Genomic DNA, 57,671 nt, shown 5'->3' with positions numbered 1-57,671 from the left:
TTTCACGTGACGAATTGGATCAATTGCTTGCACTGGGTAGTGAAGGTATTGAGAAAATGATCGCTATGCAAAAAGAAATTCTAGGACCGATCGCTTTGAAAATCAATTCGGGTCAAGCAGGTACACAAGTATGAATATGATGAGTAGCTCTATTGTCGTTGTTGCTACTCAGAATAAAGGGAAAGTTAGAGAGTTTACACATGCTCTAGCTTCTTTGGGTAAAGAAGTACGCAGTATGTTTGATTATCCTGATCTGCCTGAAGTGGTCGAAGATGGAGCAACATTTGCAGAGAATGCACTGAAAAAAGCCAAAACAGTTGGTGATGCTCTAGGTATTCCTGTACTTGCTGATGATTCAGGGCTATGTGTGGATCGCTTGGATGGGGCACCGGGTGTCTATTCGGCTCGTTATGCAGGCGAATCAGCTACAGATGCAGATAATAATGCCAAGTTGCTAGATGCACTAGAGCGATTGCAGATGGGTGAAGATACCGATCAGACCTTACTGAGTACAGCACGTTTTGTATGTTGTCTGGTATTGTACGATCCAGCGACAGGGTTAGCTATAACCACAGAAGGTTCGGTGGATGGTTGGATTACTTCTCAACCTTCTGGAAATGCAGGCTTTGGTTATGATCCATTATTTTATTTGCCAACACATAACAAAACAATGGCAGATATAACGATCGAAGAAAAGCAAGCGATTAGCCATCGTGGTGAAGCTTTGCGTAAATTAGTCGATCAATTGAATCTGAATACTTAAATCAAAAATAGCTTAACCTGTATGAGACGGGTTAAGCTATTTTTATATTAAATGTATATATATCCTACTTTGATTGTAGTATTATCTGTGTTATAAAATAAAAGAAATCTAGTTCGAGGAGGGTTTATGTATGGAAGTGAAATTCTCAGTTGATTATGATCAGAATGAAAAAGGGGTACGCTTAAAAGATTTGATCACAGGACTGGTGAGTGATCCAGAGCCTTGTCGGGGAATTACCAGTCTGATTATTGGGGATTGGGGTGCAGCTTATGAAGATACAATGGATGATGCTATTCCAGCTCTGATTGAAGCGAGTCCCCTATTACCGAACTTAAAAAGTCTATATATTGGCGATATGTCATCAGAAGAATGTGAAGTGTCTTGGATCAATCAGACCAATCTTGGTCCTTTACTTGCTGCTTATCCACAGATTGAATCGTTTACGATTCAAGGAAGTACAGGCTTATCGTTAGAACCTTTACATCATGATAAATTACATACATTAACTATTATTTGCGGAGGCTTGCCCAAATCGGTTTTGAATGAGATTTATAATGCGCATTTGCCTGAATTAACAACACTTACTTTATATTTAGGAGTAGAAGATTATGGATTTGATGGTTCGATCGAAGATATTTTGCCATTTTTGAATCAGAATCCTTTTCCTAAATTAAAATATTTAGGTCTAACCGATAGTGAAATTCAAGATGAGATCGCTATCGCAGCCGCAAATGCGCCTGTACTTGAGCAACTCGATACGCTCGACTTATCGAATGGAACACTATCTGATAAAGGGGCAGAAGCCCTTATTAATAGTGATGCGGTCAAAAAGCTTAAACATTTGAATTTAAATTATCATTATATGTCGGATACGATGATTAAACGTTGGAAAGATACAGGCTTATCTGTGGATACAGGAGACCAACAAGAAGTAGACGAAGATGGCGAGTACGAATGGCGTTATCCTGCACTGACGGAGTAATGAATGATATATGAATAGATCTCCATCATCTTCCTATCAACAATGGTTAGCTTCTGCGTCTGCTTGTATTTTATTTGGTAATCCAAATAATAAGCGGACAGCTGGCTGGCAACAAGCAAGAGCGCATCATCATCTCTCTTCTGCATTGGTTGTTCCTTATATTCGTATACTGCATACGATTCGTGTTGGAGAATCTCTGGATGATCTATTGCAAGCGGTATTTCAGAGACAGTCCCATCAGTCTCATCCTATTGAGGTAGCATCATCTATTTCACATCAAGTGCCGTTATTATTGCGTCTGGATGCACCGGGTGATCATTTTGCTGTGGAACGTGAATTGATTGCTTTAGGTGCATCAGATGCAGAAGGGGATATAGATGATCGTTTAGTCCCTTTAGATGCATATACGGTAGGGCATTTGATTTCAGCAACAGAAGCTCGCCGTTTACAGCCTCAACATGGACGTATCTGGTATCCTGCTCAGTGGTTTCGCGGGTATTGTCGGTTATTATCTTGGCTTCAGCGTGAAGTTTCTATACTATTACCGCAAGCTCAGTGGATGAATGATCCTGCTGATATTGCGGTAATGTTCGATAAAAGGCGTTGTCATCAATGGCTACATGCAGCAGGTGTAGCGGTTCCGCCACTTGTGCCTGATCTGTTAGGGCAACAGAGTAATTATGAACAGTTGCGTCTATCGATGGAGCAACATCGAATTTATCGCGTGTTTATCAAGTTATTCTGTGGCTCTGCGGCTTCAGGTGTTATTGCTTATCAATATAATCCTCGTACAGGTGCAGAGATTGCAACGACCACTATAGGGATTGATCATAGTGGCCATGAACCTTTTTATTATAATTCAGGTAGATTACGTCGTTATACAGATTCAGCTACAATTGTGCAGATCATCGATTGGTTAGGGCGAGAAGGTATGCATGTGGAACGATGGATTAGCAAAGACAGCTGGCAAAACAAAGCTTATGATATTCGTCAGTTGGTCTGCCGCTATGAATCAGGTCATGCTGTGATGCGGTTAAGTCACACGCCAATCACGAATTTACATTTGCGTAATGAGCGCTTATTGGTCGATCAATCTCATCTATCTGCTGAGCAAGTATTGCAGATTCAACATATTGCTTCGGCAGGTTTGCATTGTTTTCCAAATTCATTTTGCGCAGGTATAGATGTGTTGGTTCCAAGTAGTGGCGGACATCCGTATATCATTGATATGAATCCATTTGGAGATTTACTTTATTATGTAGAGCATCAAGGGTTAGGCACTTATGCGTGGGAATTACAGCAATGGTTGGAGCATGAGTGTATATGAAAGGATTAGCGTTATGATGAATATGAATGAAATTGTAGGTACACACGATATTTTAATGATCACACTGGATACACTGCGCTATGATGTGGCAAAGCTAGAAGAAGACAATTGCCCTCATCTATGTGCAAGTGGTGGATGGGAAAAGCGTCATAGTCCAGGCAGTTTTACGTATGCGGCTCATCATGCTTTTTTCGGCGGATTTTTACCTACACCTGCGAATACGGATAAAGATTCGCATATTCGACTTTTTCACGGGAAGCATAGTGGATTTCGTACTCATCCGTATACGTGGTTGTTTGATGCTCCTGATATCGTATCGGGATTAGCGCAAGAAGGATATCGAACGATCTGTATCGGTGGCGTAATCTTTTTTACCAAAAAGAATAAGTTAGCCAAAGTGTTGCCTGCTTATTTTCAAGAAAGTTATTGGCGAATGACATTCGGAGTGACGAATCCACGATCTACAGAACATCAAGTGAATCATGCGTTACAATTGTTAGACGGAGCTGATCTAGAGCAACGTTTATTTTTATTTCTCAATGTATCTGCTATTCACGGACCGAATCATTATTTTATTCCTAATCATATTCGCAAAGATTCAATCGAGACTCAGCGAGCGGCACTCCGTTATGTTGATGGAGAATTAGGACGTTTGTTTGCTGCTTTTCGCAAACGGAAGCGACCGACCTTATGTCTGGTCTTTTCCGATCATGGAACAGCGTATGGAGAAGATGGGTACGAAGGGCATCGTTTAGCTCACGAAGTGGTCTGGAACGTGCCTTATCGTGAATTTATATTATAAAAAGGTGAATTTAGTACAATTCATCTGTTATTGATCAAAAAGGAGTGTAGCCTTATGAATTCGGAATCATTGCAGTTACCGCTCCATGCTCTTCCACCAGCAGAATGGACACCAGCGTTGCAGGAATGGGAACAACAGATGAAGAGTGCTCCTTATCGTTCATATCTTTACTCTTATCCACATAAGACTGCCTATCGTGAACTTGATCCACCGTATGATTTGCAATCATTATGGGAGCAAGAACAATTGGAAAGTTATTTTCTATATATGCATATTCCATTTTGTGGTGCTCGTTGTGGATTTTGCAATTTATTTACGTTGCCTGATAAGCGGGTAGATGTACATGAACAATATGTGGATGCGCTAGAACGTCAAGCCAAGCAATGGGCACCTTTAGTAGCGAGACGACCTTTTTCACGATTTGCGATCGGTGGAGGAACGCCTACATTACTACAGCCTGATCAATTGAATCGATTATTTGATATTGCTGAAAATATTATGGGGCTTGATCCTAGACATGCTTCCATTTCTGTAGAGACTTCGCCAGATACCGTAACACCTGAACGCTTAGAGATTCTAAAGCGTCGTGGAACGGATCGGGTGAGTATGGGAATTCAGAGCTTTGTCGAATCTGAAAGTAAAGCGATTTACCGTCCACAAAAGCCGGAGTTAGTACGTGAAGCATTACGTATGTTAGTCGATTATGATTTTCCGTTACTCAATGTGGATCTGATCTATGGATTACCGGAGCAGACGATAGAGACATGGTTATATTCGGTAGAACAAGCATTATCATATGATCCCGGTGAGATCTTTATTTATCCATTATATATTCGTGAAAATACGATATTAAAGCCGGGACATACAGGGCTGGAAAAAGATATCCGCTTGGAGTTATATCATGCTGCTCGTACTCGCTTAGAAGCCGCTGGATACACCCAGTACTCGATGCGACGTTTTGCTAAGCCATTATCTTCCTCTAAGTCATTATTGCCGTATAGCTGTCAGGAAGAAGGGATGGCAGGGCTTGGATGCGGAGCACGTTCGTATACGCAAAATGTACACTATGCTTCTCATTATGGAGTGAGTGCCGCTACAACACGCAGTATTATCGAAGATTATGTCACCGCAGATCGTCATGATCAGGCGAATTATGGATTTGTGCTTAATCTAGAAGAACGTCAGCGTCGCTTTATTCTCAAAGCTATTTTACACCGTGAAGGATTGACGATCGCCGATTATGTAGCACGTTTTGGTGCTTCGCCACTTGAGCATTTTCCAGAATTGCAGAACTTGATCTGGACAGGGATGGCAGAACTGATCGACAATGAGGATCAACCACAGGTATTACAATTGACGACCGAAGGGCTAGCTTACTCCGATGGGATAGGAGATTGGTTTATTTCTGAAGATGTGTATGCTTTGATGGAAGGATATGTAGGCTCATGAGTATGCAGGCGACTATTTATTATCGTGGTAAATTATCTTCCTGTAACTATAGTTGTCCTTATTGTCCATTTAGCAAAACTGTCGATAGCAAAGAAACACTGATGCAAGATCGCCAGCAATTAGCACAATTTATGGAGTGGGTACGTCAACAAGAGTATGCAGGTCATCAACTGTCTATCTTTTTCAATCCGTATGGAGAAGCGCTGGTACATGCTTGGTATCGTGAAGCGATGATTGAGTTATCTCATATGTCTCATATTACTAAAGTGGCTATCCAGACGAATCTATCGGTCAAATTAGATTGGACTGCTCAATTGAATCCAGCCAAAGCTTCGTTCTGGGCAACATACCATCCGGGGCAAGTACGTGAAGACCGATTTATTGCACAAGGGATGACTTTGTATAAGCAAGGGATTGTGTTTAGTGCAGGTACAGTCGGTCTACGTGAAGCTTTTCCAGCGATTCATCAATTACGAGCCAAGTTACCTGAAGATGTATATGTGTGGGTGAATGCATTCAAAGATCGTCCACGGTATTATAGCGAAGCAGAGATTGAAGAATTAAGCGGAATCGATCCTTATTTTAGAGATAATTTGCAAGATTATGATAGTCTTGGACAAGCTTGTCGTGCAGGCGAGCATGTTTTTTATGTGCAGGGTTCAGGAATTGTGAAGCGTTGTTATCAGGATAAGCGAGTGATTGGACATTTGTATCGACATTCATTAGAGCAGTTGTCTCAAGAACGTCCGTGTCAGATGAAAACATGCGGTTGTTATATTGGATATATTCATATGAAAGATCAACCGTTTGCCTCGCTTTATGGAGAACGTCTTTTAGAACGTGTGCCTCAATCATATCGTAATCTAGCCAAGCCTGTACACATCTAAAAAAACCGGAATGGAGATGATCCATTACCGGTTTTTGTTTTGAAATTTTATTGTATCGGTAGATTGTATTTAAGGTGAAGTCAACGTAGATTGTTGAGGAATCTTTTGTTGAGCTAACATATATTCCATTGTGAATAACTGTTTTTCGACTTTTTCCCAAATATTCAACTTATAGCTATCGATCATAATACAGCCGTTATGCATCTGGTTCACATAGATATGAGTGCGTGCTTTGAGAATGCAATGTGCATTGCTACCGCTACCTACATTTTGAGCTACTATCCGATCCATCGCTTCTAGCTGAGAACCACGACATACTGAATGTTCATCTAGAAAAGCAATACTTCCAGCAGAATACAGCTCACTTTGAATCACGCCTGCTTTGGTAACAACAATATCACCATTGGATTTGATAATAGCTCCCTGACACTGAGCCATTTCAATACTCACTTGTGTTTCTTGCATACTGGCGACATTCGAATGTAATTGTTCTAGTAGTAATCGCATACGTGCTAATGTCTGTTCACAAAAGACATCGGCTACTTGAGCAGATTGAATAATTTGCTGAAGCAAGAGCAATAACTGTTCGTTTTGTTCAGTCTGTACTTGCTGAATACTAGCAAATACTTGTAACAGTTCACGAGCCAGTTCAGGAATGATTTTGAATTTACTTTCGAGCAATAACATAATGACTTGCCCGTAACGCACCGTTTGCTTGCGAGCCCGAATTTCGTTATTCAGTAATTGAGCTGCAATTTCTAAGCGTTCCATTTCTTGCTTGAGCTGCTTGGAGACCATATACATTCGATTGAACATTACACCGAAGTAGCCTGAGTACAATTGACCGCTGATCACATTACCTTTCACCAGAATACTACCTGTCGCTGTAATTGTAGAGTTGTATACATTTCCATGAACATAGACATTACCTAGTGATTCAATAATCATATGATCTGTCACATGACCATGAATAATCACATCTCCTGAAAACACGATATTACCTGTGCTTAGATCGACATTGCCTTCTACGATAAAAGCATTAGAAATATCGAATTGATGCACTTTTTTACCTGTTAAACGGGGTCTACCGGGAGCAAGCGCAATAATCTCACCTTTATCGTTCATTTCGGTGGAGTCTTTGGCAACAACAATAATATCTTGAGCAGGTGTAGGCGGAAGCATATCTCCATACACATCATAGCCGGGAATTCCATCAACCAGCGCATGTTTTACCGCAATCACGTCTCCTTCATGTACAGAAGGGATGCGGCGATGGCTACGATAATCGATCACACCACCAATTTCATGGAAGATCGTCTCCACTTGTTCAGGGAAAAATAACTCTAGTCTTGCATCTATGCCCGGTGTGGATGCTTTGCCACGCGCAACGACTACCGGTTGATGAGTAGGGTGTTCCAATTCTGCCATGATCGCTGCGGTATCCAAATGTTTGCGAATTCCTAGCTTTTCGAGCGTATTAATAATATGGTTGAATTTCACCACATCAATCACAAGTTCTTTATTGGGAGCGGCTTTAATAAAAGCACGATCAGATGCAGGTACATCTTGTAGTTCCCATGTATATTTTTCACGCGAATACAGAATCAATACAGCTTCCATCCGGTCGCGGGAGACTTTGATTTCAAATAATGGCGGGTACTTTATATCCCAAGTAATAATATCGTCTTCAGTGACTTCAGTCGCACCATTTAAAGGAATACCATTAATCAATAAGGTTAACGGAGAGACTGCACAGATCGTAGCCGGTTTTTTACCTTCATCTGGTGAAGTCACCATAATCTGATGATTCTCTACCTGAATCCATCCATTACCGTTCGATGAATAAGATGATTGACCAGACTTACGATCGTCAGCATCAGAAGATGAGTCTAAGTTCATCCGATGAATAAGTAAGCCCAGTTCCTTTTCGGAGATGGGTGTAGCCATATGAATACCTCCATTTCAGTTCAATTGTAGGCAAATGCTATAGGAAAAGGAAACCGACAAGGGTATTATTGAAAAAGATGTGGGAGCGTTTGCAAGTAACAAAGGTATGTATGCGTGGGAGATTCGATATAGGTATATTAATCCACTTTTTTCCAATTGAAACTTATAATTGAATATAAAGTACCACATATAGCACACAAAAAACAGGTAATTATAAGTATATAATAATTTTTTTTGAAATTAAATACATAATAGAGTATAATCAGTAATGTTGTGTTGCATACATATCTGATTTGTCTCAGTAGCTCAGCTGGATAGAGCAACGCCCTTCTAAGGCGTCGGTCGGGGGTTCGAATCCCTCCTGGGACGTAAAAAAAGAAGTCTTCTCATTGTTCAAATGGGGAGACTTCTTTCTATGTTTAATAACAAAAATAAAAAAGATAAGTGAGCATACACTTCAAAAATCTTTTTATTTACGTGTTACTAATTAGATAAGTCACATTACATACATTTCCACTACCACCAATCACCTGTATATTGTAAGCAGGTGAACTACTTTGTGCCGAAAATCCATCCGAACCTACATACGGATCATCAAAATATAGAGTGATCTCTCCTTGAGGTAGCTTGTAATACAGCGTACCTTCTACACCCGTAGCGAATCCATCTGAATCTGCTTCAAAAGTAGCTGGTTTTGCATTGTTAGGGACATTAGTTGGGGAGACAACCCATTCACCATGAGCCAAATTTGTTTTACTTTCCAAAACCAATTCACTATCCGTTACATTAATCACAGAAATGTGTACTTCGCGTTGAGCCATAAACAAATCACTCCTCTTAGTATAAGATGGGCTTGCAGAATCTATAATAAGTTAATTGTATGAATTAATCAATAAATAAATTTTTAGTAATAAATGGTATAAAAAGTAAAATGTAAATATGAATGTAAACCGTTGTATCGTTTCATTGCGGCATCTCAATTCCGCCTGTATAATCTAGAGATACAGCATGAATATTCAACATCTTTGTCTATATTTATAATCCAATCGTCAACAAGTAATAAGCTGAAATGAGCAAGCTATAAGGAGGATGACCTTGAAACCGTGGATGAATTATGTTTATAAAGTGCCTGCTATTTTACAAGGGATATTAAATGTAACCCTTGTATTGGTAGGTTTCACATTGACCTTTTTTCTATTGAAAGAAACATGGTATATTTTTAGCTTTATGTTTATTGATTCAGATGTAGGTAAAACCGATTATGAATTTACAGAACAGCTTTTGGTCTTCTTTTTGTATTTTGAATTTATTGCATTAATTATTCAGTATTTCAAAAGTGGATTCCATTTCCCATTACGTTATTTTATCTATATTGGTATTACAGCGATTATTCGGTTAATTATTATTGATTACACCAATGCATCGAATACATTATTATGGTCGATTTCGATTGCTGTATTGCTAGGTGCACTGGTACTCGCCAATATGAAAGTTATGCGAAGAGACGAACATTAACGAACCATCAATCTGACCACTAATCTTGGAGGAATCATCATGAGTGTACAAGTTAAAGTGTCACAACGTACTGCATTGATTCTAGAACGCTTACGTCGTGATGGAATAACGCAAGACCAACTGATCGATGCTTTGGAGCGTCAAGACGTAGCTCCATTGGAACAGATCACTTCTTCACAGACTGATTTTCAAGAATGGTTCACCTATGCGGCAGAGCATGGAGAACCTTTAGTGCAAGCGGTCAAAGAGGGATACCGAATTACATTTAATACGGTTCAGGGGCTTAAAATGTGGTTGGATTACCGATTTTTGCTTGAGGAAGATGATGATTATACTGAAGGCGAAGGTCGCTTAGATGATATCAAGCTTAGTCCTGATCAGATCGAACAATTAAAAAATGCGCTGGCTGTAAACTGGGTTGTGCTGGAGCAAGGTGGAGGCACTATTTCACTAGCTTTACGAGGTTTGTTACCTGCTTAATAACTGTATGAAATCAAAAAGGCTTCTATCCTCACACTTCGATGGTATCCATCGGTGGAGATAGAAGTCTTTTTTTAGGCATTCTATTTCAAGTAGTGTATAGATTCAATAACTGGGGTATAGCTAAACAATCCGAATCATTGAGCTCCACAAAATAGTCTAATTGCCATTTCTGTGTGTCGATCGCTTGTTTGCTAGTAGGCTTTTCCCATTTAGGATACACTCTAATAGCCATTTTTCCTTTTGTTGTAGCTGTTTTGAGGATGTTTTGTTTGAGAAGTACTTCTTTGGGAAATACAAATTGCCCCCAATGATTATCGCTAGTAAACGTATTGATCACCAATAAATCTGTAGCCTTTGCATATGAAAAAGGTTGGTTTTTATCATGCTCATCTTTTTCCCAAAAAGCAACAAATTGTCCGATCTTAGTAGGTGTTATTTTTGCGACTCGAAATCGAATAGATTTAGAATTTAACTGAAAAATTCCTGCACCATAATCTGCATTTTGTGCTTCTGCTTGGACAGCTTTGATTATGAATTGATTAGGTATATAGATCATTTGATTGACATAGGCTAGCGCATGATAAAAGTCATTCACTGCTTTAGGCTCCTTTAATTGAATGTAGCATAGCATTACGATATGCTATACATAGGTTCTAATCAAAAAAATAATAGGAGAACAATCATGCACAATATTGAAACAGAGCGATTACGATTGAGAAATTTTATTGAAGCAGATGCCGAAGGTCTATTAGAATATCTAGGACATCCGAGAGTGAATTGTTTTCTGGATGATAAGATCAGTACATTACAAGAAGCACATTTGAAAATTGAAAAAAGAAGTAAAGATGATTCTTATATAGCAGTCTGCTTGAAAGAAAGCAATGAACTGATAGGAGAGTTATTTGCGTTAAAAGAAGAACCGGATACCTATTGTATAGGTTGGAATTTTAATGCTCGATGTGAAGGCAAAGGCTATGCTAGTGAAAGTGTAAAAGCGCTTCTAGCATATCTATTTACACAAATGGATGCAAGAAGACTATATGCATACGTTGAAGATGATAATCACAGATCACAAAAACTATGTGAACGATTCCATATGCGCCAAGAAGGTTGTTTTGTTGAATTTGTATCGATGACCACTTATGAAGATGGCACTCCTAAATACGAAAATACATTTCAATATGCATTGCTCAAAAAAGAATGGCTACAACATCAAGCGATACACTAATCTATTTGGATATCTGTATACCCAGATGCTTGGCTGAGTCCCGATACTCACGAGGGCTTACCTGAGATAGATGCTTAAACATTTTACCGAAATGCGAAAAGTTACCGAAGCCTACGATATTTGCGATATCAATAATTTTAAACTCAGATTCTCGTAATAATCGCTGTGCTTCTTGAATACGTATAGTATTCAAATATTCGGTGATACTGAATCCTGTTGTTTTTTTGAAAATACGACTGAGGTATGACGGGCTTAAATGAAATTGTTCTGCGAGCAAAGGCAACGAAATCTCCTGTTGATAATGAGACTTAATGTAGCGAGCCACTTCAGACATATGCTGATGAGCTTCAGTTCCGATTGTGACAGGGAGCTGAGCTTGCTCACGATGGAGACGAGCACAGGTAATTAATAATTCAGTCACAATACACTGCATACATAATTCATAGCCCGGCGCTTGTACGGTTAACTCACGCAATAGTTTTTGTATAAGAGGATTCAGATGAGATTGCTCTCGTGCAGATAAATGAAAAACAGGTTGCTTGGACTGAAATAAAGACAATATCCAGGCACTATGTCCGGCAAAATGATTTTCAGCAAAATGATCATTAAAGTACATCACAATACGTTCATGCTCAGGCAGTTCAGCAGGAAGCGTACGATGTAATTCATTTTTGGCGATAAAAACAATATCTCCTTGTTGTACACGATAGATCTGATCTCGTATAAAATAATGCCGTTCCCCTGATAGCAAAATATACACTTCATAATGAGGATGAAAATGCTCATGGGTCATCGCAAAATAATCGCTCCGTCCTGCATATTCTACCGTGAGTGAATGGGGAGTCTGAGTATCGGTCAAGCTTGATCGTGTCTTATCTGCATGATTCATATTCCACGTCCTCCTGATGGATAAGCTTATATGTACAATATGTATATTTATATCTGTAAGCGTTCTCTTAAAATAAGTATATCACAACAAAATAAGCGGTATATATGAAATAAAACAAGATTTGCGGAGAAATATCATGCTTTATTTGCTACTCTTTGGATAACCAATTATACAGTGATGAGAGGGGAAAACAGCATGACTTTAAAAAAATATGTATTGGTAGGTACAGGTGGACGGGCTGAATTTTTCTATGGAGCTATAGCAAATACATACCGAGAGACTTCAGAATTAGTAGGACTATGTGATATCAATAGCACTCGCGCACGTCATGCTAATCAATTATTACAAAATAAATACAATTACCATGCTGTAGATTTATATACCGCAGATCAATTCGAGCAAATGATTCATGACAAACAGCCAGATGTTGTGATTGTCACCAGTGTCGATCGTACCCATCATCGTTATATTATCAAAGCACTGGAATTAGGATGCGATGTGATCACAGAAAAACCGATGACAGTAGACGAACATAAATGTCAGGAAATTATCGATGCAGTAGAGCGTACCGGTCAGAAAGTACGTGTGACATTTAATTATCGTTATGCTCCTCATCATACCAAAGCACGAGAATTGATTGCAGATGGCACGATTGGCGATGTGACTTCTGTTCATTTTGAATGGTTGCTGAATACCGAACATGGAGCAGACTATTTCCGTCGCTGGCATCGAGACAAGCGCAATAGCGGTGGATTATTAGTACACAAATCAACTCATCATTTCGATCTGGTGAACTTCTGGATCGGTTCACAACCGGATACGGTATTTGCTATGGGAGACTTATTATTTTATGGACGTGAAAATGCAGAAGAACGAGGAGAAACTCATTTTTATGCACGTTCTACAGGCAGCGAAGTCACTAAAAATGATCCGTTTGCGTTACCACTAGATACCAATCCGAATCTAAAAGCGATGTATCTGGATGCTGAACATGAAGACGGCTATATTCGAGATCAGAGTGTGTTTGGAGATGGAATTAATATAGAGGACACGATGAGCGTTGTGGTTCGGTACAAAAATAAAGCGATGCTCACGTACTCTCTAAATGCGTATATGCCGTGGGAAGGATACCGTATCGCTTTTAACGGAACCAAAGGACGTATCGAAATGGAAGTTGTCGAGAAATCTTATGTAAATGCAGGCGGAGAAAAAGCAGACGAAGGTGCTCTCAAGCGCAAAACGATCAAAGTATTCCCTATGTTCGCGGAAGCCTACGAAGTAGAAGTGGAAGAAAAAGAAGGCGGTCATGGTGGCGGTGATCCTGTTCTTCTGAACGATTTATTCGGCGAGCCTGTTGAAGATCCATTTCACCGCGCAGCCGATCATGTCGATGGAGCACGCTCTATTTTAACAGGCATAGCGGCTAATCAATCGATCCGTACCGGCTTACCTGTCAAAATCGATGGCTTGGTTCATTTTAATCAATAGAAGCTATTCATGATATGCACCTGCCTTTCTTGATGATAAAAGAAAGGCTTTTTCTTATTTCAGTCAATCGTATCGATAGTGATTGCAATCACTACGTTGGTATTAAGCGCATGTTACGATCTGTTTGAGAATAATTCTCAGTTAATAATAGAATTATCAAGCAGGGTCGATACGGAAGGAATGGATATCATGAGTGAATTAATTAACAACCGGGAACACCGTAGTTCGTTAGACAACAACCGCCAACAACTACTTAAAGAAATTATCAAAGAACTTCATCAAGGCAAAAGTACGGAAGAAGTCAAAGCCAGATTTACAGAAGCCGTAGGTGATATTACGGTAGAGGAAATTTCGATTTTGGAACAATCCTTGATGGAAGACGAAGGGATTCCTGTTGAAGAGGTACAACGATTATGTAGTGTCCATGCAGCGATTTTCAAAGGCTCTATACAAGATATTCATCGTTCTCATCAACCAGAAGAACAACCAGGACACCCTGTGTATACATTAAAAAAAGAAAATGCAGAATTGGATCGTTTATTGCATTTCTCAATCAGTCTGCATCTAGATCAATTTCGTAAATCAGATGACGAGCATAACCGTCTTAAATTACTGGAAGATTTAAGTTTATTATATGATGTGGACAAGCATTACAGTCGTAAAGAAAATTTGATTTTTCCGTTTTTAGAAAAGTACGGCATTTTCGGACCAACCAAAGTGATGTGGGGTGTCGATGATGCGATTCGTGGAGCGATCAAAGAAGCCAAACAATACCTGATCGATTACAAGGGCAATGCAGAACAAGTGATTGCTTGTATCGAACAAGTCAGTCGTGAAGTCAGTGAGATGATTTTCAAAGAAGAACATATTTTACTACCTATGGCGCTGGATAAATTAACAGAAGATGAATGGGTATCGATTGCTCGGGAGAGTGACCAGATCGGATTTTGCTTAATTGATCCTGAACATGAATGGAAGCCTGACCGCCAGCCATTACCTGTACAGTCTACTGAAGAACGTTCAGGTTATATTCATCTCGAAACAGGCATACTTTCTATACAGCAGTTAGAGCTGATGATGAATCATTTACCTGTTGATCTTACATTTATTGATGAAAATGATGTGGTTCGTTATTTCTCCCATGGCAAAGAACGAATCTTTGCTCGCACCAAAGCTGTGATCGGTCGAACTGTACAAAATTGTCATCCTCCACAAAGTGTTCATGTCGTTGAAGAATTGCTTCGAGATTTCAAAGCAGGCGTGAAAGATATAGAAGATTTCTGGATTCCGTTAAAAGATCAATTTATCTATATTCGTTATTTTGCGATTCGAGATCAAGAAGGTAAATACATGGGAACATTAGAATTCACACAAAATATCAAACCGATCCAAGCACTAGAAGGACAAAAACGTATTTTATCCTAAACCAGTAGCATGAATTATATAATAAAAAAGAACTGTTTTTATCGGCAAAGACACATCAATAAACAAAAAAAAGAAGTATTCTATAAAATATAGAATACTTCTTTTCTTTACGTCCCAGGAGGGATTCGAACCCCCGACCGACGCCTTAGAAGGGCGTTGCTCTATCCAGCTGAGCTACTGAGACAAATAGAATGTGCGTTTGAAGCGCAACAAAAATAGTATAGCACAGCATTAATAAGTAAGACAACACTTTTTTTAGATTGTAAAATATGGTGATGTAGTCATTCAAGAACTGTTACATACTTTTTGAAGCAGAGACAAGCTATGTTATAATCATAAAATCTTAATATTCATGAATATTTTTATCCTATTCATTATACAGTTAGCATTGAAATGTAGGAGGTGCTATTATAACGGACTCAACGAATTCACATACAGAATCATCAGGGAATGTTATTTTGTTTCCCAAAACGCTAGACTTTTATCAGATTGAATTAACCAATATGTTAGAGACCGAACGATACGGTGAAGCCATGGCTTTGCTGGATTTTTTACTGCATTGTCAGGGACAAAGCGAGCAACAGATGGAAGAGTGGGAATCGCTTTTGGGCTGGCTACGTATGAGTTTTCCAGAAGCCGCTATCGAAAGTAGTGCTTTGGATCAACAAGCAGATGAAGAAAATTATACAAATAGTGATACAATCATGCGAGATCGTATTAAAGGGAAGCAATCAGCAGACCATTCTTATGAATCTAAATTATTAGAAACAGCGATGGAACAGCCGGTAACCGAACGTACGTTGTTGGCACTTGAACAATTATCTTATCTCGATCAACCGAAGATCGATGATGAATTGATTGATTGGTTAAAAACAGGTAAGCAACATCCGTTAATTCAGTTCCGTATTTTGCAAACGTTGCGCAGGCGTGGACATTTGGGTAATGTAAGCTTTGAACGTGATCATGAATGGATAGAAGTTGAGATTGAAAATGTTCCTTTAGAGCCAGCCGAGTTTCCTTTACCGGTTATTCAGATTTTGGAGCGAGTGGCTGATAAAACAGAAAGCGATGCGCCTAATCTGTTTTATTTTGCTCAGGAACTATGGTCACAATTTATGATGGCTGCTTACGGTACTTCGAATTATCAGTACATTGTCAGAGGTGATGATGCCGAATTGGATATTTGGGCAGCTGCTCTTCACCAGACCGTTTCTGAGACGCTAGAAGGCACCAAGGAGGAAGAAAGCATCCGTCTCCTCTACGGCGTAACCGATAATATTCGCTTCCGCTATGAGCAAGCTTATCGCGCTATGCATCAATTTGTGTCAGGACAATTGCCACGTTCTTGATCCAAGAACAGAGAGTCCAGACCATCAAAGGAATCACGCTTGAAAAACCATCGATAGTTGTATATACTATAATGGTTATTCTGTACGTGAAATTAACATTTATACAATGTGAAATATTTTTTGGAGGGGAATACTTGAAATGACAGCAAAATGGGAAAAAACAGAAAAGAACCTTGGGGTTCTTGAGGTAGAAGTAGGTGCAGAGCGTGTAAGCGCGGCACTTGATAAAGCATTCAATACAGTAGTTAAAAAAACCAGCATCCCTGGTTTCCGCAAAGGTAAAGTGCCACGGTCTATTTTCGAAGCACGCTTTGGGGTAGAAAGTCTTTACAACGATGCAATCGATATCTTGCTTCCAGAAGCTTACTCTGAAGCTGTTGACGAAGCAGATATTTTCCCGGTTGATCGTCCTGAAATCGAAATCGAGCAATTCGCAAAAGGCGAAACTTTCAAATTCAAAGCTAAAGTTACTGTAAAACCTGAAGTTAAATTGGGCGAATACAAAGGACTAGAAGTACCTGTTGCTAAAGCTGAAGTTAGCGAAGAAGACGTGAACGAAGAATTAACACGTTTGCAACAACGTCATGCTGAATTGTCTGTACTTGAAGAAGGCGCTGCTGAAAACGGAGACGTAGTTGTTATTGACTTCGACGGTTCTGTAGATGGCGTTCAATTCGAAGGTGGACAAGCAGAGCGTTATTCTCTTGAATTGGGTTCTAACTCCTTTATCCCTGGATTTGAAGAGCAAGTAGTAGGTATGTCTACTGGTGACTTCAAAGACGTAAGTGTAACTTTCCCAGACAGCTACCATGCGGTAGAACTTGCTGGTAAAGATGCAGTATTCAAAGTAAAACTTCACGAAATCAAACGCAAAAATCTTCCTGAATTGGATGATGAGTTTGCTAAAGATGTAAGTGAATTCGATACTCTTGATGAGTTCAAAGCAGATTTGAAATCTCAAATCGCTACTCGTAAAGAAAACGAAGTAAAAGCAGCAAAAGAAACAGCAGCAGTTGAAAAAGCAGCTGAAAACGCTGAAGTAGAAATTCCTGAAGCAATGATCAGCTCTGAAACAGAAAACATGGTTCGTGACTTTGACAACCGTCTTCGTCAACAAGGTATGAACCTTGAAATGTACACAGGATTCTCTGGTCAAACAACAGATGATCTTAAAGAGCAAATGAAAGAAGAAGCTTCCAAACGCGTTCGTAACAACCTAGTGTTGGAACAAATCGCTAAAGAAGAAAACATCGAAGTTTCTGAAGAAGAAGTAACTGCGGAATTGGAAAAAATGGCTGGACAATTCCAACGTGATGCTGAAGAAGTTCGTAACATTCTTGCTGCTAATGGTTCTCTTGCAAGTCTTTCTGACGAAATCAAATTGCGTAAAACAATCGAAGTCTTGGTAGATAACAGCAAAGAAGTTGAGCCTGTAGCTGCTGAGCAAGCTGAGTAATTTTTAACTTTATATGGACGTTGCAAATATTTGCAACCTTTTTAGATAAGGCACGTATACATTTGCGTGCCTTATTTTTACCTATTTATATATAAAATGATTAGCACTGAAAAAATGACATGAGACACAGTACATGTTAAAATAGTTCTGTGTCATTATTTCTATGCTTTTTTATACGTCCTAATTTTCATGGCACAAGTCATGACAAAGAAAAGAGGTTGGTCTTATGAGTCTAGTACCTATGGTTGTCGAACAAACCAGTAGAGGTGAACGATCTTACGATATTTATTCAAGATTGCTCAAAGACCGTATCGTGTTTCTGAGCACGGCGATTGATGATGATGTAGCCAATCTCATTATTGCACAACTATTGTTTTTAGCTGCGGAAGATCCAGAGAAAGACATTCACCTATACATCAACTCTCCTGGTGGTTCTGTCACAGCAGGGATGGGTATATACGATACAATGCAATTCATTAAGCCGGATGTATCGACGATCTGTATCGGTATGGCTGCAAGCATGGGTTCACTGTTGTTAACAGCAGGTGCTCCAGGCAAGCGTTATGCACTTCCGAACAGCGAAGTTATGATTCATCAACCGCTTGGTGGTATTAGCGGACAAGCTTCAGATATGAAGATCCATGCTGAATGGATTATCAAAACACGTCAAAAATTGAACCAAATTTATGTAGAACGTACGGGTCAATCTTTAGACAAGATTGAAAAAGATACTGATCGCGATTATTTCTTAGAAGCTGAGGAAGCGAAAGCTTACGGAATTATAGATCAAATTCTCACTCGTCCGATCACAAGCTAAAGAGGGGTGTTTGCATGTTTAAATTTAATGATGAAAAAGGACAACTTAAATGTTCTTTTTGCGGAAAATCTCAAGATCAGGTCCGTAAGCTTGTAGCAGGTCCTGGTGTCTATATATGTGATGAATGTATCGAACTTTGCACAGAGATCGTTGAAGAGGAATTGGGACATGAAGAAGAGTTAGATCTTAAAGATATCCCAAAACCACAAGAAATCCGTGCGATTTTGGATCAATACGTTATCGGACAAGATCAAGCCAAAAAATCATTGTCTGTAGCTGTATATAATCACTACAAACGTGTAAATTCACAAAGTAAAATCGAAGACGTTGAATTGCAAAAAAGTAACATTATGCTTGTAGGACCAACAGGTTCTGGTAAAACGTTGCTTGCGCAAACAATGGCTCGTATCTTGAATGTGCCTTTCGCTATTGCTGATGCTACTTCACTAACAGAAGCAGGTTATGTAGGGGAAGATGTTGAAAACATCTTGCTTAAATTAATCCAAGCTGCTGATTATGATGTAGAAAAAGCAGAACGCGGCATTATCTATATCGATGAAATCGATAAAGTAGCTCGTAAATCTGAAAATCCTTCAATCACTCGTGACGTATCCGGTGAAGGTGTTCAGCAAGCATTGTTGAAAATCCTAGAAGGTACTGTTGCTTCTGTTCCACCACAAGGCGGACGTAAGCATCCTCATCAAGAATTTATTCAAATCGATACCACTAACATCTTGTTTATCGTAGGTGGTGCTTTTGACGGTCTGGAACAATATATCAAACGCCGGATCGGTAAAAAAGTAATCGGTTTTAACTCTAACAATGAAGGTCAAAAAGAATTGAAAGCAGGCGAATACTTGAGTATGGTATTGCCAGAAGATTTGCTTAAATTCGGATTGATTCCTGAATTTGTAGGACGTTTGCCAGTTATCTCTGCTCTAGAACCACTAGATGAAGAGACCTTGGTACGTATTTTGTCCGAACCTAAAAATGCATTGGTAAAACAATATTCCAAAATGTTGGAAATGGACAATGTAGAATTAGTATTCGAACAAGGTGCACTTGAAGCGATTTCCCGTGAAGCGATCAAACGCAACACAGGTGCTCGTGGACTTCGTGCGATCATCGAAAGCATTATGCTTGATGTGATGTATGAAGTACCGTCTCGTGACGATGTAACCAAATGTGTTATTACTCAACAAGTCGTTGAGGACAAAGTGGTTCCAGAATTGCAGACAGGCAAAGATAAAAAGCAAGAAGAAAGTGCATAATAACTTGACGTAAAGGTTGAGTATGCGTTTCTTCTATGATGTTCATAGATAACGCGCCGGCCTTTTTCCTTTGTGGAATAAAGGCTGGTTTGCGATTAAGCCCACATGTAAGGGAGCAAAATAAATGTTTTTGAGAGAAAACACAAGACCGGTGAAAGTCGGAGATTTGACAATTGGTGGCAGTAATGAAGTCTTGATTCAAAGTATGTGTACAACCAAAACAGCAGATGTAGAAGCAACTGTAGCTGAAATCCTTCGTTTAGAAGAAGCAGGTTGTCAGCTTGTTCGTGTAACTGTTAATAACGAAGAAGCAGCAGAAGCAATTAAAGAAATCAAAAAACGTATTCATATCCCTCTAGTAGCGGATATACATTTTAACCATAAGTTAGCTTTACTTGCGATCGAAAATGGAATCGACAAAGTACGTATCAACCCGGGTAATATCGGTAGACGTGATAAAGTCGAAGCTGTTGTACGTGCTTGTAAAGAAAAAAATATTCCGATTCGTATCGGTGTAAATGCAGGATCACTTGAAAATCATTTGCTTGAGAAATACGGTTACCCAACACCAGAAGCAATGGTAGAAAGTGCATTATTCCATATCGGTATTTTGGAAGAACTGGATTTCCACGATATTATCGTTTCGCTTAAAGCATCTGATGTGCCAATGGCGATCGAAGCTTATAGCCAAGCGGCTAAAGTGATTCCTTATCCACTTCATTTAGGAATTACAGAGGCAGGAACGTTGAATGCAGGAACAATCAAGAGTTCAGCAGGTATCGGTGCCCTATTAGCCTTAGGAATCGGCTCGACTGTACGTATTTCCTTGAGTGCTGATCCTGTAGAAGAAGTGAAAGTAGCTCGTGAACTTCTCAAAACATTCGGATTGATTACGAATGCAGCAACATTGGTATCTTGCCCAACTTGTGGACGTTTGGATATCGACCTATTCTCTATTGCGAATGAGGTTGAAGAGTATATTTCCAAATTGAAAGTGCCGATTAAAGTATCTGTATTGGGTTGCGCAGTAAATGGACCGGGTGAAGCGAAAGAAGCTGATATCGGTATCGCTGGTGCTCGTGGAGAAGGACTACTTTTCCGCTACGGTAAAATGATTCGTAAAGTGCCAGAAGCAGACATGGTTGTCGAATTGAAAAAAGAAATCGATGCGATTGTTGTCGCTTTTGAAGCAACAGGTAAAATTCCAGGTCGCGAAGAACGTCATGCACCTGCAGCTAAGTAAATATTTTGATTAATGATATAACGTAAACTTAAAGATACTGGTAGAGGAAGTTGCCTCAATCAGTATCTTTTTTTACATGAATTTAAGCTAAATTTGATCGGTTGGAGGATCATTGGTTTTTCAATGTGATATTTGGTAAACTAGGAATGATATAGGCAGTATGATACGCACAAGCATAGGAGGTTGAAAGCGATGGGACCAAATAAAAATAAGGGGCGTCGTTTTCCTTTACTGCCTTTGAGAGGACTACTTGTCTATCCAAGTATGGTATTGCATCTGGATGTAGGACGAGATAAATCTGTAAAGGCATTAGAAAAAGCGATGGTTGACGATAATTTAATTCTTCTTTGTTCGCAATCGGAAGTCAGCATCGAAGAGCCGAGCGAGGACGAGATTTTTAGAATCGGTACGGTAGCTAAAGTCAGACAAATGTTGAAGCTGCCTAATGGAACGATTCGTGTACTTGTTGAAGGTCTGGAACGTGCAGAAATTATTCAATATATTGATAATGAAGAATATTATGAAGTTCAAGCGAGAGAGCTACCGGAAGAAGAAACCAATGATCCGGAAGTTAGCGCATTGATGCGGACGGTATTGACTCAATTTGAACATTATATTAATTTGTCCAAAAAGGTAACACCAGAGACATTAGCAGCGGTATCTGATATTGAAGAACCGGGTCGATTAGCAGATGTAATTACCAGTCATCTATTGATCAAAATCAAAGACAAACAAGATATTTTGGAGACTGTAGATATTCGTGCTCGTTTGGAACGTTTGTTAGATATTTTAAATAATGAACGTGAAGTACTAGAATTAGAGCGCAAAATCAACCAACGTGTTAAAAAACAAATGGAAAAAACACAACGTGAATATTATTTGCGTGAACAAATGAAAGCGATCCAAAAAGAGCTAGGTGAAAAAGAAGGTAGAGCGGGTGAAGTGGAAGAATTGCGCCAGCAACTATCTGAACTTACGGTACCTGAGAAAGTGCAAGAGAAGATTGAAAAAGAAATCGATCGCTTAGAGAAAATGCCTGCTAGTTCTGCGGAAGGTAGTGTTATTCGCAACTATGTAGACTGGTTAATCAGCTTGCCGTGGTCGAAATCGACAGACGATGATCTGGATCTACATCATGCAGAAGCGATTTTGAATGAAGATCATTATGGACTCGACAAGCCCAAAGAACGTGTACTTGAGTATCTAGCGGTACAGAAATTAGTGAAAAAGCTAAAAGGTCCTATTCTTTGCCTAGTTGGACCTCCGGGTGTGGGTAAAACGTCACTCGCTCGTTCGATTGCCAAGTCATTAGGACGTGAATTTGTACGTATTTCATTAGGTGGTGTACGTGATGAAGCTGAGATTCGCGGGCATCGTCGTACGTATGTAGGTGCTATGCCTGGACGTATTATTCAAGGAATGAAAACAGCCGGTTCAACCAATCCAGTATTCCTAATGGATGAAATTGATAAAATGGCTTCTGATTTCCGTGGCGATCCTTCTGCGGCATTGTTGGAAGTGCTTGATCCCGAGCAAAACAATACGTTTAGTGACCATTTCATCGAAGTGCCGTTTGACCTGTCGAACGTTATGTTTGTAACGACAGCCAATAGTGTACAAAGTATTCCTCGTCCATTATTGGATCGGATGGAGATGCTTTCTATTCCGGGATATACCGAACTTGAGAAAATGCAGATTGCTAAGCAGTATTTATTGCCTAAACAGACCGAAGAACATGGTCTAACGCCTGAGCAATTAGAAATTGGCGAAGATGCTTTGTTACGCATGATTCGTGAGTATACACGTGAATCCGGTGTACGTAACTTAGAACAGCAAGTCGCTGCATTGTGTCGTAAAGCAGCGAAAGCGATTGTCTCAGATAATTTAGAAAAAGTATCGATTGAACCTGATCAAATCAAAGATTATTTAGGCGTACCTAAATTCCGTTATGGTTTGATTGAAAAAGAAGATCAAATCGGTAGTGTAACCGGACTAGCATGGACAGAAGTTGGCGGAGAAACGCTAACGATCGAAGTGACAGTTGTACCGGGTAGTGGTAAATTAATGCTAACAGGTAAACTAGGCGATGTCATGAAAGAATCAGCACAAGCTGCATTCAGTTACACACGCTCCAAAGCCAAAGCCCTGCATATCGCAGACGATTTCCATGAAAAAAATGATATTCATATTCATATTCCAGAAGGCGCTATTCCCAAAGACGGCCCTTCCGCAGGGATCACGATCGCAACAGCTCTTATTTCCGCATTGACCGGTCGCCCTGTATCCAAAGAAGTCGCTATGACAGGTGAGATCACACTACGTGGACGTGTATTGCCGATTGGTGGGTTAAAAGAAAAAACGCTAGCTGCTCACCGTGCAGGATACAAAAAAATCTTACTTCCTATGGATAACGAACGCGACTTACGTGACATCCCAGAAAGCGTAAGAAATGATCTTACCTTTGTTCCAGTATCTCATATGGATCAGGTACTAGAAGAAGCACTTATCGCTCCAAAAGAAACACCTGAAACGATCCAACCTTTAATCTAAAATAGCTCAACTTCATAACAACCAACCAACGGAATCGTTCTATAAGCAGTAAAATAGAGCGATTCCGTTTATTTGATGTGCTATACTATTACTAATCCGTTGTAAGGGACAGAGTATCTTTTGTAGCACGGAACGAAGCAAACGGTATTATTCGATAGAAGCGAAGCGTTCGCCTTTAAGATCGAATATCTACTGCAACCAGCAGTATTCCAAGATATTCGACCTTAACAGCGATCGACAGAATAATCCGTTTGTGGAGTGGTCAAGCTACTTGAGGCAATGTTTACCTTCAACTTCTAACTAAAGGGGAACTTGTAATTATGAAAGTAAATAGCGCGGAATTTATTATTAGCGCGGTGCGTCCGAACCAATACCCGGAAGATGGGTTGCCAGAGATTGCTCTAGCAGGACGATCTAATGTAGGTAAATCTTCAATGACTAACCGCTTGATTAGCCGTAAAAACCTGGCACGTACCAGTGCAACACCAGGTAAAACTCAACATCTTAACTACTATATGATCAACGAATCGATGTATTTCGTCGATTTTCCTGGATATGGTTATGCCAAAGTCTCCAAAAGCCAGCGTGAAGCTTGGGGTAAAATGATTGAAAAGTATCTACTTGAGCGTGAAACATTACGTATGGTAGTACTGGTAATCGACCTTCGTCATCCGCCTTCCAAAGATGATGTGATTATGTATGAATGGCTTAAATACTACGAACGTGATGTGTGTATTGTAGCGACCAAAGCCGATAAGATTCCACGTAGTAAATGGGACAAGCATGTCAAAATCGTTAAGCACGGTTTGAGCTTTGTACCTGAAGATGATTTTGTGCTGTTTTCATCTGAAACAGGATTGGGTAAAGATGAATTATGGTCCGTCATCGAACGTTACGCTTTTGCACTTCCAGAGTCAGAAGAGGAAGAAGAGTATGCACAAGTAGAGAATGATAACGAAGAGCACCAACCAAAAACAGAAGAGTCCGAACCCCCTCATAGCAATCAATAAAGTCACGAACAGGTCAGCAAAACGAAGAAGTTTGTATAGAAAAGTGAGTATTCAGGCCGTTCTTTAGAACTTTACGGGGATTGTTCCGTTTTTTTCTGGAATATGGTGAAAATCATTCATCTTGATCACAAGCATAGCGTTTCGCAGATGATGTATAATGAATATATTGGAATGTTAAAAGAATTGAGGAGATTTTTATGGCTCAGCGGTTAGCCACAGAATATATTAAAGCCAGTTTACAGTTGTCGAAAGCTCAAATGTCCCAGTTTGTCCATTATGCCGAAGACCCTCAGATCCATCATCGAGTGAAAATACTTGATAACGGAAATCAGGAAATTGTTCTCGGAGTGAAAAACGGAGAAGAAGTGCATTTACCTTTTGACCTCAGAGAAGGAAGCTATGTCTGTGAGTTGTCTTTCCGCTTGGTAAATCCGCAGTTAACAAATATAGTACGCAAATTATTTGTTGCTTTTAAAGGTAATGGTTTTGTAAATCGCATTTATCATGGATTTACGATGAGATATCATTACGAACAGGGTTCTGTTCGCCAGATTGTAGAATGTACAGGCGAACATGAAAAAATGATTTACCAACACAAAAACACAGCAATAGATATGAAGAGCGAATGGCAATCCGTATCTGTTGAGACTGATATTGAATTAGTACGGAGTATAGTCGATCGATTATTAGATCAACGATTAGCTTCAGAAGGACCGTACGATCAGATTGATCAAGAATTAAAGGTTCAGTCAAGTCGATTGTTCCGTATGGAAGCTTAACATCAGATCTAACGCCTGTTTTCCTTTGAAGGAGAACAGGTTTTTTTATTTCAACCGTATTATATTTATACATAAAAATGAATGAGCAATCTGCTGTAATAATGAATCTTTAAATATTTAATGAATATTGCAAAAAGGCTTGCATTTCATGGAGATAGATGTTATTTTTAATCTCGTTGAAAATAATATTAGGAACCAGGATTCACTCAGGACATAGTAATGTTGCGAGAGCTAAAACCCTCGGGAAGTGAATGACGTAGGTCCTAGCGGATGAAATTTTTCAAACATTTTATTCCTAGGAAGGGGGAACCGGAAGATGGAATACTCAACTTTCGGAAGACACGTTGCTGTTGATACTTGGGGTGTAGATTTTGATATGCTGAATAATGCTGAGGTTTTGCAAGCTCATATGGTTGATGCAGCTGAAGCATGCGGAGCAACAGTAATGTCTGTTCAAGCCAAACAATTCGAACCACAAGGTGCTACAGTACTTGTTTTGTTGTCGGAGAGTCACCTCTCGATTCACACATATCCTGAGAGAGGATTCGCGGCTATTGACTGCTATACCTGCGGAGAAACCGTAGATCCACAGTTAGCTATTGACTACCTGGTATCCGTTCTGAAACCTGAGAAAACGTATGCCAAAAAATTAGTTCGTGGTTTGGGAGAACTTCAAGTGGAAACACCTGAGATCAAATCCATTGAACTTATCAATCAATAATATAAACTTTGCTTGTACAAGCAAAAGATTAAAATGAAATAGGTTTTACACAATAGCCATAGGGGTTTACCTATGGCTATTTCTTTTGAAAGATGGGATTGGATGATATGAAATATTTTGATTATTGTCAATCATAAAGAAATTGTGTCTATTTTCCGATGATGATTTCATAAACATTTCATAAAAACAGCGAAATTCGTAATTTAGCTGTGATATAATTAACGTATTGTTAATGAACGTATAGAGAAATGACTTTTAGATTAGGCAGGTGAACTTGCAATGCACATCGTTGTTGTCGGATTGAATTACCGCACAGCACCCGTTGAAGTGAGAGAACGGTTTGCTATTGCGGACGAAGATTTACCGCAGGCGCTCCGGCAGCTCAGAGAAACTAAGAGTGTGTTGGAAGGGACTATTGTAGCGACTTGCAACCGTACGGAGATTTACGTGGTACTGGATCGTCTGCATATGTGTGGACATTTTATTCGTACCTTTATGGAGCAGTGGTTCGGTATTCCCCGTCAGGAATTTACACAGCATTTATATATATATGAAGATGAACAAGCAATTAGTCATCTTTTTCGTGTAGCTTGTGGATTGGATTCGATGGTGCTCGGTGAGACTCAGATTTTGGGTCAAGTAAAGCGTTCATTCCAATGGGCGCAAGAAAATAAAGCTACAGGTACGTGGTTTAATATGTTGTTTAAGCAAGCTGTCACACTGGGCAAACGTGCACATTCAGAAACAATGATCGGTGAAAGTGCAGTTTCGATCAGTTACGCAGCAGTAGAATTAGGCAAGCGCATTTTCGGTGCTTTTCATAATAAAGTGATTATGATTCTAGGCGCTGGTAAAATGAGTGAGCTCACGGTGAAGCATCTCTATGCAAATGGAGCAGCTGAAGTGATTGTAGCGAACCGTACACTTGGACGTGCGCAAGAGCTTGCGCATAAGTTCAACGGTACCCCGTGTACAATCGAACAAGCGATGGATCGCTTGCATCAAGTGGATATTCTGATCAGTTCTACAGGTGCACAAGGTTATGTACTGAGTGCAGATACGCTTGCTCAAAGTATGAAATTGCGTAAGTCTCGTCCTTTGTTTATGATTGATATAGCGGTTCCGCGCGATATTGATCCAGCAATTGGCGATATTAGCAATGTGTTTTTGTATGATATTGATGATTTAGAAGGCATTGTAGAAAGCAATATGGAAATGCGCCGCGCAGAATCGATTAAGATTGAGCGTATGATCCGTGAAGAAGTAGAATCTTTTAATCAATGGCTCAAAACATTGGGCGTACGTCCAGCGATTCGTGCTTTACAAGAACGTGGAGCCGATATTCATGCAGAGACACTAGAAAGTTTATTTAATAAATTACCAGAGTTAGATGAAAGACAACGTAAAGTGATCAGTCGTTTAACTAAGAGTATCGTGAATCAGATGAATCACGAACCTATTCATCGTATTAAAGAAATGGCTGCCGAGAAAGATGGGGCTGAAGCACTTGATTTGTTCACTCGAATATTTGCTTTAGAAGATCAGCTTGAAGATGCAGCAGATCAAGTCAATCAAAGCGAAGTTTCTAAAGCACAGTCGCCTGTGCAAGCTAATAAATTGGGATTAGAAGGTAGTTTTGGGTCTTTCGCTCCCGCAACCCTATAGGCAGGTGATTCGCTTTGACGCTTTTTAACCTGTTATACGATATTATTATTTATTTATACGCCCTGAGCCTTCTGTTTTATTTCTCGGATTGCATTCGTCGCAATCCGAGGGCGAAGCGGTTAGGCACAGGGTTTCTTATTTTGGTATTTGTGATCCAAATTGTCAGTATTACGATTCGAACGATAGAGGAGAGAACGTTACCTTTATTTTCAACGTATGATTTTTTCTTTGTACTGACTTTTATTTTAATATTGATTTCCTTTTTTATCGAAAAGGTATTGAAGACTGATTATGCCGTATTGCTGTTAAATGTAATCGGCTTTTGTGCTATGGTGCAAAATCGTCTTCATTCACCGGGTGAAGGTGTACTCCCTACAGGTTGGGATACGGTTCATGGACTATTAATTTTACATGTGATATTCGCTAATATTAGTTTTGCCGCTTATACAGTAGCTGCTGTTTTTGGTTCAATGTATCTGTTTTTACATCGTAAATTAAAACAGAAAAAATGGGATAATACGGTTCGCCGTCTACCTAGCTTGGAAAGTATGGAAAAGTATACGTATACAGCGATGTTAATCGGTACACCGGTACTGATTGTATCTTTGATTGTGGCATTGATGTCGATTGTAGCAGAAGGTCGATATATTCTTTTGCTCGATTCCAAAGTGGTGTTCACTTTGTTAGCGTTATGCGTATATGTAGCTTTCTTTGCAACAAAGAAAATGCGCAATTACTCAGCCAATACGATGGCGATCTGGGCAATCTTAGGATATATCTTGTTTATTTTAAATTTCGTTTCTAATTCTTGGTCTGCTTTTCATCAATGGGTGGGTGTATGAGTGATTCTATTCATTATCTACCTATTATGTTGGATTGTAGAGATCAAGCTTGTCTGATTGTAGGCGGTGGTCAAGTGGCTGAACGTAAAAGTATATCTCTACTTCAAGCAGGAGCGATACTTACGATTATCAGCCCTACACTGACTCCTAAGTTACAACAGTTAGTCAATCAGCAACAGCTGATCTGGCATGCTCGTGAGTATCAGACAGGAGATATAGCTTATCACTGTACTTCAGATGAGAAACTTAGTGAATTTGGTTACAGACCTTATTTTCTAGTACATGCAGTGACTTCGGTGCCAGAGATCAACAATCAGGTTGCTACCGAAGCCAAAACTTATTGTATTCCTGTAAACGTAGCTCATCAGCGTGAACAAAGTACATTTATCAATCCGAATGTGATTCGTCGTGGACGATTGACGATAGCTGTAACCACCTCAGGTGCAGGACCTTTAGCAGGTCGATATATTGCAAAAGAGATCAATCAACATTTTGGTAATGAATATGAGATTTATATTGATTTTCTGTATCATTTACGAGAAACCATTGTTCAAAAAGTAAGCGATGAATCTTTACGTAAATCATTGCTACATCAAGTGATGTCACTTTCTATTTTGGAAGAGATTCGTCAGGGGATCTTTGAACCCTGGAATGAACAACAAATAGAACACTGGATCAACCAATCAATAGAGTAACAGACTATTGAATACAATGAGCTCAGGAGATGAATATATGCGTACGATTGTAGTAGGGAGTAGACAAAGTGCTCTAGCTTTGACGCAGACTGGTCATGTGATTGATGCGTTAACAGCGATTAGTGAAGAGCAGGGATTAGATGTTCATTTTGAAATTAAAAAGATTATTACCAAAGGAGACCGTATTCTGGATGTGACTTTATCTAAAGTCGGCGGAAAAGGTCTATTTGTCAAAGAGATCGAGCAAGCGTTACTTGATGGTGAGATCGATATGGCTGTGCATAGTATGAAAGATATGCCTTCTGAATTACAAGAAGGGCTTATCAATGGAGCAATTCCTCCAAGAGTCGATCCTAGAGATTGCTTAATTACACGTACAGGTTGTTCCTTAGAAGAACTTCCTCAAGGAGCTAGACTGGGTACAAGTAGCTTGAGACGTGCAAGTCAGCTCAAATTATATCGTCCTGATCTACAAATCGAATCGATTCGGGGAAATATTGATTCACGTTTGCGTAAGCTTGAAACTGAAGGTTTTGACGCTATTATGTTAGCTGCGGCAGGCTTGGAACGTATGGGCTGGTCTGATCGAATCACTTCCTTTTTACCGACAGAAATCTGTCTTCCAGCTGTAGGACAAGGGGCACTCGGAATCGAATGTCGTGCAGATGATATTGAAATGTTGCAATTGCTGTCTTTGTATAATGATGATCTCACTGCGGTAACTGTAACAGCTGAACGTACTTTTTTGTCTGAATTAAATGGGGGCTGTCAGGTTCCTATTGGTGCTTATGCTGTACGTCTACAAAGTTCGGATGGGACTGAAGAGCAAAATATTATACAATTAACAGGAATGGTTGCTACACCGGATGGTAGTATTATGTTGAAAGAAACGATGCAGGGTACTGACCCTGTAGCACTGGGTATTGCTGTAGCAGCACAACTGAAAAGTCAGGGAGCAGATCGGATACTGGCAGAAGTAAGGGGATGAGTGTATGACCGGTAAAGTGTATTTGGTAGGGGCAGGTCCTGGAGCATTGAAGTTAATAACGCTTCGGGGCTGGGAATGCATAGGTCTTGCAGATGCCATTGTATATGATCGTCTAGCAAGTCCACGGTTGCTCAAGCAAGCCAAGCCAGGAGCCGAGAAAATCTATGTCGGCAAATTGCCTGATCGTCATACAATGAAGCAAGAAGAGATTAATCAGTTATTGGTTGATTTAGCTCTACAGGGCAAAGTGGTCGTGCGCCTTAAAGGTGGAGATCCGACGATCTTTGGTAGAGTAGCAGAAGAAGCTGAATTACTGCGTCAACATAAGATTCCCTACGAAATTGTACCGGGTATCAGTTCTTCGATTGCTGTGCCTGCTTATGCTGGTATTCCTGTAACTCATCGTGACTTTGCTTCTTCTTTATCAATTATTACAGGGCATGAGAGTCCAGATAAATTAGATCAAAGTATTCACTGGGATAAGGTGACTAACGCTACAGGTACACTTGTCTTTATGATGGGCGTTGCCAAGATCGGCTATATTAGCGAGCAATTGATGAAGCACGGACGACCGAATTCTACACCTGTCGCTTTGATCCGCTGGGGAACACGAGCGGAGCAGGAGACATTGGTAGGTACACTTGAAGATATAGCAGCTAAAGTTGAAGCTGCACGATTCAAGCCCCCTGCTGTAATTGTGGTAGGTGAAGTGGTGAATCAGCGTGAACATTTAAAATGGGTCGAAGAGTTGCCTCTGTTTGGGAAGCGAATTCTAGTGACTCGTGCACGTAGTCAAGCGAGTGAACTGGTGAACCGAATCGATGAACTGGGTGGAGAACCTTACGAGTATCCAGTGATCGAGACAAGGTTACCTATTGCTGAAGAAAGTATTCGAAATATCGGTACAGCCTTATCGAATTTGCAAAAATATGATTGGGTATTCTTCACAAGTGTTAATGGAGTAGAGTACTTCTTTGAACATTTGAGACAACATGCTCAAGATATTCGTGCATTATATCGTGCGAAGATTGTAGCTGTCGGTCCTGCTACATTAGAGGCTTTACGATTGCATGGGATTACAGCTATGCCTTTACCAGAGAAGTTCCAAGCAGAAGGCTTGCTGGACAGCTTAGAAGGTCAATTACAAGCTGGACAGCATATTCTATTACCACGTGGCGACCTAGCACGCTCATGGTTACCCGATACACTGCGTACAATGAATATGGAAGTAACAGAGATTGATACGTATGAGACCGTTATGGTTGGAGAAGACGATATCGAATTGCGTAAGTTGCTGGAAGAAGAAGCCATTCATGCAGTGACATTTACCAGTTCTTCAACAGTCACTAATTTACTGGCTGCTTTGAAAAGTATGGGCATTGAAGATCCTGTACAAGCACTAGAGCACTCGATGATTGCTTGTATTGGTCCACAGACCGCTTTGACTGCTGAACAAGCAGGTCTCAAAGTAGGATTATTAGCTGAAGAAGCAACGATTGAAGGATTGTTAGATGTTCTTTGTCGTTGGAATGCTGATGTATTAATAGATGTGTAATATGTAAATTGATGATCGACATCAGATATGCCGACCTTGCAAGTGCTGGTCGGTTTTATTTATCTAGTCTAGCAAGAATGATAAGTACAAATAAGATATATACATTCAAGGAGGAATATCGTTATTATGAGCCAACCTTTTTCACGTCACCGTCGTCTTCGCAAAACGCCTGCTATTCGTAGCATGGTAAGAGAAACCATATTGCATAAAAGTGATTTTATTCAACCTGTTTTTGTTACGTATGGTACGAATGTAAAAGAAGAAATTTCGTCCATGCCTGGCGTATATAATTTTTCATTAGATACGATGCAAGCTGAAATTCAAGAAATAGTAGATTTGGGTATTCCAGCAGTATTAATATTTGCAGTTCCTGAAGTAAAAGATAGTGTAGGTACAGGTGCTTATGCTCAAGATGGTCTGGTACAACAAGCGACTCGTTGGATCAAAGCAAATTACCCGAACCTATTAGTGATTGCAGACACGTGTTTATGTGAATTTACAGATCATGGACATTGCGGTGTTGTACATGCACATGAATGTGATGGTCATATTGAAGCAGAAGTGGATAACGATGAATCATTAGCATTGTTAGTAAAAACAGCAGTATCACAAGCGGAAGCAGGCGCAGATATTATTGCTCCTTCCAATATGATGGATGGATTTGTGTATGCGATTCGTGAAGGCTTAGATGCAGCAGGATATAAAGATATTCCGATTATGTCGTATGCAGTTAAATATGCGTCAGCATTCTACGGTCCATTCCGTGAAGCTGCTCAATCGGCGCCACAATTTGGTGATCGCAAATCATATCAAATGGACCCTGCTAATGTGCGTGAAGCATTGCGTGAAGCAGAAAGTGATGTTGCTGAAGGCGCAGATATGTTGATGGTCAAACCATCGCTTGCTTATATGGACGTATTGCGTGCAGTGCGTGAGAACTTTGATCTTCCTTTGGTTGCTTATAACGTAAGTGGTGAATATGCAATGGTCAAAGCCGCTGCACAAAACGGATGGATTAATGAACGCGGGATCGTAACTGAAATGATGCTTGGCTTCAAACGTGCAGGTGCAGATATGATTATCACTTATTTCTCCAAAGACGTTGTACGCTGGTTACGTGAAGAACAATAATTCAGCTAAAATAAATAAATTGATGGAGGTATTTGCTCATGGAATCTACTCATTCTGTTCGTCGTGATGAACGTTCACGAGAAGCTTTTGAAGAAGCAAAACAATATATTCCGGGAGGCGTAAATAGTCCTGTTCGTGCATTCAAAACAGTAGGATTGACTCCAATTTATGCAGAACGTGGTGAAGGTTCACGTCTATACGATATTGATGGTAATGTATTTATTGATTATATCGGTTCTTGGGGACCCCTCATTATGGGGCATGCGCATCCTGATGTGGTACGTGCTCTACAAGAAACAGCGATCAAAGGAACAAGCTTTGGTGCACCAACTGAATTAGAAACGAAAATGGCGAAACTTGTCGTAGAACGTGTTCCTTCTATGGATATTGTTCGTATGGTTAACTCGGGAACAGAAGCGACGATGAGTGTGATTCGTCTCGCTCGTGGCTATACCAAGCGTAACAAGATTTTGAAATTTGAAGGTTCATATCATGGTCATTCTGATAGTCTATTGATCAAAGCAGGTTCTGGTGTAGCAACGTTAGGTTTGCCAGATAGTCCGGGTGTCCCTGAATCAGTAGCTACCAATACAATTACCGTTCCTTATAATGATCTTGAATCGTTGCGTTTGGCTTTTGAACGCTTTGGTGAAGAGATTGCTTGTATTATTGTAGAACCTGTTGCTGGTAATATGGGTGTTGTTCCACCACAACCTGGATTTTTACAAGGATTACGTGATATTACAACTCAATATGGCAGTCTGCTTATTTTCGATGAAGTGATGACTGGTTTCCGTGTCGATCTGAATTGTGCACAAGGACGTTATGGTGTAACCCCAGACTTAACATGTCTAGGTAAAGTCATTGGTGGTGGCTTACCTGTAGGTGCGTACGGTGGTAAACGTGAGATTATGGAGCAAGTTGCCCCAACAGGACCTATTTATCAAGCAGGAACATTAAGCGGTAATCCATTAGCGATGGCAGCAGGGTATACAACATTGAGTCTGTTAACACCAGCAGTCTATGAGCGTTTAGAAAATATCTCTGCTCGTTTGCAATCAGGTTTTGAAAAGAATGCGGCTGAGTTTGGTATTCCGTTGACTGTTAATCGTGTAGGTTCGATGGTTTGTCCATTCTTTACAGCAGGACCGGTTACTGATTATGAGTCTGCCAAAGCAAGTGATATGGATATGTTCAAGCGTTACTTTGGAGCCATGTTAGATCGTGGAATCAGTGTAGCTCCATCTCCATTTGAAGGTATGTTTGTATCGGGTGTTCATAGTGACGAAGATATTGAACAGACGATAGCAGCTCATTATGAAGTGATGAAGTCTTTGCAATCATGATCAATGCATCTAATGCTGTATCTGATCACAAGTCACCTTCTATTCTTGCTGAATGTTCGGTAAGAGATGGAGAATGGTTAGAAATCACACCGCATAATGATCTTCTACAAGCAGAAGGCAATGCCAGACATAAAGCAGTTATGCAGTGGTTAGAAGAAGTATCGGTTCCAGTTAAATTAATCGGCAGACTTCATTCCAAAGGTGAAGTGAAAATAGACGGAGCCCATATCCGGCTTCGCCTATTTCCACCGATGGATTATGGATTTGATCCTCGACCGCATGATCGTGTCAAAGTACTGTATGAAGATGATTATGTTCTGGTGATGCATAAGCCAGCTGGCATGAATGTTCATCCGTCAGAAGCTTCTGACCCAACGATTACTTTAGCACATGCCGTCGCTGATCATTATCAACAAACGGATCAGAAGTGTGCTGTTCGTCATGTCCATCGTTTAGATGAAGATACAACAGGGCCTGTATTATATGCTAAAAATGAATTTGCTTTATCGAAGTTAGATGAGCAGATGCGTTCTAAAACGATTGATCGTAAATATATCGCGATTGTGCAAGGCAAAGTAAGTGATGGATTAACGGTGATTGATCAACCAATTGGTAAAGATCGCCATCACAAACAGCGCCGCCGTGTTTCTCCTACAGGGCAAGAAGCGATCACTCATGTTGAGAAAATATATGGTTCAGCTCGAGCTAGTCTTGTTCGTTTAACCTTAGAAACAGGACGAACCCATCAGATTCGTGTGCATATGAGTGATGCTGGACATACGTTGATAGGTGATGTCCTTTATGGAGGCAGTCAGGAATTTTACCGACAGGCGCTTCATGGAGAACAGTTGACCTTTGAACACCCATTTACAGAGCAAACGATGACCGTAAATGATCAATTACCTGAAGATATGATCGAATTAGTCGATCAATTAGGTATACCTCGTCCTTAAGTCAGCTCTATGACAGGTTTTTTATTGACTTTGATAGTAGCAACAGGTATGATTTGGAGTAAATATTGATTTATTCATGATCTCAATAACCTTGAACGGGAATAGTAGACAATATCGTCCTCAAGAGAGTAGAACTGCTGCGCTGAAAGGTTCTATAGGATACGGTATATCGAAGTCGCCTGGGAGTTGTTTATTTGAATATAAAGTGGAGGATTATTCTAACACTATATATAGAATAGACCGGTAGCAGCCGTTATCTGCCTCGGAGTGTCGTTTATGGGCTTTTTTATACATGGGCGAAACAAAGGTGGTACCGCGAGAGCTAAGTCCTTTCGTCCTTTGAGACGAAGGGCTTTTTTTATTGAGAATTTTAGCAAAATGACTACAAATATGGGGGTATTTACTATGGCAGATACGAATGAGAATCAAGCAACAACTTCAATGCCGACCACGTATGATCCTAAATCGGCAGAACGTAAATGGTATGATTATTGGATGGAAAATGACTTTTTCAAAGCAGGGCAACGTCCTGATGCTAAGCCGTACACCATTGTTATTCCACCTCCTAACGTAACAGGTATGCTTCATATTGGGCATGCTCTGGATTTTACATTACAAGATATTATGACACGTACCAAACGTATGCAGGGCTTCGATGCACTCTGGCTTCCTGGAGCAGACCATGCAGGGATAGCGACACAGACCAAAGTGGAGCAGAATCTACGTGCAGAGGGTATTACTCGTCATGACTTGGGCCGTGAGAAATTTGTAGAAAAAGTATGGGAATGGAAAGATAAATACGCAGCTAACATTCATGAGCAATGGGCGAAAATGGGCTTTTCTCTCGATTATTCACGTGAACGTTTTACATTGGATGAAGGTTTGTCCAAAGCCGTTCGTGAAGTGTTTGTAAAGTTGTACAACAAAGGTCTCATTTATCGTGGAAAATACATTATTAACTGGGACCCTGAAGCACGTACAGCTCTATCCGATATCGAAGTAGAATACAAAGAAGTGAACGGACACCTTTATCATTTACAATATCCACTTCAAGATGGTAGTGGACATATTGTTGTAGCAACGACTCGTCCAGAGACAATGCTTGGTGATACAGCTGTAGCAGTTCATCCCAAAGACGAACGTTACAAAGATATGATTGGCAAAATGATAGTCTTGCCAATTACCGGACGTGAAATTCCGATTATTGCTGATGATTATGTTGACCGTGAATTTGGTAGTGGTGCTGTAAAAATTACACCTGCCCATGATCCGAATGACTTCGAAATGGGACATCGTCATGATTTGCCTCAGATCGTAGTGATGGATGAGACAGGCACCATGAATGAAAATGCAGCTCAATATGAAGGCTTAGATCGTAGCGATTGCCGCAAACAAATCGTTAAAGATTTGGAAGCAGCAGGCGTATTGATTAAGATTGAAGATCATGTACACCAAGTAGGACATAGTGAGCGTACAGGTGCTGTTGTAGAACCGTATTTGTCTACTCAATGGTTCGTTAAAATGAAACCACTTGCTGATGTTGCGATTCAAGCGCAAAAACAAGGTGAAGGGGTTAACTTTGTACCGGATCGTTTTGAAAAAACATATTTGAACTGGATCGAAAATGTGCGTGACTGGTGTATCTCCCGTCAATTATGGTGGGGACATCGTATTCCAGCATGGCATTGTGATGAAACAGGCGAGATTATCGTAGCTACAGAAGATCCAAGTCATTTGCCTGAACATGCAGGTAAAACATTACGTCAAGACGAAGATGTATTGGATACTTGGTTCAGCTCTGCTTTATGGCCTTTCTCTACATTGGGATGGCCGGATGAAACCGAAGATTTGAAACGTTATTATCCGACAGATTTATTGGTAACTGGATACGATATCATTTACTTCTGGGTATCACGTATGATCTTTACAGCACTTGAATTTACAGATCAAATTCCATTCAAAGATGTATTGATGCATGGTCTAGTACGTGCAGCTGATGGACAGAAAATGTCCAAGTCATTGGGTAATGGTATTGATCCACTTGAAGTGATTGAACAGTACGGTACAGACGCGATGCGGTATATGCTTTCAACAAGCAGTACACCGGGACAAGATTTACGTTTCCGTCTCGAACGTGTAGAACAAGCACGTAACTTTGCAAATAAAATCTGGAATGCTTCCCGTTTTGTATTGATGAACATGGAAGGTTTCCGTTATGAAGATATTGACTTGAGTGGCGAACTGAGTACAGCAGATCGCTGGATTTTACATCGTATGAACGAGACTGCACGTGATATTACACGTCTAATCGATTCTTATGAATTTGGTGAAACCGGTCGCTTATTATACAACTTTATATGGGATGATCTATGTGACTGGTATATCGAGATTGCTAAGTTGTCCTTGTATGGTGAAGATGCAGTAGCGAAGAAAACAACGCAATCGGTATTGGCTTATGTATTGGATCGTACATTGCGTATGATTCATCCATTTATGCCATTTATTTCAGAAGATATCTGGCAACATTTGCCGCATGAAGGCAACACGATTACACTTGCGGCTTGGCCTGAATTTGATCCTGCTTTGGAAAATGCAACCGCACAAGAAGAAATGAACCTGTTGATGGATCTGATCCGTGCTGTTCGTAATATCCGTGCAGAAGTAAATGTACCGATGAGTAAAAAAATAGAATTGATGGTTAAAGCCAAAGATCAAAAAACACTCGATATTATCCAGTCTAACGAAGGATATATTCGTCGTTTCAGCAATACTTCTGAGTACCAGTCGGGTCTTGATCTCGCTACACCAGACAAAGCGATGACAGCGATCATTACAGGAGCAGAATTGTATTTACCACTTGCAGGATTGCTAGATATTGGTCAAGAAATCGCTCGTTTGGAAAAAGAAGTGGCTACACTGACTTCTGAAGTAGAACGTGTTGACAAAAAACTAGCTAATCAAGGATTTGTAGCCAAAGCACCTGCTAAAGTGATCGAAGAAGAACGTGCTAAACAAGCAGATTATTCGGAAAAACGTGAAAAAGTTCTTGCCCGTATTGAAGAGTTGAAAGGGTAAGGTGAAGAAGATGGAACATGGAACATCGGAGGGGCAACAAGCCCCTTTTCACACCTATGAACAAGCGGTGGAATGGATTAATGGTCTAATTCCTTTTGGTATTCGTCCGGGATTATCTCGTATTGAAGGACTTATGGAATTATTGAATAATCCTCATCGTAAGCTTAAATTTGTACATGTTGCAGGAACGAATGGTAAAGGAAGCACTTGTGCCTTTTTGACAAGTGTTTTATTGGAGTGCGGTTATGATGTAGGTACATTTACATCACCTTATATCACCAAATTCACAAATCGTTTTCAATATAACGGTGTAGATATTCCTGAAGAGACGTTATGCCGTCTAGCTAATCGTTTGTATCCTTTAGTGGAGCAAATGGCGACAACAGATCTAGGATCACCAACGATGTTTGAAGTCTCAACTGCGCTTGCGATTTTATACTATGCAGAAGAGTGTTATCCCGATGTTGTCATCTGGGAGACAGGTCTTGGCGGGCGATTAGATGTTACCAATATCGTGCATCCTATACTGTCAGTCATTACGAACGTAGGCTATGATCATACAGATATTCTAGGGGATACCTTAGAGCAGATTGCTAGTGAAAAAGCAGGCATTATTAAACCAGGCGTTCCCGTAGTCAGCAGTGTCGATCAGCCAGAAGTCATTGAAGTGCTACGTGCTAAAGCGGAAGCTTGTAAATCTACGCTTTACCTCGTTGGTGATCAATACACAGCAGAGCGTATATCGGGTGATGAAGAAGAGCAAGTTTTCCGTTATAAAGGTCTTTTTCGTGAGTTAGATATTACGATTTCGATGCAAGGAGAACATCAATGTGCTAATGCAGGTGTAGCGATGATGGCGCTGGAAATACTGCGTCAATATTCTGCTTTTGTATTAGATGATGAGCGATTGCTCGAGGGATTTAAGCATACGTTCTGGGCAGGACGGTTAGAGAAAATGCCGGGCGAGCCAACGATTGTTTTAGATGGAGCGCATAATCCTGAAGGGGCTGCTATGCTTGTCAAAAGTGTACCGCAGACGTATCATTACAAGAAGCTTCATATGCTTGTAGGAATGTTAGAAAACAAGCACCATGAGCCTGTATTTAGACATCTGTTATCTATTGCAGATACAATTATTTTGACAGAACCTGATTTTCGACGCAAAATGGATGCAGATCAATTAGCAACATTAGTAGCGAAATTACAACAAGAAATGAACAGAACAGAAGTCAATGTTATAGTGGAGCGTGACTGGCGGCAAGGTATTCAGTTGCTTCAATCACGAACAGAACGGGAAGATCTAGGGGTCGTAACCGGAACACTGTATTTAATTTCGGATGTAAGAGCGACTCTTTTGCATCAAACCGATTCTGAAAAGGGCTGGTGAGTCAGATGAATAAGACAGAACATGTACATTTTATCGGGATTGGTGGGTACGGTATGAGTGCCATCGCCCGTGTTATGCTAGAAATGGGATATAAAGTAACAGGCTCCGATATGGCAATGAGCGCGCTAGCAGCAAAATTGCAACAAAAAGGAGCAATGATTCATATAGGTCATGCAACAGAGCAAGTTCATGGTGCAGAGCTAGTTGTTTATTCTACAGCTCTATCTGATGATAATGCTGAATGGGTAGAAGCGAAGCGTCTAAATATTCCAGTTATCCATCGTTCTGAAATGTTAGCAAGATTGCTGAATGAACGTAAAGGGGTAGCTGTAGCTGGTGCTCATGGTAAAACAACCACTTCTTCGATGATCGCTCTGGTGATGGAAGAATGTGGTACAGATCCAACGTATATTATCGGTGGTGAAATTGTTAATTTAGGTACGAATGCCAAAGCAGGTAAAGGTGATTATGTCGTTGCTGAAGCCGACGAAAGCGATGGAACGTTTTTGCAATATCATCCTGCAATTGCGGTAGTAACGAATATTGAAGCTGATCACCTTGAAAATTATGATGGAGACTTTGCGAACCTTAAAGCGGCTTATGTGCAATTTTTGAGTCAATTGCAACCAGGTGGTAAAGCTATCGTCTGTGGCGATGATGAGAATATTCGTGAGATTATACCTAATATTCAAGGCACAACAATTACGTATGGTGTAGAAGAAAACAACGATTACACAGCGACCGATATTCAGCCGGGTGATCGCAAAATCTCGTTTACGATGCAATATCAAGGATCAGATCTAGGTAAGATTGAATTGTCTGTTCCGGGACTGCATAATGTATATAATGCGATGGGAACTATAATCGCCTGTTTAGAAGCGGGTATTTCATTTATAGCGATTGCAGCAGCAATCGTTCATTTCCATGGTGCCAAACGTCGTTTCCAAGTCGTTGGCGATGCGAATGATATTCTAATCGTAGATGATTATGCACATCATCCTACAGAGATCGAAGCAACAATTGTAGCGGCTCAAGCTACAGGCAAACGTGTTATTGCTGTTTTTCAACCTCAACGTTATTCACGTACATTCTTTTTGCTAGATGCATTTAGTCGTGCATTTACAGGAGCCGATGAAGTGATTATTGCTGATATTTATTCACCAGCAGGGGAAAAGCAGATTGAAGGAATTAACTCTGCGCGTCTTGTCGAATTAATTAAGCAAAACAGTAATGCTGGAGCACGCTATATTGCACAAAAAGAAGATATTATTGCAGACTTATCTACTCGTATTCAACCCGGCGATCTTGTGATCACAATGGGTGCAGGCGATATATGGAAAGTCGCAGAAGCACTGGCTACTGATTTACAAGCTACGGAGAAAATAGAGTAATTTGATCAAAAAGGCTGTCTCCGGACAGTCTTTTTAACTGGAATCATAACAAAAAGTTTGCGAAATGAAGGCGATAAGTTACAAAAAATTGTTACTTTCATTTTTGTTTGTATTGATGTAGGAATACACGTATAATGATGAAGTGTCAAATTAAAGGCAGGAGAAATAAGAATGAAAAAGAATGCAGGTATGCTTATTTTATTTTTATTGCTAGGCTGGTTTATTGGCACATGGGTGGCCACTTTACTTGAACCTGTAGCGATGGTATCTTTTCTGACTCGATCGACAACGATCGATTGGGAGCCGAGCGCTAATTTAGACATGATTCGTTATCATCTCGATATTCATTTTAAAGTGAGTTTACTTAGTTTGATCGGTATTGTTGCTAGTATTTGGGCATATCGCAAACTATAAAGATTAAATCTGACTTTTAAAAAAAGGAGAGGACCTTTCGATGAACAGAGAATCTACACGTCGCCTAATTTTGGCGTCCGCTTCTCCAAGGAGAAAGGAATTAATGACCTCTTTACAACTGGAATTTGAAGTGTTACCCAGTGATACAGATGAATCGGTACCTGAACACTGGTCACCAGAACAAATGGTCAAAGAGCTCGCACTGCGCAAAGCAGTTGCTGTCCAACATAATCATACAGCCCAAGTAACTAATGCTGTCATTATAGGAAGCGATACAATCGTTGTTTTGGATGAACGTGTATTTGGTAAGCCACGTGATGATAATGAAGCTGTAGAGATGTTAGATGCTCTACAAGGAAGAAGTCATTATGTATACACAGGTGTGGCTTGTATCGATACGTTTACAGGTGTAACTCGTGTGGAATACCGGCGAACTCTTGTACATATGAAGCCACTCACCCCTTCCAAAATTCAATCATACGTACTTAGCGGTGAACCTGCTGACAAAGCGGGGGCTTATGCTATTCAAGGTCTAGGTTCTGTGTTGATCGATAAAATAGAAGGCTGTTACTTTACAGTCGTCGGATTGCCTGTATCACTTTTGAGCGATATGTTGGAACAATTTGGTGTGCAGATTATTTGAATCTGTCGTGGAGAAGAGGAACATATTAATGGAGGCGCCACAGTACCTTTTACGTGATGTTCCGCAGGAAGAAAGACCCCGGGAACGGATGATGAATTACGGTGCAGAGGCGCTTAGTCATGCAGAATTACTAGCGATTCTACTACGCACTGGCACCAAAGATGAATCGGTAGTTCATTTGGCAAATCGCATTATGCGTCAAGTAGGCAGCATAAGGCAACTGGTTGATCTAAGCATCGAAGAATTAACAGAGATCAAAGGAATCGGCACAGCCAAAGCGATTCAGATCAAAGCAGGCATTGAACTAGGCAGACGTATCACTCGTACAGGCAAAGAAGAAGTCAAAGCTATTCGTAGCCCTCGTGATGCAGCTGATTTACTGATTGAACAATTACGTTATCTTCAAAAAGAACATTTTGTATGTCTGTTTCTGAACACGAAAAATCATATTATCTCCCAAGAAACACTGTCGATGGGTAGTTTAAATGCGTCTATTGTACATCCGCGCGAAGTTTTTCGAGCGGCGATCAAATGTAGTAGTGCATCTATTATTTTTGCACACAATCATCCAAGTGGTGATCCTACACCAAGCCCGGAAGATGTAGCATTAACCAAAAGGCTTGTAGAAGCAGGCAAAATTATCGGAATTGAAGTGCTGGATCACCTTGTGATTGGTGATATGAAATTCGTAAGTTTGAAGGAACAGGGCTTAATGTAATATAATAGTCGAGATTTAGGAAGAAAGGGAGTTAATAGTTATGTTGGGTGGCTTTTCAAAAGATTTAGGGATCGATTTAGGTACAGCAAACACGTTGGTATATGTAAGAGGTAAAGGTATTGTCGTCAGAGAACCGTCTGTTGTTGCGATTCGTACAGATACGAATACAATCGAAGCAGTAGGAGAATCAGCAAAAAAAATGATCGGTCGTACACCGGGCAATATCCGTGCGATTCGTCCGATGAAAGATGGCGTTATTGCTGATTTTGATACAACAGCTACGATGATTAAATATTTTATTCGTCAAGCGCAAAAACAACGTTCGATGTTCCCACAACATCCAAACGTTATGGTATGTGTACCATCAGGTATTACAGCTGTTGAACAACGTGCAGTCGAAGATGCTACTAAGCAAGCTGGTGCGCGTGAAGCTTATACAATCGAAGAGCCTTTTGCAGCTGCAATTGGTGCTGATCTTCCAGTATGGGAACCTACAGGTAGTATGGTTGTTGATATCGGTGGCGGTACAACAGAAGTCGCTGTTATTTCTCTTGGTGGTATTGTAACAAGTCGTTCCGTGCGTGTTGCTGGTGATGAGATGGATGAGTCTATTATTCAGTACATCAAACGTCAGTACAACTTGATGATTGGTGAACGTACATCAGAACAATTGAAAATGGAAGTGGGTTCTGCAACTCCATTTGAAAAAGTAGAAACGATGGAAATTCGTGGTCGTGACCTTGTGAGTGGTCTACCAAAAACATTAACAATCACTTCAGATGAAATTGCTGAAGCCTTGTCTGATACGGTAGCTGCTATTGTAGAAGCTGTAAAAGTAACGTTGGAGAAATGTCCTCCAGAACTTGCAGCAGATATTATGGATCGCGGTATTGTGTTAACAGGTGGCGGAGCATTACTTCGTAATCTGGATAAATTGCTTGCGGGTGAAACAGGTATGCCTGTTATTGTTGCTGAGAATCCTTTGGATTGCGTAGCAATTGGTACAGGAAAAGCATTGGAAAATATCCACCTGTTCAAATCACGCAGCAGTTCATCGCTTCGTTCAAAACGCTAATTTTCGGCCAGGTATGGTCAACCCCTACTAGGGAAAGAAAAACCGTTAATTAAGAGGGTGTTGAAACTGTTTAAGCTGCTGGGTAACAAGAAACTGTTTATCCTGCTTGTAGGACTCATTTTATTTATCGCTTTAATGGGATTTACGTTGACGAATCGTACATCTTTGTCCTGGCCTGAGAAATTCGTCCGTGATACTGTTGGTTTTGTTCAAGGTGTGTTTTACAAGCCCGCTTCTTACATGGCGGGCTTGTTTGAAGATATCGGCAACTTGAACAATTTGTATGAAGAAAACCAAGAGTTGAAGCTGACGGCTGCGCAGTACTTACTGCAACAAGCTAATTACAACAAATTAGTACAGGCCAATAAGCGGTATAAAGAAGATCTTAAATTTACACAACAGCAACTTGCTCAAAACCAATTTGATCTTCGTATTGCAAATGTAACCAGTGTGGATACAGATGCAGATACAGGAACAATTGTGATTGATCTGGGGCAAAATGATGGCGTACGTAAAGATATGCCTGTTATTTCCACAGAAGGTATGGTTGGAATCATTAGTGAGACAAGTCCGTTCCATTCAACAGTGAAGTTGTTAACGACACTTGATCCACTCGATTCGAACTCCAAAGCAATTGCTGCCACTGTAGTAGGTAAAGAAAATGAATCTTTCGGCATGATAGAAAGCTATGATAAAGCAACAGGTATGCTTACAATGACACAAATTAAAGAAAATGATCCGCTCAAAAAAGGCGATGAGATTGTTTCGTCGGGTAGTGGTGGATTATTTCCAAGTGGCATGATCATTGGTAAAGTCGTTAGTCGTCAAGTTGGTGATTTTGGATTGACCAATACAGCTACAATTCAACCAGCGGCAGATTTTAAAGACTGGAAAGAAGTATTTGTAGTGTACACCAAGGAGACTCAGGAATAATGGTACGTCGTATCGTATTGTTGCTGTTGTTATTTCTAGTATTTATCTGTGAATCAACCATCGTGCCATGGCTGATTCCAGATGTATTGCATACTAGATTGATTCCGCATTTAGCGTATATTTTGATATTGTTTGTTGCTGTTTATTATCATCGTCATACAGCACTTGTGCTTGGATTGGTGTTTGGATTATTGCATGATGTTGTATTTTATGGCGATATGATTGGTGCGTATTCGTTCTCTATGGGACTGTCTGCGTATGTATTAGGACTGTTGTTCCAATCTCCTCGAGCACCTTATCCATTGATGATGACAGTGGTATTAATCGGTAGCTTGTTACTGGATAATATGTTGTATGGACTTTATTTGGTCTTTGGTTTGACGAGAGAACCTTACAGTTGGGCATTAGGACATTATATGTTCCCTAATTTGCTGCTTCATTTTATATTTGCTTTACTGGTGTTTGTTCCTGTTCGTCGCCAACTAGAGAAGGTAGCCAAGTTGCGTAAACGGAATGCCGAAGATGAGTAAAAGTATAATATTCCCACATGCAGAGACATTCAGTTCCTGCTTAATTTGCGGATGGAGCAGGAAAATCCCGCGACTAGCACGAACTGATAGTAAGGTGGGGGTGACAGATGAATGGCTGTAAAATCATCAAGATATGTAACCATCAAAGGGATCAAAGATGGATTGGTTTTTCAATTTGATGATCAATGTGAATTTAATGACCTTGTCACAGAGCTGACGTATAAGCTGGAACATAGTCATCAAAATATTTTAACAGGCCCGCTAGTTCATATTGATATGAAATTAGGGAACCGGGAAATTACAGATGAAGAAAAAGATACATTGCTAGATATACTTAGTCAAAAAGGAAATCTGATTGTTCGTTCATTTGATTCTCCGTATGAAGAACCTGTAGAAGCACCTTTACCAGAAAAGCATATGGTCAAAACGATCAGTGGTATGATCCGTTCGGGTCAGGTACTTCATCATGAAGGCACTGTTTTGTTTCTAGGTGATGTGAATGCAGGCGGTACGATTATCAGTACAGGTGATATCTATATTTTGGGAGCACTTCGTGGAATGGCTCATGCTGGAATAGATGGCAATGAGCAAGCAGTCATTGCTGCTTCTTTTTTCTCACCTACCCAGATTCGGATCGCAGATATGATTAGTCGTCCACCGGATGAAGGTGAAAGCCGAGAATCTCATATGGAATTTGCTTACTTACAGGACGGAATTATGAAGATTGATAAAATGGCTAATATTGCCCGGCTTGGTCGGGATTTCAATGTGTTCAAAGGGGTGTAGTACATGGGAGAGGCTATTGTCGTCACTTCAGGCAAAGGCGGAGTTGGAAAGACAACCACTACTGCTAATATAGGTACCGCGCTCGCGCTTCTTGGTAAAAAAGTCTGTCTGGTGGATACAGATATTGGTCTACGTAATTTGGATGTTGTAATGGGACTTGAAAACCGTATTATTTATGATCTATGTGATGTAGCAGATGGTCGTTGTCGTCTGAATCAAGCATTAGTTAAAGATAAACGTTTTGATGAGTTGTACATGCTTCCAGCAGCGCAGACAAAAGATAAAAACTCGGTATCACCTGAACAAGTCAAAGAAATTATTTTGGAACTCAAAAAAGACTTTGACTATGTATTGATTGATTGCCCGGCAGGTATAGAGCAAGGATTCAAAAATGCGATTGCAGGTGCAGATCAAGCGATCGTTATGACCACACCTGAAAATGCTTCTGTTCGAGATGCAGATCGAGTCATTGGATTACTTGAAAATTCACATATTACAGCTCCAAAATTAGTTGTCAATCGTATTCGTCAGAGTATGGTGAAATCAGGAGATATGCTGGATATTGATGAAGTATTGCAAGTGCTTAATATCGATCTTCTAGGGGTAGTACCTGATGATGAAATGGTGATTAAAGCTGCCAATTCAGGTGAACCTACTGTGATGAATCCTGATTCCAAAGCAGCGATTGCTTATCGTAATATTGCTCGTCGTATTCTAGGAGACACAGTTCCTTTGATGCCACTGGATCAAAAGAAAAGTGCATTTACTCGCTTTAAGAAGTTTTTTGGAATGGGTTGATCGATTTTGCTTAACAAGCTAAAAAAGCTAGACTTGGGTATTATTACTTTACTCGTAATTTTTATGGTGTTTAGCACGTTGATCGTGCGCAGTGCAATTGCCCCTGATCCCAAATTTCAGGGCTATGATACGCGGACGATCATTTTCTATGTCATCGGGTTCATTGTTTTATTTGCAGTCAGTATATTTGATTATCGAATTTTATTACGCAAACACTGGTATTTATATGGATTAGGCTTACTTTCCTTATTGTTATTATATCCTTTTGGATCTGAGATTAATGGTGCCAAAAGTTGGTATGCTTTTCCAGGAGGTTTACAATTCCAACCTGCTGAAATGGTAAAAATTGTTCTGATTTTAACTATGGCTCATATGCTGAGTAAAAGAGATGGAGATCCTCTTCGTTTTCGTTCTGATCTAATACCAACGGCTTTTATTGCATTGGTACCTTTTCTGATTGTATTGGTTCAACCAGATTTAGGAAATGCTATTATCTATCTGATTATTCTGGTAGGTATGTTGTGGATCGGAAATACCAAGTATACACATGTATTGATTGGTTTAACGACAATTGTAGGTGGATTGATATTGGTTGTCGTGATGTTTACTACATTTAATACTCAGATTCATGATTATTTAGAAAGTCATAGTAAATTACATTGGTACCAGCGTATCAATACGTTTATAGATCCTGCTCAAGCTTCTGATGATGATAAGCATCAATCAAGTTATGCATTGATCGCTGTAGGATCGGGTGGATTGCTAGGCGATGGATATATGAACGGACAATTGAAAAACAATAAATTTGTGCCATATCCGTATTCAGATTCCATCTTTGTCGTTATTGGAGAAGAGTTTGGATTTATCGGAGCGTCTGTATTACTACTTCTATACTTTTTACTGATTTATAGGATGATTTTAATCGCTTTGCAGTGTTACGATCGGCGAGGTTCGTATATTATTATCGGAATTGTCAGCATGTTCGTATTTCAGATTTTTGAAAATGTGGGTATGATGATTGGTCTGATGCCAATTACAGGAATCACGTTGCCATTTATTAGTTATGGCGGTACGTCACTACTACTGAATATGTTCAGTATAGGACTTGTACTGAGTATTAAGATTTATCAAGAAAAATACGAATTGGAATAGCCGGTGCCGGAAGGTACCGGTTTTTTGCGAATACAATAGTAATCATGAAACATTTTACTTACAGATTGCGTCTAGAAATCAAGGGAATCTATAAGGTTCGTTAGAATAATGAGTAGCCTTGATGGAGAGATAGAGGTGGAACATAGAATGAAGCAAATGATCGTAAACTGTGGTGTCAAAGATACACGTATGGTACTGCTTGATAATAATAAATTAGTAGAATTTGCTTCAGAACAATCATCTGGTAGCGGAATAGCTGGAAGTTTTTATAAAGGGAAAGTAATGAATGTTCTACCGGGTATGCAAGCTGCATTCGTAGATATTGGTCAGAAAAAGAATGCTTTTCTATATATTGATGATGTTCTGCATGCGCATTTAGATAAACAACCCAAAGTGAAGCCGAGCATTGCTGATTTATTAAAGCCCGGTCAAGAAATCTTAGTGCAAGTGACCAAAGAACCTTATGCTAATAAAGGGGCACGTATTACAACGCATTATTCTTTACCAGGACGATGGATTGTATATATGCCTGAAGCTGACTATATCGCTGTATCCAAAAAGATTAGTACAGATGGAGAGCGAGCAAGATTACGTCAATTGGGTTCTCATTTAAAGCAAGGCGAAGAAGGGCTTATTTTACGTACAGTTGCTGAAGAAGAAAACGATGAAGCAATTACCAATGACCTCAATATGTTAAGACAGCACTGGCAACGTATTCGTGAATCTTTTTCACAGAAGTCAGCTCCAGCAGAGTTGCACCGTGATCTAGGTATGGTAGAACGATTAATTCGTGATGTATTTAATCCATTACAAGATCAGTTAATCATTGACAACCAAGAACGGGCGACATCGGCTATTACCTTTCTTCAAACGTTACTGCCTGCGAATGTTGATCCACCTGTATCTATTCATACGGAAAAAGAACCGATATTTCATGCGATGAATATACATGAGCAATTGCATCGAGATTTTCAACGTAAAGTATGGCTGCAAAGTGGTGGCTACATTGTATGGGATCAGACAGAAGCTTTTACTGTGATTGATGTCAATACAGGCAAATTTACTGGTGGGGTCACCCTTGAAGATACTGTGACTCAGACGAATCTTCAAGCCGCTTCTGAAATTGCCCGATTGCTTCGTTTGCGGGATACGGGTGGAATCATTATTATTGATTTTATAGATATGGATAAAGAAACGAATCGTCGCTCCGTAGTGGAGGCGCTGGAAATCATTTTACAAAGAGATCGGACCAAAACACACATTGTAGGATGGACACGATTAGGTCTTCTAGAATTGACTCGTAAAAAGGTTCGTGAAGAAATAGGTGGCTTTTCCTATGAGACGTGTACAGTATGTCAAGGAACCGGTAAAATAGCATCTTGGATAAAAGATTGATTTCTTAAAATGGCTGTGATAGAATAGTCAAGTATGTGTCTGGGTAATAAGTTTTTCACATGCTGTAACCGCTCCGATGGGGTACAAGTTCATATGTTGTATAACGTATGACACCTACATTAGGCGAGTCTGAGACATGAGGAGGTGCAATTCAAATGTACGCAATTATCGAAACAGGTGGTAAACAATACAAAGTTCAAGAGGGCGACGTATTGTTCATTGAGAAGTTGGACGCTAATGATGGCGACAGCGTAACTTTCGACCGTGTTCTAGCAGTATCTAAAGAAGATGGTTTGGTAACTGGTTTACCGTTGGTAGAAGGTGCTTCTGTAACAGCGACTGTCGAGAAACACGGCAGAGGAGCTAAGGTTGTAGTTTACAAATACAAACCTAAGAAGAACTATCACGTGAAACAAGGTCATCGTCAACCATATACAAAAGTAACTATCGGAAAAATCCAGGCATAAGAAGGTGCGGTAATTGATTATCGTACGTATCGAACGTAGACCAGATGGTACAATTGATGGTTTTTCATCCCGAGGACATGCCGGCTATGCCGATCCTGGTGAAGATATTGTCTGTGCTGCTGTTTCCGCCATTACAATCGGAACAGTGAACTCAGTTGAAGCTTTAACAGGAGTAATCATGAAATCAAAAATGAAAGACGGATTTCTAAGTGCGCGTTTACCGAAGCTTTCGGAAAATGCAAATGTCGAAAAGATTCAACTGTTACTCGAATCTATGCAGGTTATTCTTATTGGAATTGAAGATGAATATGATAAGTATATAAAAATAAAGCAAGTCACAATCTCGTAAGAAGGAGGTAGACCACATGTTAAAAATTAATTTGCAGTTATTCGCATCGAAAAAAGGTGTAGGTTCCACAAAAAACGGACGTGATTCTCACTCCAAACGTTTGGGAGCAAAACGTGCTGATGGACAATTCGTAACTGGTGGTAATATTTTGTTCCGTCAACGCGGTACAAAAATTCACCCAGGAACAAATGTAGGCATCGGTAAAGACGATACACTATTTGCAAAAGTGGACGGCGTTGTTAAATTCGAACGTTGGGGCCGCGACCGTAAAAAAGTGAGCGTCTACCCGGTTGACGTTGCACCAGTAGCAGCAGCAATCGAAAATTAATCATAAACCTGATAGGTTAGATTAGATAAGCCTCCGGTACTTGATGTGCCGGGGGCTTATTATATTTGCATATAAGTTGGACGTTAACGTAATTTTTAGTATAATAATGTCATAAAATTCTGCGCAATATGTTATACTTGTTCTTGGTTAAAAAGCCATTGAAAGAATGGAGAGAGACCATGAAGCAATCCAATCAAGTACCCACGTTGTTACTTATTTCTATTATCATCCCATTAATTATTGCTTATTGGACGCAATCTTGGATTGCTTATATCGTGCTCGGCGTATGGATTGTTGCTGTGTATGCCAAAGGTGTGCAGTATACACGTGATTTTTATGAGAAGCGTGAGCAAGTGCAACTCGGAGAATACCATAATGGACAATCTAAAATGGCTGTAAAAAAGAAACAGTATCAAGCAGAACATCAAAAACAGCGTGCAGAAATTGATCAAGCGTATACACAATTGGATGAAGTCTATGCAGTAGCAGTTGATGCTCTAAGTCATCATCGGCATGATTGGATGAACGAACTTCAATTATTGTATGGTTATGTTCAATTAGGCAAGCGTGATAAGCAAGTAGAATGTGTAGAACGAATTAAAGAGCAAATGCTAGCAGAGAGTCGCGTTTCCAAACTGGGTATCCATTCCCTTGTTTTTTATTTACAATCTTTTAAAGCAGTGAACCGTTCGATTCAATTAGAAGTCGAATTAAGTGACGGAATCACGCTTGCAGATCGATTGGGAACGGAACAGAGTGAGGAATTGACCCGAGTCATCAAAGAGACGGTCTCTGCGTATGAGCAATTTGGTGGATCGTCCTGGGGTGAGTGCCCCACACTATTTCTGATGGTTAGCGAATATGAAGGAGCAGTTCATTTTATATTTGAACCGGAAGAAGAGTATCCTAATCCCGATGGAGCATGGGAAGCTGTGAACTTGATCATTCAAGATACAGGAGTTACAGCAACTCGAACGGAAGAAGATCCGGCCTCCATTTCCCTGCAAGTGTTAGTGGATTCTAAAAATTAGAGGTGTAATCATGTTTGTAGATAAAGCGAAGATTTATGTAAAAGGCGGTGACGGTGGAGATGGTATTATCTCTTTCCGTCGTGAAAAATATGTGCCTAACGGCGGACCTGCGGGTGGCGACGGTGGACGTGGCGGAGATGTTATTTTCCGTGTAGACGAAGGTTTGCGGACATTAATGGATTTCCGGTACCAACGTCACTTTAAAGGTGAACGTGGCGTTAAAGGTCGTAACAAAAGTCAGCATGGTGCGAATGCAGAACATACCGTTGTTCGTATCCCTCCAGGCACAGTGATTGTGAATGATGATAATGGCGAAGTGATCGCTGATTTGACTCGTCATGGTCAAGAGATCGTTATTGCTAAAGGTGGACGTGGTGGACGTGGTAATGTGCGTTTTGCCACGGCTGCAAATACAGCTCCTCAGATTGCTGAAAATGGGGAAGAAGGACAAGAACGTTATATCGTCCTTGAACTGAAAGTGATGGCTGATGTTGGGCTAGTAGGATTCCCGAGTGTAGGTAAATCGACTCTTCTATCGGTAGTATCTGCTGCTCAACCCAAAATCGGTGCATACCATTTTACAACAATCACGCCTAACTTGGGTGTAGTTGATGTAGGAGATGGACGTAGTTTTGTTATGGCTGATTTACCTGGATTGATCGAAGGGGCACATGAAGGCATAGGGCTAGGACATGAGTTCTTGCGTCATGTTGAACGTACCCGCGTGATTATTCATGTAGTGGATATGTCCGGTTCAGAAGGACGCGATCCTTTTGACGACTGGCAGAAAATTAATGAAGAACTAAAACTATACAATGCAGAGCTAGAACATCGTTTACAAATTATTGCTGCAAATAAAATGGACGATCCACAAGCTCAAGAAAACTTAGAAGAGTTCTCTAAAAAAGTACGTGAAGTTCGTTCAGATATTGAAATTCTTCCTATTTCTGCACTGACTCGTGATGGCATTCAAGAGATGCTTTACAAAACAGTCGACATGTTGGATAAATTGCCAGATGCTGTGGCTGTAGAAGAAGTAGAACAGATTGCTGAACGTAAAGTGTATACTTTAGAAAAGAAAGAAGACGATGGCTTTATTATTCGTCGCGAGAACGATACTTTTGTTGTGGAAAGTACTAAGATTGAGAACATGATGAAACGGATGCAGTTGAACTCTCATGATTCTATTCTCAAATTAGGACGTACACTTCGTCATATGGGTGTCGATAGTGAACTACGTAAACGTGGAGCTAAAGATGGTACGCTTGTACGTATTGGCGAACTTGAATTTGAATTTGTTGAAGGTAGTAGCTACTTCTAAGCACATTCTATATCAAAATAAAAAGACCGAACATAGATCATGATGTTCGGTCTTTTTGCTGTTCAGAATATAGTCAAAATCTTCTTTTTTAGCAATATAGTTGCCTAACACCAAAGGTTACTTTATAATGTCCACTATATGAATACATGAGTCTTTGAGGAGAGGACGTTATGAAAGAACGCTATTATTTAGTACGGGAAGATATTTTACCTGAAGCAGTGATCAAAACGATGCGTGTAAAAGAGTTACTCGCTGCTGGAGAAACACGGACAATTAATGAAGCTGTTGAAAAAGTAGGTTTAAGCCGGAGTGCTTTTTATAAATACAAAGATGGAATTCATCCGCTTAACCGTTTGGAAAAAGATCAGATTATTACGATCTCATTTGATTTAGAACATCGTTCAGGTATTTTATCACATGTGCTTGGTCTGATGGCTGAGTATGGTGGAAATGTTTTGACGATTCATCAGAGTATTCCTCTTCAAGGTCGAGCGAATGTAGTATTGTCTGTAGAGATATCTCGTTTAACTGAAGATTTAGAGACGATGGTTGAAGCAATGGAAAATGTATCAGGTGTCAAACAAATTCGTATTACCGGTCAAGGATAATCTTATTAGTGAATACACTTTAATCTAAAAGCAATATAGGATAAGCTACAATAAAATAAATATCCTATACTCAAAGCTTGCTAATGAATAGTTCCAGGAGGGAAACAACATATGAAATCAGTAAAAGTAGGATTGCTTGGGCTCGGTACAGTAGGCACAGGAGTAGTACGTATCGTAGAAGGAAATCAAGAAGATTTGAGCAGTCAGGTTGGATCTCCTATTATGATCAGTAAAGTAGCTGTGAAAAATATAGATAAGCTACGTAATATTGAAATCGATCCGTCCAAGCTTACTGAAGATCCGTGGGAAGTTATTCGTGATCCTGAGATTGATGTGATTGTAGAAGTCATGGGTGGTATTGAACAGACCAAAGAATATATATTAGAAGCGCTCAATCTAGGTAAACATATTGTTACTGCTAATAAAGATTTAATGGCACTACATGGCTCAGAGATCTTAGCTAAAGCACAGGAAAAAGAGTGCGATGTTTTCTATGAAGCAAGTGTAGCAGGGGGCATTCCGATTATTCGTACATTGATCGAAGGATTCTCTTCAGATCGAATTCTTAAGATCATGGGTATCGTAAATGGAACAACCAATTATATTTTAACGAAAATGAGTCAAGAAGGTGCTTCTTATGAAGATGTTCTCAAAGAAGCTCAAGAATTAGGATATGCAGAATCGGATCCGACAGGCGATGTTGAAGGTTTGGATGCTGCTCGCAAAATGGCAATTCTCAGTACCCTGGGATTCCGTACAAATGTTGATTTAAGCGATGTAAGTGTTAAAGGGATTTCTTCTGTTACCAAAGACGATATTACTTATGCTAAAAATCTAGGTTATGAAATGAAGCTAATTGGTATTGCAGAGCGTCAAGATGAGCATATTACAATCAGTGTACAGCCAACTATGATCAAGCAGTCTCATCCAATCGCTTCTGTAAATGGTGTCTTTAATGCTGTAGTGGTACATGGTGAATCTGTAGGGGAAACAATGTTCTATGGTGCAGGTGCAGGAGAATTACCAACAGCAACCTCGATTGTAGCTGATCTGATCGCTGTGATCAAAAATCTTAAACTAGGTGTAAACGGGCTTAAAGCGATTGTTCCTTATAAGACGAAGAAGATACAAAGCGATGAGCAAATCTTTTACAAAAACTTTATCTTACTTCATGTAGATGACAAAGCAGGGGTATTGGCTCGAATCACACAGATTTTTGCAGAGTACGATGTGAGTCTAGCTTCTGTAGTTCAACAACCGAATGAGCATAACCCGGATGCAGAGATCATTATTATCACTCATAAAGCAAGCAAAGCGAATATGGATAAAGTACTTAAACATTTTGAACAGTTGGATGTTATTCAACGAATCAAAAGTGTATATCGCGTAGAAGATATTTAATTGACTACCGATCGTTGAATACATTTGAGTAAGGAGTCATTTATGATGATAGAGCAAGATCAACAAGAACAATGGCACAACCATACCGTTCGTATAGCTGTACCCGCAAGCACTGCTAATTTGGGCCCTGGATTTGATACTTTAGGAATGGCAGTTAATCTGTACTCTTGGATCGAAATGAAAGTAGCTACAGAAACCAAGATCACACTATTAGGTGATGAACTTTACGGTATTCCTACAGACAAAACCAATTTGATCTACAAAATGGCACAATTGGTGTTTCAAAAAGCACAAGTCACTATTCCAGATTTAGAAATTACAATGTATTCTGATATTCCACTTACCCGTGGATTAGGCAGTAGTGCGTCTGCTTTTGTAGGCGGGTTATGTGCAGCTAATGCATTAATCGGTTTCCCTTTAACAGATAAAGATATTTTAAATATATCGACTGCTATTGAGAAACATCCTGATAATGTGGCTGCTTCCTTATATGGAGGGATAGTCGTAGCAACATGGGATGGACAAGAAGCTAATTGTATTCAGATCACTCCACCAGAGGATTTAGAAACTTTAGTAGTCATCCCGGACTTTCAACTCTCGACTTCCAAAGCTCGTGAAGTTTTGCCTAGCCAATTATCTGTAGCTGATGCTATTTTTAACATCAGTCGTAGTTCATTATTAGTAGCTGCTTTATCATTAGGACAATTAGAAATGATCAAAACAGGGATGCAGGATCGACTTCATCAACCTTACCGTGCTTCTCTTGTACCCGGTATGCAACAGATTTTAGAACAAGCCACAGAGCAAGGTGCATTAGGGATAGCACTGAGTGGAGCAGGGCCAACTATGATTGCTTTTGTAGATCGTCATTCACAACAAAAAGAACAATTGGAACATTATCTTGTAGATACAATGAAAGCTCAAGATATTACTGCACAGGCAATGTGGCTTAAGCCTGTCAAAGAAGGTGTCATATACTATGATGATACCGAATCTCATTCATTCATGGATGTAATCAAAGGAGAAGTACGTTTATGATTCGTATAGCTGCTTTACCATCTGGGTCTGTTTCACACGAAGCACTTCTTCATCTATTAGGCGATCAAGAAATTGAGATCACACATCATAAGCTAATAGCCGATGTATTTCTTTCAACAGCTGAAGGCAAAACAGATTATAGTGTGATCCCTATTGAAAATACAATTGAAGGTTCTGTAAGTCTGCATATGGATTGGCTTGTTCATGAAGTGGATATTCCAATGCAAGCAGAATGGGTGTATCCATCTATTCAGAATTTGATTGGTAATCGCTCGGAATTTGGCAATGAAAAGAACGAGCTTGATTACAGTGGAGTACAGAAAGTCTTATCACACCCTGTAGCAATGGCACAATGTCTTCATTTTATCCGAAAAGAAATGCCTCATGCAGAATTAGAACATGTAGGTAGTACAGCAGAAGCAGTAGAGATGGTTAGCAAAAATGCAGGTAAAGGTTGGACTGCAATTGGTACTTCTTTGGGAGCACTTCGATATAATCTTGATATACTAGCAGATCGAGTAACTGATCATGATAACAACTACACACGATTTGTGTTGATTGGTCCTCAGCCTATTCAGATCGCTCGAGCAGAAGATCATACCAAAACCAGTATCTTAGTTACTTTATCTGAAGACTTTGCCGGCGCACTGCATCAAGTATTAGCAACCTTCTCCTGGAGAAAGCTCAATCTATCTCGTATCGAATCTCGTCCAACCAAAAAGAAGCTAGGGAGCTATTATTTCTATTTGGATGTATTGGCGCCTCAAGATTCAATTCTGTTAACCGCGGCACTGGAAGAGATCACAGCTTTGGGTTGTCAGGTAAGAATACTAGGTTCTTATCCTTGCTTTGAATACAATGTAGTATCCAAATAGCATGAAGTAATCATAAAGCAGTAGCATACCTTAAGGTATCGATTTAACCTTTAAGGTATGCTATTTTAACTTTTTGAAAATAAATCTAAAATAATGCTTGCTAAATAAATTCAGCCATGATATATTATAAAAGTTGTCACGAACGAACGACAACATCCACAAAATATCATACGAAAACAACTTGAAAAAACACTTCAAAAAAAGTGCTTGCCAAGTGGTTGGAAACATGATATGATATAAAAGTTGTCACCGAGAAACACAGACAACGAAAAACGAAATGTTTGATCTTTGAAAACTGAACAACGAGTGAGTAATGAAGGTCTTAGCCGACCTTTAAAAAATAGAGAACTTCGGTTCTCGCCAGTTTAAGATTGAGCACGTCAAACACTTTATGGAGAGT

55 protein-coding genes, 2 tRNA genes and 2 other annotated features (1 of these 59 running past the window's edge) are annotated in these 57,671 nt (G+C 40.0%); of the genes, 52 read left to right on the top strand and 5 right to left on the bottom strand.

From position 1 onward, the window contains the following. The 7 genes from rph to PTI45_RS00255 form a co-directional block, all read left to right on the top strand. A protein-coding gene (gene rph / locus PTI45_RS00285) for a ribonuclease PH (RefSeq protein WP_069325547.1) crosses the window boundary here: on the top strand, positions 1-134 show its final stretch. Its footprint begins 625 nt before the window's first position; only the last 134 of its 759 coding nucleotides appear in the window; the start codon falls outside the window, past its left edge; the stop codon is at positions 132-134. A gap of 2 nt (positions 135-136) precedes the next feature. Next, positions 137-763: an XTP/dITP diphosphatase gene (locus tag PTI45_RS00280; RefSeq protein ID WP_137223829.1), complete on the top strand. Its 627-nt coding sequence runs from the start codon at positions 137-139 to the stop codon at positions 761-763. Positions 764-893: 130 nt separating this feature from the next. Then, positions 894-1,745 (top strand): STM4015 family protein, encoded by an 852-nt coding sequence (locus PTI45_RS00275; protein WP_069325545.1) that lies wholly within the window; start codon positions 894-896, stop codon positions 1,743-1,745. 10 nt (positions 1,746-1,755) lie between these two features. After that, positions 1,756-3,072, top strand: a complete 1,317-nt coding sequence (locus PTI45_RS00270) for an STM4014 family protein (RefSeq protein WP_069325544.1) — start codon at positions 1,756-1,758, stop codon at positions 3,070-3,072. Between the two features lie 13 nt (positions 3,073-3,085). Further along, on the top strand, positions 3,086-3,874 hold the full coding sequence (locus PTI45_RS00265; RefSeq protein ID WP_069325543.1) for an STM4013/SEN3800 family hydrolase: 789 nt from the start codon (positions 3,086-3,088) through the stop codon (positions 3,872-3,874). Between the two features lie 138 nt (positions 3,875-4,012). Continuing rightward, entirely contained in the window at positions 4,013-5,323 is a 1,311-nt protein-coding gene (locus PTI45_RS00260) for an STM4012 family radical SAM protein (protein ID WP_245703384.1), read from the top strand. 2 nt (positions 5,324-5,325) lie between these two features. Further along, a complete protein-coding gene (locus tag PTI45_RS00255; protein ID WP_069325576.1) occupies positions 5,326-6,210 on the top strand; it encodes an STM4011 family radical SAM protein in 885 nt (294 codons plus the stop codon). 69 nt (positions 6,211-6,279) lie between these two features. On the opposite strand, the gene PTI45_RS00250 is transcribed toward PTI45_RS00255, so the two are convergent. Beyond that, complete coding sequence (locus PTI45_RS00250) at positions 6,280-8,157, bottom strand: FapA family protein (RefSeq protein WP_069325541.1); 1,878 nt, start codon at positions 8,155-8,157, stop codon at positions 6,280-6,282. A 295-nt stretch (positions 8,158-8,452) separates the two neighbouring features. Here PTI45_RS00250 and PTI45_RS00245 point away from each other — a divergent pair. Next, positions 8,453-8,526 (top strand) — tRNA-Arg (locus PTI45_RS00245). A gap of 104 nt (positions 8,527-8,630) precedes the next feature. Here PTI45_RS00245 and PTI45_RS00240 read toward each other — a convergent pair. Beyond that, entirely contained in the window at positions 8,631-8,978 is a 348-nt protein-coding gene (locus PTI45_RS00240; protein ID WP_069325540.1) for an aegerolysin family protein, read from the bottom strand. Between the two features lie 274 nt (positions 8,979-9,252). Here PTI45_RS00240 and psiE point away from each other — a divergent pair, with 274 nt between their 5' ends. Both psiE and PTI45_RS00230 read left to right on the top strand, forming a co-directional pair. Beyond that, positions 9,253-9,672 carry a phosphate-starvation-inducible protein PsiE gene (psiE, locus tag PTI45_RS00235; protein ID WP_137223589.1) on the top strand — a complete coding sequence of 140 codons (420 nt, stop codon included), beginning with the start codon at positions 9,253-9,255 and terminating at the stop codon, positions 9,670-9,672. A gap of 39 nt (positions 9,673-9,711) precedes the next feature. Then, a complete protein-coding gene (locus PTI45_RS00230) occupies positions 9,712-10,152 on the top strand; it encodes a hypothetical protein (RefSeq protein ID WP_069325539.1) in 441 nt (146 codons plus the stop codon). Positions 10,153-10,240: 88 nt separating this feature from the next. On the opposite strand, the gene PTI45_RS00225 is transcribed toward PTI45_RS00230, so the two are convergent. Further along, on the bottom strand, positions 10,241-10,750 hold the full coding sequence (locus tag PTI45_RS00225) for a MepB family protein (protein WP_069325538.1): 510 nt from the start codon (positions 10,748-10,750) through the stop codon (positions 10,241-10,243). 87 nt (positions 10,751-10,837) lie between these two features. Between PTI45_RS00225 and PTI45_RS00220 the strand changes: the two genes are divergently transcribed. Next, the gene (locus tag PTI45_RS00220; protein ID WP_069325537.1) at positions 10,838-11,383 is read left to right on the top strand and encodes a GNAT family N-acetyltransferase; all 546 of its coding nucleotides are present in this window, start codon (positions 10,838-10,840) and stop codon (positions 11,381-11,383) included. 1 nt (position 11,384) lies between these two features. On the opposite strand, the gene PTI45_RS00215 is transcribed toward PTI45_RS00220, so the two are convergent. Beyond that, on the bottom strand, positions 11,385-12,272 hold the full coding sequence (locus PTI45_RS00215; RefSeq protein WP_083243268.1) for a helix-turn-helix transcriptional regulator: 888 nt from the start codon (positions 12,270-12,272) through the stop codon (positions 11,385-11,387). 195 nt (positions 12,273-12,467) lie between these two features. Here PTI45_RS00215 and PTI45_RS00210 point away from each other — a divergent pair, with 195 nt between their 5' ends. Then, positions 12,468-13,760: a Gfo/Idh/MocA family protein gene (locus tag PTI45_RS00210; protein ID WP_069325536.1), complete on the top strand. Its 1,293-nt coding sequence runs from the start codon at positions 12,468-12,470 to the stop codon at positions 13,758-13,760. 189 nt (positions 13,761-13,949) lie between these two features. After that, the gene (locus PTI45_RS00205; RefSeq protein ID WP_069325535.1) at positions 13,950-15,185 is read left to right on the top strand and encodes a DUF438 domain-containing protein; all 1,236 of its coding nucleotides are present in this window, start codon (positions 13,950-13,952) and stop codon (positions 15,183-15,185) included. Positions 15,186-15,295: 110 nt separating this feature from the next. On the opposite strand, the gene PTI45_RS00200 is transcribed toward PTI45_RS00205, so the two are convergent. Continuing rightward, positions 15,296-15,369 (bottom strand) — tRNA-Arg (locus tag PTI45_RS00200). Between the two features lie 274 nt (positions 15,370-15,643). On the opposite strand from PTI45_RS00200, the gene PTI45_RS00195 reads away from it, so the two are divergent. The 39 genes from PTI45_RS00195 to pheA all read left to right on the top strand — a co-directional run bounded on the left by PTI45_RS00195 (position 15,644) and on the right by pheA (position 57,271). Next, positions 15,644-16,534: a hypothetical protein gene (locus tag PTI45_RS00195; protein WP_425415560.1), complete on the top strand. Its 891-nt coding sequence runs from the start codon at positions 15,644-15,646 to the stop codon at positions 16,532-16,534. 139 nt (positions 16,535-16,673) lie between these two features. Then, on the top strand, positions 16,674-17,990 hold the full coding sequence (gene tig, locus PTI45_RS00190; protein ID WP_069325533.1) for a trigger factor: 1,317 nt from the start codon (positions 16,674-16,676) through the stop codon (positions 17,988-17,990). 226 nt (positions 17,991-18,216) lie between these two features. Then, the gene (clpP, locus tag PTI45_RS00185) at positions 18,217-18,807 is read left to right on the top strand and encodes an ATP-dependent Clp endopeptidase proteolytic subunit ClpP (protein ID WP_069325532.1); all 591 of its coding nucleotides are present in this window, start codon (positions 18,217-18,219) and stop codon (positions 18,805-18,807) included. A 14-nt stretch (positions 18,808-18,821) separates the two neighbouring features. Next, complete coding sequence (clpX, locus tag PTI45_RS00180) at positions 18,822-20,078, top strand: ATP-dependent protease ATP-binding subunit ClpX (RefSeq protein WP_069325531.1); 1,257 nt, start codon at positions 18,822-18,824, stop codon at positions 20,076-20,078. 124 nt (positions 20,079-20,202) lie between these two features. After that, positions 20,203-21,321 carry a flavodoxin-dependent (E)-4-hydroxy-3-methylbut-2-enyl-diphosphate synthase gene (gene ispG, locus PTI45_RS00175; RefSeq protein WP_069325530.1) on the top strand — a complete coding sequence of 373 codons (1,119 nt, stop codon included), beginning with the start codon at positions 20,203-20,205 and terminating at the stop codon, positions 21,319-21,321. Positions 21,322-21,513: 192 nt separating this feature from the next. Further along, the gene (gene lon / locus PTI45_RS00170) at positions 21,514-23,871 is read left to right on the top strand and encodes an endopeptidase La (protein ID WP_069325529.1); all 2,358 of its coding nucleotides are present in this window, start codon (positions 21,514-21,516) and stop codon (positions 23,869-23,871) included. 320 nt (positions 23,872-24,191) lie between these two features. Further along, the gene (gene yihA / locus PTI45_RS00165; protein WP_069325528.1) at positions 24,192-24,881 is read left to right on the top strand and encodes a ribosome biogenesis GTP-binding protein YihA/YsxC; all 690 of its coding nucleotides are present in this window, start codon (positions 24,192-24,194) and stop codon (positions 24,879-24,881) included. 197 nt (positions 24,882-25,078) lie between these two features. Continuing rightward, complete coding sequence (locus PTI45_RS00160) at positions 25,079-25,660, top strand: non-ribosomal peptide synthetase module (RefSeq protein ID WP_069325527.1); 582 nt, start codon at positions 25,079-25,081, stop codon at positions 25,658-25,660. A gap of 316 nt (positions 25,661-25,976) precedes the next feature. After that, the gene (gene speD, locus PTI45_RS00155) at positions 25,977-26,381 is read left to right on the top strand and encodes an adenosylmethionine decarboxylase (protein ID WP_069325526.1); all 405 of its coding nucleotides are present in this window, start codon (positions 25,977-25,979) and stop codon (positions 26,379-26,381) included. Positions 26,382-26,660: 279 nt separating this feature from the next. Further along, positions 26,661-28,046 carry a glutamyl-tRNA reductase gene (gene hemA, locus PTI45_RS00150; RefSeq protein WP_069325525.1) on the top strand — a complete coding sequence of 462 codons (1,386 nt, stop codon included), beginning with the start codon at positions 26,661-26,663 and terminating at the stop codon, positions 28,044-28,046. Between the two features lie 149 nt (positions 28,047-28,195). Next, positions 28,196-28,888 carry a cytochrome c biogenesis protein CcsA gene (gene ccsA / locus PTI45_RS00145; protein ID WP_308642435.1) on the top strand — a complete coding sequence of 231 codons (693 nt, stop codon included), beginning with the start codon at positions 28,196-28,198 and terminating at the stop codon, positions 28,886-28,888. Further along, complete coding sequence (locus PTI45_RS00140) at positions 28,885-29,583, top strand: precorrin-2 dehydrogenase/sirohydrochlorin ferrochelatase family protein (RefSeq protein ID WP_069325523.1); 699 nt, start codon at positions 28,885-28,887, stop codon at positions 29,581-29,583. The genes ccsA and PTI45_RS00140 overlap by 4 nt, the downstream gene beginning before the upstream one ends. A gap of 37 nt (positions 29,584-29,620) precedes the next feature. Next, on the top strand, positions 29,621-30,571 hold the full coding sequence (gene hemC, locus PTI45_RS00135; protein ID WP_069325522.1) for a hydroxymethylbilane synthase: 951 nt from the start codon (positions 29,621-29,623) through the stop codon (positions 30,569-30,571). Positions 30,572-30,575: 4 nt separating this feature from the next. After that, positions 30,576-32,126 (top strand): uroporphyrinogen-III C-methyltransferase, encoded by a 1,551-nt coding sequence (gene cobA / locus PTI45_RS00130; protein ID WP_069325521.1) that lies wholly within the window; start codon positions 30,576-30,578, stop codon positions 32,124-32,126. 126 nt (positions 32,127-32,252) lie between these two features. Next, complete coding sequence (hemB, locus tag PTI45_RS00125; protein WP_069325520.1) at positions 32,253-33,257, top strand: porphobilinogen synthase; 1,005 nt, start codon at positions 32,253-32,255, stop codon at positions 33,255-33,257. A gap of 38 nt (positions 33,258-33,295) precedes the next feature. Further along, positions 33,296-34,603 carry a glutamate-1-semialdehyde 2,1-aminomutase gene (gene hemL, locus PTI45_RS00120; protein ID WP_069325519.1) on the top strand — a complete coding sequence of 436 codons (1,308 nt, stop codon included), beginning with the start codon at positions 33,296-33,298 and terminating at the stop codon, positions 34,601-34,603. Then, positions 34,600-35,556, top strand: coding sequence for an RluA family pseudouridine synthase (locus PTI45_RS00115; RefSeq protein WP_083243266.1), 957 nt, complete (start codon positions 34,600-34,602; stop codon positions 35,554-35,556). Before hemL ends, PTI45_RS00115 begins: the two co-directional genes overlap by 4 nt. 82 nt (positions 35,557-35,638) lie before the next feature. After that, positions 35,639-35,899: a binding site (T-box leader), on the top strand. A gap of 62 nt (positions 35,900-35,961) precedes the next feature. Next, complete coding sequence (locus PTI45_RS00110; protein WP_069325518.1) at positions 35,962-38,631, top strand: valine--tRNA ligase; 2,670 nt, start codon at positions 35,962-35,964, stop codon at positions 38,629-38,631. A gap of 10 nt (positions 38,632-38,641) precedes the next feature. Beyond that, on the top strand, positions 38,642-40,018 hold the full coding sequence (locus PTI45_RS00105) for a bifunctional folylpolyglutamate synthase/dihydrofolate synthase (RefSeq protein ID WP_069325517.1): 1,377 nt from the start codon (positions 38,642-38,644) through the stop codon (positions 40,016-40,018). A 5-nt stretch (positions 40,019-40,023) separates the two neighbouring features. Next, positions 40,024-41,409 (top strand): UDP-N-acetylmuramate--L-alanine ligase, encoded by a 1,386-nt coding sequence (gene murC / locus PTI45_RS00100; protein WP_069325516.1) that lies wholly within the window; start codon positions 40,024-40,026, stop codon positions 41,407-41,409. A 171-nt stretch (positions 41,410-41,580) separates the two neighbouring features. Then, complete coding sequence (locus PTI45_RS00095; protein WP_069325515.1) at positions 41,581-41,823, top strand: DUF4321 domain-containing protein; 243 nt, start codon at positions 41,581-41,583, stop codon at positions 41,821-41,823. A gap of 40 nt (positions 41,824-41,863) precedes the next feature. Beyond that, positions 41,864-42,466 carry a Maf family protein gene (locus PTI45_RS00090; RefSeq protein ID WP_069325514.1) on the top strand — a complete coding sequence of 201 codons (603 nt, stop codon included), beginning with the start codon at positions 41,864-41,866 and terminating at the stop codon, positions 42,464-42,466. A gap of 28 nt (positions 42,467-42,494) precedes the next feature. After that, entirely contained in the window at positions 42,495-43,184 is a 690-nt protein-coding gene (gene radC, locus PTI45_RS00085) for a RadC family protein (RefSeq protein WP_069325513.1), read from the top strand. A 40-nt stretch (positions 43,185-43,224) separates the two neighbouring features. Continuing rightward, positions 43,225-44,259 (top strand): rod shape-determining protein, encoded by a 1,035-nt coding sequence (locus tag PTI45_RS00080; RefSeq protein WP_069325512.1) that lies wholly within the window; start codon positions 43,225-43,227, stop codon positions 44,257-44,259. Between the two features lie 57 nt (positions 44,260-44,316). Next, positions 44,317-45,192: a rod shape-determining protein MreC gene (gene mreC, locus PTI45_RS00075; protein ID WP_069325511.1), complete on the top strand. Its 876-nt coding sequence runs from the start codon at positions 44,317-44,319 to the stop codon at positions 45,190-45,192. After that, positions 45,192-45,722, top strand: coding sequence for a rod shape-determining protein MreD (gene mreD / locus PTI45_RS00070; RefSeq protein ID WP_069325510.1), 531 nt, complete (start codon positions 45,192-45,194; stop codon positions 45,720-45,722). Before mreC ends, mreD begins: the two co-directional genes overlap by 1 nt. 111 nt (positions 45,723-45,833) lie before the next feature. After that, the gene (gene minC, locus PTI45_RS00065) at positions 45,834-46,508 is read left to right on the top strand and encodes a septum site-determining protein MinC (RefSeq protein WP_069325509.1); all 675 of its coding nucleotides are present in this window, start codon (positions 45,834-45,836) and stop codon (positions 46,506-46,508) included. A gap of 3 nt (positions 46,509-46,511) precedes the next feature. Then, a complete protein-coding gene (minD, locus tag PTI45_RS00060; RefSeq protein ID WP_069325508.1) occupies positions 46,512-47,306 on the top strand; it encodes a septum site-determining protein MinD in 795 nt (264 codons plus the stop codon). A 6-nt stretch (positions 47,307-47,312) separates the two neighbouring features. After that, positions 47,313-48,458 carry an FtsW/RodA/SpoVE family cell cycle protein gene (locus PTI45_RS00055; RefSeq protein ID WP_069325507.1) on the top strand — a complete coding sequence of 382 codons (1,146 nt, stop codon included), beginning with the start codon at positions 47,313-47,315 and terminating at the stop codon, positions 48,456-48,458. 147 nt (positions 48,459-48,605) lie between these two features. Further along, positions 48,606-49,853 carry an Rne/Rng family ribonuclease gene (locus PTI45_RS00050; RefSeq protein WP_069325506.1) on the top strand — a complete coding sequence of 416 codons (1,248 nt, stop codon included), beginning with the start codon at positions 48,606-48,608 and terminating at the stop codon, positions 49,851-49,853. A 56-nt stretch (positions 49,854-49,909) separates the two neighbouring features. After that, positions 49,910-49,994: a sequence feature (ribosomal protein L21 leader region), on the top strand. Between the two features lie 14 nt (positions 49,995-50,008). Beyond that, on the top strand, positions 50,009-50,320 hold the full coding sequence (gene rplU / locus PTI45_RS00045) for a 50S ribosomal protein L21 (RefSeq protein WP_069325505.1): 312 nt from the start codon (positions 50,009-50,011) through the stop codon (positions 50,318-50,320). A gap of 13 nt (positions 50,321-50,333) precedes the next feature. Then, positions 50,334-50,669 (top strand): ribosomal-processing cysteine protease Prp, encoded by a 336-nt coding sequence (locus PTI45_RS00040; protein WP_069325504.1) that lies wholly within the window; start codon positions 50,334-50,336, stop codon positions 50,667-50,669. A 16-nt stretch (positions 50,670-50,685) separates the two neighbouring features. After that, the gene (rpmA, locus tag PTI45_RS00035; RefSeq protein ID WP_069325503.1) at positions 50,686-50,997 is read left to right on the top strand and encodes a 50S ribosomal protein L27; all 312 of its coding nucleotides are present in this window, start codon (positions 50,686-50,688) and stop codon (positions 50,995-50,997) included. A 179-nt stretch (positions 50,998-51,176) separates the two neighbouring features. After that, a complete protein-coding gene (locus tag PTI45_RS00030; RefSeq protein ID WP_069325502.1) occupies positions 51,177-52,028 on the top strand; it encodes a Spo0B domain-containing protein in 852 nt (283 codons plus the stop codon). Positions 52,029-52,038: 10 nt separating this feature from the next. Then, positions 52,039-53,349: a GTPase ObgE gene (gene obgE / locus PTI45_RS00025; RefSeq protein WP_069325501.1), complete on the top strand. Its 1,311-nt coding sequence runs from the start codon at positions 52,039-52,041 to the stop codon at positions 53,347-53,349. Between the two features lie 170 nt (positions 53,350-53,519). After that, a complete protein-coding gene (locus PTI45_RS00020; RefSeq protein ID WP_069325500.1) occupies positions 53,520-53,957 on the top strand; it encodes an ACT domain-containing protein in 438 nt (145 codons plus the stop codon). Positions 53,958-54,068: 111 nt separating this feature from the next. Continuing rightward, complete coding sequence (locus tag PTI45_RS00015; RefSeq protein WP_069325499.1) at positions 54,069-55,358, top strand: homoserine dehydrogenase; 1,290 nt, start codon at positions 54,069-54,071, stop codon at positions 55,356-55,358. 42 nt (positions 55,359-55,400) lie between these two features. Continuing rightward, positions 55,401-56,396 carry a homoserine kinase gene (thrB, locus tag PTI45_RS00010; RefSeq protein WP_069325498.1) on the top strand — a complete coding sequence of 332 codons (996 nt, stop codon included), beginning with the start codon at positions 55,401-55,403 and terminating at the stop codon, positions 56,394-56,396. Beyond that, entirely contained in the window at positions 56,393-57,271 is an 879-nt protein-coding gene (gene pheA / locus PTI45_RS00005) for a prephenate dehydratase (RefSeq protein ID WP_069325497.1), read from the top strand. The genes thrB and pheA overlap by 4 nt, the downstream gene beginning before the upstream one ends. Positions 57,272-57,671 lie beyond the last annotated feature (400 nt).

This window comes from Paenibacillus nuruki, assembly GCF_001721045.1.
GTDB classification, from domain to species: Bacteria; Bacillota; Bacilli; order Paenibacillales; family Paenibacillaceae; genus Saccharibacillus; species Saccharibacillus nuruki.
This window is presented reverse-complemented; position numbering and strand designations above follow the sequence as displayed.

What these genes read in the sequence shown, in the direction of transcription:
- PTI45_RS00280 (WP_137223829.1), top strand. Translation starts at nt 137, where the DNA reads ATGATGAGTAGCTCTATTGTCGTTGTTGCTACTCAGAATAAAGGGAAA.
- PTI45_RS00275 (WP_069325545.1), top strand. Translation starts at nt 894, where the DNA reads ATGGAAGTGAAATTCTCAGTTGATTATGATCAGAATGAAAAAGGGGTA.
- PTI45_RS00270 (WP_069325544.1), top strand. Translation starts at nt 1,756, where the DNA reads ATGAATAGATCTCCATCATCTTCCTATCAACAATGGTTAGCTTCTGCG.
- PTI45_RS00265 (WP_069325543.1), top strand. Translation starts at nt 3,086, where the DNA reads ATGATGAATATGAATGAAATTGTAGGTACACACGATATTTTAATGATC.
- PTI45_RS00260 (WP_245703384.1), top strand. Translation starts at nt 4,013, where the DNA reads ATGAAGAGTGCTCCTTATCGTTCATATCTTTACTCTTATCCACATAAG.
- PTI45_RS00255 (WP_069325576.1), top strand. Translation starts at nt 5,326, where the DNA reads ATGCAGGCGACTATTTATTATCGTGGTAAATTATCTTCCTGTAACTAT.
- PTI45_RS00250 (WP_069325541.1), bottom strand. Translation starts at nt 8,157, where the DNA reads ATGGCTACACCCATCTCCGAAAAGGAACTGGGCTTACTTATTCATCGG.
- PTI45_RS00240 (WP_069325540.1), bottom strand. Translation starts at nt 8,978, where the DNA reads ATGGCTCAACGCGAAGTACACATTTCTGTGATTAATGTAACGGATAGT.
- PTI45_RS00230 (WP_069325539.1), top strand. Translation starts at nt 9,712, where the DNA reads ATGAGTGTACAAGTTAAAGTGTCACAACGTACTGCATTGATTCTAGAA.
- PTI45_RS00220 (WP_069325537.1), top strand. Translation starts at nt 10,838, where the DNA reads ATGCACAATATTGAAACAGAGCGATTACGATTGAGAAATTTTATTGAA.
- PTI45_RS00215 (WP_083243268.1), bottom strand. Translation starts at nt 12,272, where the DNA reads ATGAATCATGCAGATAAGACACGATCAAGCTTGACCGATACTCAGACT.
- PTI45_RS00210 (WP_069325536.1), top strand. Translation starts at nt 12,468, where the DNA reads ATGACTTTAAAAAAATATGTATTGGTAGGTACAGGTGGACGGGCTGAA.
- PTI45_RS00205 (WP_069325535.1), top strand. Translation starts at nt 13,950, where the DNA reads ATGAGTGAATTAATTAACAACCGGGAACACCGTAGTTCGTTAGACAAC.
- tig (WP_069325533.1), top strand. Translation starts at nt 16,674, where the DNA reads ATGACAGCAAAATGGGAAAAAACAGAAAAGAACCTTGGGGTTCTTGAG.
- clpP (WP_069325532.1), top strand. Translation starts at nt 18,217, where the DNA reads ATGAGTCTAGTACCTATGGTTGTCGAACAAACCAGTAGAGGTGAACGA.
- clpX (WP_069325531.1), top strand. Translation starts at nt 18,822, where the DNA reads ATGTTTAAATTTAATGATGAAAAAGGACAACTTAAATGTTCTTTTTGC.
- ispG (WP_069325530.1), top strand. Translation starts at nt 20,203, where the DNA reads ATGTTTTTGAGAGAAAACACAAGACCGGTGAAAGTCGGAGATTTGACA.
- lon (WP_069325529.1), top strand. Translation starts at nt 21,514, where the DNA reads ATGGGACCAAATAAAAATAAGGGGCGTCGTTTTCCTTTACTGCCTTTG.
- yihA (WP_069325528.1), top strand. Translation starts at nt 24,192, where the DNA reads ATGAAAGTAAATAGCGCGGAATTTATTATTAGCGCGGTGCGTCCGAAC.
- PTI45_RS00160 (WP_069325527.1), top strand. Translation starts at nt 25,079, where the DNA reads ATGGCTCAGCGGTTAGCCACAGAATATATTAAAGCCAGTTTACAGTTG.
- speD (WP_069325526.1), top strand. Translation starts at nt 25,977, where the DNA reads ATGGAATACTCAACTTTCGGAAGACACGTTGCTGTTGATACTTGGGGT.
- hemA (WP_069325525.1), top strand. Translation starts at nt 26,661, where the DNA reads ATGCACATCGTTGTTGTCGGATTGAATTACCGCACAGCACCCGTTGAA.
- PTI45_RS00140 (WP_069325523.1), top strand. Translation starts at nt 28,885, where the DNA reads ATGAGTGATTCTATTCATTATCTACCTATTATGTTGGATTGTAGAGAT.
- hemC (WP_069325522.1), top strand. Translation starts at nt 29,621, where the DNA reads ATGCGTACGATTGTAGTAGGGAGTAGACAAAGTGCTCTAGCTTTGACG.
- cobA (WP_069325521.1), top strand. Translation starts at nt 30,576, where the DNA reads ATGACCGGTAAAGTGTATTTGGTAGGGGCAGGTCCTGGAGCATTGAAG.
- hemB (WP_069325520.1), top strand. Translation starts at nt 32,253, where the DNA reads ATGAGCCAACCTTTTTCACGTCACCGTCGTCTTCGCAAAACGCCTGCT.
- hemL (WP_069325519.1), top strand. Translation starts at nt 33,296, where the DNA reads ATGGAATCTACTCATTCTGTTCGTCGTGATGAACGTTCACGAGAAGCT.
- PTI45_RS00115 (WP_083243266.1), top strand. Translation starts at nt 34,600, where the DNA reads ATGATCAATGCATCTAATGCTGTATCTGATCACAAGTCACCTTCTATT.
- PTI45_RS00110 (WP_069325518.1), top strand. Translation starts at nt 35,962, where the DNA reads ATGGCAGATACGAATGAGAATCAAGCAACAACTTCAATGCCGACCACG.
- PTI45_RS00105 (WP_069325517.1), top strand. Translation starts at nt 38,642, where the DNA reads ATGGAACATGGAACATCGGAGGGGCAACAAGCCCCTTTTCACACCTAT.
- murC (WP_069325516.1), top strand. Translation starts at nt 40,024, where the DNA reads ATGAATAAGACAGAACATGTACATTTTATCGGGATTGGTGGGTACGGT.
- PTI45_RS00095 (WP_069325515.1), top strand. Translation starts at nt 41,581, where the DNA reads ATGAAAAAGAATGCAGGTATGCTTATTTTATTTTTATTGCTAGGCTGG.
- PTI45_RS00090 (WP_069325514.1), top strand. Translation starts at nt 41,864, where the DNA reads ATGAACAGAGAATCTACACGTCGCCTAATTTTGGCGTCCGCTTCTCCA.
- radC (WP_069325513.1), top strand. Translation starts at nt 42,495, where the DNA reads ATGGAGGCGCCACAGTACCTTTTACGTGATGTTCCGCAGGAAGAAAGA.
- PTI45_RS00080 (WP_069325512.1), top strand. Translation starts at nt 43,225, where the DNA reads ATGTTGGGTGGCTTTTCAAAAGATTTAGGGATCGATTTAGGTACAGCA.
- mreD (WP_069325510.1), top strand. Translation starts at nt 45,192, where the DNA reads ATGGTACGTCGTATCGTATTGTTGCTGTTGTTATTTCTAGTATTTATC.
- minC (WP_069325509.1), top strand. Translation starts at nt 45,834, where the DNA reads ATGGCTGTAAAATCATCAAGATATGTAACCATCAAAGGGATCAAAGAT.
- minD (WP_069325508.1), top strand. Translation starts at nt 46,512, where the DNA reads ATGGGAGAGGCTATTGTCGTCACTTCAGGCAAAGGCGGAGTTGGAAAG.
- PTI45_RS00050 (WP_069325506.1), top strand. Translation starts at nt 48,606, where the DNA reads ATGAAGCAAATGATCGTAAACTGTGGTGTCAAAGATACACGTATGGTA.
- rplU (WP_069325505.1), top strand. Translation starts at nt 50,009, where the DNA reads ATGTACGCAATTATCGAAACAGGTGGTAAACAATACAAAGTTCAAGAG.
- rpmA (WP_069325503.1), top strand. Translation starts at nt 50,686, where the DNA reads ATGTTAAAAATTAATTTGCAGTTATTCGCATCGAAAAAAGGTGTAGGT.
- PTI45_RS00030 (WP_069325502.1), top strand. Translation starts at nt 51,177, where the DNA reads ATGAAGCAATCCAATCAAGTACCCACGTTGTTACTTATTTCTATTATC.
- obgE (WP_069325501.1), top strand. Translation starts at nt 52,039, where the DNA reads ATGTTTGTAGATAAAGCGAAGATTTATGTAAAAGGCGGTGACGGTGGA.
- PTI45_RS00020 (WP_069325500.1), top strand. Translation starts at nt 53,520, where the DNA reads ATGAAAGAACGCTATTATTTAGTACGGGAAGATATTTTACCTGAAGCA.
- PTI45_RS00015 (WP_069325499.1), top strand. Translation starts at nt 54,069, where the DNA reads ATGAAATCAGTAAAAGTAGGATTGCTTGGGCTCGGTACAGTAGGCACA.
- thrB (WP_069325498.1), top strand. Translation starts at nt 55,401, where the DNA reads ATGATGATAGAGCAAGATCAACAAGAACAATGGCACAACCATACCGTT.
- pheA (WP_069325497.1), top strand. Translation starts at nt 56,393, where the DNA reads ATGATTCGTATAGCTGCTTTACCATCTGGGTCTGTTTCACACGAAGCA.